Here is a 57671-nt window from a genome sequence, read left to right on the forward strand (position 1 = left end):
AGTAATGGTTTCAAACTGATATTGATGGGGGGAAGGTTCTCTAAGCATGGCAGTCAGTCCATTTTTTGCACTGACCTTATTAGATCAAAGTCCTGGCCTCACGGCCAGGACTTTGTCATCAATCTGAGGCGCCTGCTGGCGCCTTTTCACGTTTATTGAACGGTGGTTCCGGGCACCAGAATTTCGGTGGCGATAATCACCACCAGCAGGCCGACAAGAACCGGTACCGAGGTCCGCTTCACCACCTCAAACGGCGAGATTTTTGCCATCCCGGCCACGGCAACCACCACGCCCGATACCGGGGAAATGGTCCGGCCAAGGTTGGATGCCTGCAGCATCGGGATCGACAGATAGGCCGGGTTAATACCCGACGAGTGCGCCAGCTTGGGGATCATCTCAACGAAGGCGTAAAACGGGGCGTTACCTGAACCGGTCGTCATGGCTGCCAGCATCGTCAGCACGACCAGCACCAGCATCAGAATGATACTGGCGGAGCCAAACGAGGTCGCAATCGAAATCAGGCTATTGATAAAGCCGATGGTGCTCAGGCCCTGGGCAAACACGCCGGCGGCGACCAGCAGCATGACCACGCCGGCAAAGGCGTCGGCCATCCCGCGATAGGCGGCTTCCAGCCCGCTGAAGACGTTTTTGGTGTTAAAGCCGCGGCAGAATTCCAGCACCGCCGCCAGCAGCATGCACATCACCAGGATGGCAATAATATGCAGCTCCGGGCCCCATTTCCCGTCGAAGATAAGCACGCCGATAATGGGTGTGAAGGGCAGAATGGCGTAGAAGGAGGGGGCGGTGGTGGTTATCTCGTTGACGTCGAGCATTTCGTGGGCGACGTTCTCTTTCTTATCCAGGTAGCGTTGCCAGAAAAAGTGGGCAATCGCCATGCCGACAATCGCCGCGATGGAGATCGGCAGCGTGGTCTTAAAGGCAAAATCGATGAGCGGCATTTCGGCGGCCTTCGCCGCGAGGACGACATCGCCGGAGGTTGGGGAGAGGATAATGGCCGCCGGGGAGGCGCAAATAGCCGCCGCCGCGCCGCGGCTGATCCCGACGTTGACCATCACCGGGAACAGCGTTGCCATCAGCAGGACACCGAGGCCGGTCGCCGAAGAGACGGCCAGCGACATCAGGCAGGCGACAAAATAGGCGGCGATCATCAGCAGGTAGGGGGAGTTAATGTAGCGCAGGGGCTTCGAGGCCAGTTTGACCACCATATCGTTGGCGCCGATATGCGTCATGTAGGTGGCAAATCCGCAGAGCATCATAATCATCATGCCGAGGTCGCCGCCGCGGCTCATCAGCAGAATTTTGATGTATTCGATGATGTCGGTCGCGGAGTAGCCCGTGCTTTTCGCCTCGCCGGGTAAAATTTTATGTCCCATCAGCGCGCTGACGATAAGCAGCGTCAGACCGCCAACAAAGAGCACGCCGGTGGCGGAATACCCTTTGATGATATAGCGGGCGACGCCCACAATGACCACGATCCCAATAAGGATCTCAACTAGCGTAAGCATTATTTTACCCCTGAACCATTAACCCAAAGAATGTGCTGATAAATAAGGTTGTGCAAAAATTAAGGGAAGGAATGTGCCGAATAAATCGACGAAACATGCTGATGCAAATCAATAAACCGATGAGAATTGCCTAATCAGCGGTCGGCGCGCGGGCGCTATCACAAAGTCGACAGGCTGGGTTGTTGCGATTTCGTGGGCGGTAAATCAAGACTTTGCCGTATTTCGTTAAGGTTATATTAAGATTATATTTGCTACTTTATTCCGCTTTAAAATCGATATTGGTAATTGAGAAGTGTTAAGACTACGTTATGTTGTACTGTTTTTGCTCAGTTTTTCCGGGCTGCTGCTCTCCAGTGGGATAGCAAATGCGTCATTTAGCTCGACGATTCGCGATGGCTATAACACCTTAAGCGATAACGTTGCTGAGACCTGGAAGGAGCCAGAACACTACGACCTGTATGTTCCCTCGATCACCTGGCACGCCCGATTTGCCTATGACAAAGAAAAAACCGATGAGTATAACGAGCGTCCCTGGGGGGCCGGTTTCGGCGTGTCGCGCTGGGATGATAAAGGTAACTGGCATGGCCTGTACGCGATGGCATTTAAGGACTCGTATAACAAATGGGAACCTATCGCCGGCTACGGCTGGGAGAAAACCTGGCGTCCGCTCGCCGACGATAACTTCCACCTTGGCCTCGGCTATACGCTCGGCGTAACCGCGCGCGATAACTGGCACTATATTCCGCTGCCGGTGGTACTGCCGATGGCGTCTATCGGCTACGGCCCGGCGACGTTCCAGATGACCTACATCCCCGGTACCTATAACAACGGTAACGTTTACTTTGCCTGGGCCCGCTTTCAGTTTTAATCCGCACTCGCTTAGTGATAAAAGAGCTGAGCATTATGTTATGTGGAAAAACAATAACTAAAGCGCAACCACTAAAAAAGATAGCGACTTTTGTCACTTTTTAGCAAAGTTCGACTGGACAAAAGGCACCACAATTGATGTACTGGATCGCGACACAGTATCAGTGTCTTTTTTTCATATAAAGGTAATTTTGATGTCTAAGATTAAAGGTAACGTTAAGTGGTTTAATGAGTCCAAAGGATTCGGTTTCATTACTCCGGAAGATGGCAGCAAAGATGTATTCGTACATTTCTCTGCAATCCAGTCCAACGGTTTCAAAACTCTGGCTGAAGGTCAGCGTGTAGAGTTCGAAATCACTAACGGTGCCAAAGGCCCTTCTGCTGCAAACGTAAACGCTATCTAAGCAACGCGTCAGTAGAATATAAAAACCCGCGCTTAGCGGGTTTTTTTTTGCCTGTTTTTAACGGCTGGCGGCATGAGAAAAGAGCCAGAACGCTGCCGCCGTCATGGCGAATGAGCCCAGCAGGTTGACCAGAAGATTGAGCAGGGCCCAGCTGAAGCGCCCCTGCTGCAGCAGAAACACCACTTCCGCTGAGAAGGTGGAGAAGGTCGTCAATCCGCCGCAAAAGCCGGTAGTGATGAGCAGCTTCCACATCGGGTCGATATCGGTCAGCCGGTTAAACCAGGCCAGGCCGGCGCCAATGATAAATGCGCCCAGCAGGTTGGCCGTTAGCGTGCCAATGGGAATGGCATGGTGCAGGGGGTTAAACTTCATTCCCAGCCACCAGCGCAATACGCTGCCGGTACCGCCGCCAAGAAAAACGGCTAAAAGTAGTTGTGACACTCTCATTCCCTGCTATTTGGTTAATACTGGGGAATGAGTGTAGCGCGCAAAATGCGTCGCTGGCTATGAATTCGCGAACGGGAGATTAAGATGCTGGTTGCTGCTGGACAATTTGCCGTCACCCCTGACTGGCGGGCGAATGCGCAGACCTGCGTAGCGCTGATGGCCCAGGCCGCTGAGCAGGGCGCGTCGCTGCTGGTGCTGCCCGAGGCGCTGCTGGCACGCGACGATAGCGACCCGGATCTCTCGGTTAAATCGGCGCAGGAGATAGACGGCGGCTTCCTGTGCCTGCTGCGCGAGGAGAGCCGTAGCAACGGCTTAACCACCGTGCTGACGATTCACGTGCCTTCCGGCGAGGGACGCGCGGCTAATACGCTGGTGGCGATACGCCGCGGCGAGGTTATCGCACAATACCAGAAGCTACACTTATACGATGCGTTTAATATACAGGAGTCGCGGCGCGTTGATGCCGGCCTGCAGATCCCGGCGCTGATTGACGTCGACGGGGTTCGGGTTGGCCTGATGACCTGCTATGATTTGCGCTTCCCGGAGCTGGCGTTAAGCCTCGCACTGAGCGGCGCCGAGATCCTCGTTCTCCCGACCGCGTGGGTGAGAGGGCCGATGAAGGAGCATCACTGGGCGACGCTGTTGGCCGCCCGCGCGCTGGACACGACCTGCTATATCGTGGCGGCAGGAGAGTGCGGGAACCGTAATATCGGCCAGAGCCGAATTATCGATCCCCTCGGCACGACGCTGGCCGGCGCGGCGGATCGGCCGCAGATGATTTTTGCCGACGTTTCCATGGATTATCTACGCCAGGTGCGCGAGCGCTTGCCGGTGCTGCAGAACCGCCGCTTTGCGCCACCGCAATTATTGTGACGTTTTTTTAAACAGAGCTTGATTCACCTTGTTACAGATTGCTATTGTGTCCGCGCGTCAAATAGCCGTTAATTGTTCGCGTGTATGATGGCGTATTCGCAGATTGTTTTAGAGAAGAAGGTTAGCTATGGGTGAGATTAGTATTACCAAACTGCTGGTTGTCGCAGCACTGATTATTTTAGTGTTTGGTACCAAAAAACTACGTACGCTGGGTGGAGACCTGGGTTCGGCTATCAAAGGCTTTAAGAAGGCCATGAACGACGACGATAGCGCGAAGAAAACCAGTGCGGAAGAAGAAACTCCGGCACAGAAGCTCTCTCATAAAGAGTAATTAAATGTCTGCTCCCCGACAGCGGGAGCAGGTTGCCGGCAGGGCTATCAGCCTGCACGGATAAGAGGCTGCAGCGATTATCGTTGCGGCCTCTTTTTGTATCCTGCAAGGTCATTGGCTGAAAAATGCAACCGACTGTAACCGCGCCGGCGGATTTATTGCGGGGAAAGGACGAGGTAGCGCAAGGAGAGCTGACCGCTGCACGCGGGAAGCGCGCAGCGGTCGAGGACGGCGTGAACTACTTCACTTCCATCCCTTTGGCCTGCAGGTCGGCATGATAGGACGAGCGGACGAACGGGCCGCAGGCGGCATGGGTGAAGCCCATGGCCATCGCTTCGGCTTTCATCTCTTCGAACTCATCCGGGCTAACGTAGCGCTGTACCGGCAGGTGGTGACGGCTCGGCTGCAGGTACTGACCAAGGGTCAGCATCGTCACGCCGTGGCGACGCAGGTCGCGCATAACTTCAACGATTTCAGCGTTGGTTTCACCGAGGCCGACCATCAGACCCGACTTGGTTGGGATCTCCGGATGCGCTTCTTTGAAGCTTTCCAGCAGCTTTAACGACCAGTTATAATCGGCGCCTGGGCGTACCTGGCGATAGAGACGCGGCACGTTTTCCAGGTTGTGGTTAAAGACGTCCGGCGGCGTAACCTTGAGGATATCCAGGGCGCGATCCATACGGCCGCGGAAGTCCGGAACCAGGGTTTCAATCTTAATCGACGGGCTTTTCTCACGGATGGCGCTGATGCAGTCGGCGAAATGCTGAGCACCACCGTCGCGAAGGTCATCGCGGTCGACGGAGGTGACAACGACGTACTTCAGGCCCATGTCGGCGATGGTTTGCGCGAGCTTCTGCGGTTCATTAGCATCCGGGGTCACCGGACGACCGTGGGCGACGTCGCAGAACGGGCAGCGGCGGGTGCAGATAGCACCGAGGATCATAAAGGTTGCCGTTCCGTGGTTGAAGCATTCCGCAAGATTCGGGCAAGAAGCTTCTTCGCACACGGAGTGCAAACCGTTCTTACGCATCGCTGCTTTGATACCCTGGATACGGGACGAGTCAGCCGGAAGTTTGATTTTCATCCATTCCGGTTTTCTGAGCAGAGCTTCACGCTCAGTTGCCACGTTTTTCACCGGGATAAGGGCCATTTTATCGGCGTCGCGGTATTTAACACCGCGTTCCATCACAATGGGTTTACTCATAGCGTGCGTGTTCCAGTTGCGAGTACGAAGGAAAACGAATTAATTCAAGTAAATGTTGTATTTATCAACTATTTTTGAATCAAGGATAGGCAGTATACCATTGATACGGGCCAGAAAGCAGCCTGCCTGTTCGGCAAATTGTAAAATAGTTGTTGTTTTATGCTTTCCCTCACGTGCGGTATGGCTTAAAAAGCCTGACGAACCGCCTCAATCACCTCATTGAGCAGGGGTTCCTGGGCGCTGAGCTTGTTGTAATGCAGCGAAATGTCGATGGTTTCATCGGCGAGAGGCGGGTAGTCCAGCGCCGCCAGTGGCCAGGTTTTGGCCAACAGCGAAAACATCCGGTTCGGCATCAGCCCAAGCATATCGCTGGCGCTCACCAGCGCGGCCTGAGTTAACAGATTGTAGCTGCTAAAGCCGCAGCGCCGCGCCCCTGGCTGCTCCTGCAGCCGGCGGTGCAGCGCCGGATAGCGCTGGCCCTCGGGCAGCAGCAGGGCAAACTCGTACTGACGAAGATGCTCTTCGCTGTGCGGCATAGCCAGCGCCGGATGCGCCTCACGGCAGTACATCATCACCCGATCCTGGAACAGAACGTGGTGCACGATCGACTGGCCGCTGTGCGCGTAGCTGTCGATCAGCAGATCCACCTGGCGCTGGTTAAGCTGGCTGGGGGCATCGGTAATGGCGATATTGTGCAGCAGCACCTGCGGGAAGCGAGGTTTCAGCGCCTGCGCAATTGTCGGCATGACCAGCGCGCCGACGGTGGGTGAGGTGGCGATGGTGATGACCCGCTGCTGATGCGGGCTGCCGGTTAAATCCAGCGCGCTGAGGAAGGCTTCCATTCCCTGGCTGATGTACTGATGGAGGTGCGTCGCGTAGGCGGTCGGCGTCACGCCCTGGCCCTTGCGAATAAACAGCGGATCGGGAAAAAGCGCGCGGAGTTTGTTGATCGACTGGCTAATGGCCGAGGGGGTGATATTCAGCACCTTAGCCGCATTCACGATGCCCTTGTGTACGTATACGGCTTCGAAAATCGTCAGTAAGTTGAGGTCAATATTGCGCAGAATGCGGAATACCTGGCGATCGTCGAGCTGTTCGGTGGGCTCCGGTTGCGGATGATTTTTTTCCACTCTGCGCCTCCTGTCATAGCGAATAGCGCAAGTATAGCGGTCAGTGACGCCGCCGTTTGTGGCAATTAATTGCAAATAGAATGGCTTAACGAAAGTGAGGCGCAAAAACGGCGCCCCGGGAAGCCGGGACGCCCGGATTTACTCTGCGGAAATGAACTCGTGCGGCGGGTTGTCGAGCAGCGCCAGCAGGTTGGCAACCAGTCGTGGTGCGACGATGTGCGGCGCCGCTTCGGGCTGCCACTGGCGCATTTGCGCCATCTCCATTCCGGCGTAGCCGCAGGGATTAATCCGCAGGAACGGCGAAAGGTCCATTGCGATATTGAGCGCCAGGCCATGGAACGAGCACCCTTTGCGAATGCGCAGGCCAAGCGAGCAGATCTTTTGCTCACCGACGTAAACGCCGGGCGCATCGGCGCGCGGGTGCGACTCAATAGCGTACTCCGCCAGGGTATTGACCACGGTCTGCTCCAGCAGCGTCACCAGTTCGCGTACGCCCAGCTTGCGGCGTTTGAGATTGAGCAGGACGTACATCACCTGCTGCCCCGGCCCGTGGTAGGTTACCTGGCCGCCGCGATCGCTTTGAATGACCGGAATATCGCCCGCTACCAGAACGTGCTCCGCTTTTCCCGCCTGGCCCTGGGTAAAGACCGGATGATGTTCAACCAGCCAGATTTCATCGAGGGTTGTTTCATCGCGCGAGTCGGTAAAGTCGTGCATTGCCTGCGAGACAGGGGCGTAAGGCTGCAGGCCGAGTTGACGAATGAGGATTTTATTGTGCTGCAAAACAACGTCTCCGCACAGAGAAGTGATTTAAGGCAGCGAGTATATCACAGCGGGGAAGGGGATGACCCGGCGCGAGGCCGGGTAGCGGAATGGGTTACAGCACCATCCGGACGATCTCAATATTACCCAGCTCTTCGTACAGGGTTTCGACCTGCTCGATATGGGTGGCGTTGATGGTGATAGAAACCGAGTGGTAGTTACCTTTGCTGCTCGGCTTTACCTGCGGAGAGTAATCACCAGGCGCATGGCGCTGTACCACTTCCACCACCTGATCAACCAGCTCAGGCAACGCCTGCCCCATTACTTTGTAAGTAAATGGAGTAGGGAATTCAAGCAGTTCGTTAAGTTTGGTTTTCATGTCAGCTCCGGTGTTACGACAAAAAATAATAACTCCCACAAGGTGTGGGAGTTATCAGGTTACTTTGATAGTTAGTATATGGGGATGTAAATCACACTTTCAAGCGTTCGATTTTTAACCAAACCAGTGGTGGAACATTAACTTAATGTAATCAATCATTTTGCCGAAGAAATTACCTTCCGGGATTTCCTGCAGCACCACCAGCGGGCGCTGATCGATAGTTTTGCCGTCCAGCTGGAAGTTAATGGTGCCGACAACCTGGTTTTTCTGCAGCGGTGCGTGCAGTTCAGTATTGTTCAGTACGTAGCTGGCCTTCAGATCTTTCATGCGGCCGCGCGGAATGGTCAGATACACGTCTTTATCGACGCCCAGCGATGCGCGATCGCTATCGCCAAACCAGGCCGGCTCGGAGGAGAACTCTTTGCCCGCTTTCAGCGGATTGACGGTTTCAAAGAAGCGGAAGCCCCAGGTCAGCAGCTTTTTGCTTTCGGATTCACGACCTTTATAGGTGCGGCCCCCCATCACGGCGGAGATCAGGCGCATCTGGCCTTCTGTTGCCGAGGCGACGAGGTTATAGCCCGCTTTATCCGTGTGGCCGGTTTTGATGCCGTCGACGTTGAGGCTGTTATCCCACAGCAGCCCGTTACGGTTGAGCTGGCGGATGCCGTTAAAGGTGAACTCTTTTTCTTTGTAGATGGTGTATTCGTTCGGCACGTCGCGGATCAGCGCCTGGCCAATCAGCGCCATATCGCGCGCGGAGCTGTACTGACCTTCAGCATCCAGGCCATGAACGGTCTGGAAGTGGCTGTTTTTCAGGCCGAGGGCGTTGACGTAGCTGTTCATCAGGCTGACGAAAGCGTCCTGGCTACCGGCAACGAAGTCCGCCATCGCCACGCAGGCGTCGTTGCCTGACTGCAGGTTGATACCGCGGATCAGCTGCGAAACCGGCACCTGCATGCCTGGCTTGAGGAACATCAGGGAGGAGCCTTTAAATACCGGGTTACCGGTTGCCCACGCGTCGTTGCCCACGGTGACCAGATCGGACTCTTTGAATTTACCCGCTTTCATGGCCTGACCAATGACGTAGCTGGTCATCATTTTGGTCAGACTCGCCGGGTCGCGGCGGGAATCGGCGTTATTTTCCGCCAGCACTTTGCCTGAATTGTAATCGATAAGTACCCAGGATTCGGCATCAATCTGCGGCGCGCCTGGGATCATGGTTTTAAGATTCAGGTCATCGGCGTGGGCTGCGGAGGAGAACGCGGCAACGGAGAGGGCCGTAACGAGTAAACGTGCGGTGAAAGAGATCTTCATGGTCTGAACAACGGCATCCGTGATGGAGTTAAAAAAGTGCCTTACTATAACAAATGCTCTGCGGACCGGCATCCGACATTGCGCATGACTTTGTTAACGATTTTGTCATGCCCAATGCGATACGGACGGCGGTCCGACGCGTTTAGTTGGCGTGAGTAATAAATGACTGCAGCTGAGCTTCGCTCTGCAGGCGCTGCTGAACGGTGCTGGCTTGTGACTTGCTGGCGAACGGGCCCAGCTGAATACGCCACACCGCGCCGTTTTGCACCACGCGGCCGGGAACGGAGAACTGCTGGCTCAGGCGCTGCTGGTACTGCTGAGCGCGGGCCTGGTCGCTAACGGCGCCAACCTGTACCACATAGTCGCCGCTGGCAGCAGCGCTGGTTGAGGTAGAGGCGGCGGCAACCGCAGTCGCCGTCGTCGCAGCGGCGGCTGGCGCAACGCTGCCCTGGATGGATCCCGGCGCGGTGACCGGCGCGGTTGATGCGGCGGCCTGAGCGACGGGTTCGCTGCCCTCCAGCACGCCGTTATTCAACGGCGTCGGGGCGCCGAGGAAGCCGCTGCTGTTGACCGGCGCGCCGACGCTATCGTCGGATTTCAGCGTTGAGTTACTGATGGCGCGCACGTCGGTTTGCGCCGGCTGATCGGTTGACACGCCGCTGCCGCCGTCCAGATCCGGACGCGCCGGCAAGGCATAGGTTTGTTTCGCCACGGTGGTACAGGCCATTCCCGGACCCGAGAGCGAGCCGTCCTGCGCGACGATAATAGGATCGATGCGCACCTTGGTATTATTCGAGGTGTTCAGCCGGTCGGCGGAGGCGCGCGAAAGCGATATCACGCGATCGTTGCCGTACGGGCCGCGATCGTTGATACGCACCACGATCATGCGGCCGTTTGCGACGTTGGTAATACGCGCGTAGCTGGGGATCGGCAGCGTAGGGTGCGCGGCGGTGAGCTGGGTAGGATCGAAGGCCTCACCGGATGCGGTCAGGTTGCTGTTGGGCTCAGCATCATAAATCGCCGCCAGGCCAGTCTGGGTAAAATTAGACGGGTCCTGCACGATTTTATAGCTTTTACCGTCGCGTTCGTAATCCTGATTTGCCGTCGGATTCGGCGCTTCATAGTGCGGATCGGCGCCGCTGATTTCTACGCTTGGGCCATTACAAACCGCCGGCTGCGGTGTGCTGACGGTTTTTTGTTGAACGTCTTCACCCGAACATGCCGCCAGCAGCCCTGCTGCTATGCAGATCCCCAGCCATTGCTTACGCATTGCGAACCCCTTAAACGCTTTTCGACAACATTTTTCTGTGGGTGTGGATCGACATTACGATACCAAACCCGGCCATCAATACGATCAGGGCTGAGCCCCCGTAGCTCACCAGCGGCAACGGTACCCCCACCACTGGCAAAATACCACTCACCATACCAATATTTACGAAGACATAAACGAATAAAATCAACATTAAACCACCGGCCATGACCCGGCCAAAAGTGGTTTGTGCCTGGGCGGCGATCCACAGCCCGCGCATTATGAGCAGGATATAGAGCGCCAGCAGAACCAGCACGCCAATCAGCCCAAGCTCTTCGGCCAGGACCGCGAAGATAAAGTCGGTGTGGCGTTCCGGCAGAAATTCCAGCTGCGACTGGGTGCCGTGTAGCCAGCCTTTCCCGCGCAGTCCGCCGGAGCCAATAGCAATTTTAGACTGGATAATGTGATAGCCGGCGCCCAGCGGGTCAGTTTCCGGATCGAGCAGCATCATAACGCGCTGACGCTGGTAGTCGTGCATCAGGAAGAACCACAGAATCGGGATAAACGCGGCGACCAGCACCACCGCAACGCCGATCAGGCGCCAGCTCAGCCCGGAAAGGAACAGCACAAACAGGCCGGACAGGGCGATAAGGATTGAGGTCCCAAGGTCAGGCTGCGCCGCAACCAGCAGGGTCGGCAGGAAAATCAGCACCAGCGCAATGGCGGTATTTTTCAGCGAGGGCGGGCAGACGTCGCGGTTAATAAAGCGTGCCACCATCAGCGGAACGGCGATTTTAGCAATTTCCGAGGGCTGGAAACGGACGATGCCGAGATCCAGCCAGCGCTGGGCGCCTTTCGAGATAGCGCCGAAGGCATCCACCGCCACCAGTAAAATAATACAGAATATATAGAGATAGGGCGCCCAGCCTTCATACACGCGCGGCGGGATTTGCGCCATGACGATCATAATCACGATACCCATCGCGATCTGGCCAATTTTACGTTCCATCATCCCGATATCCTGGCCGCTTGCGCTCCAGATAACCAGCGCGCTATAGGTCAGCAGCGCCAGCAGTATCAGCACCATGGTGGGATCGAGATGGATTTTATCCCACAGCGATTTTTTGTTTGGATTATCGGTCATTATTGATCCTCCCCCGCCGTCACCGCCGGATTTTCACTCGGCAGATTGGTATTGTTATCACCCAGCATTATGTGATCGAGAATCTGGCGCATAATCGTCCCGACCGCCGGGCCTGCGCCGCCGTTCTCGAGAATGATCGCCACGGCAACCTGGGGGTTGTTGTAAGGAGCAAACGCCGTCATGAGTTTGTGGTCACGCAGGCGCTCAGCGATTCTGTGCGCGTTATAGGTTTCATTGGCCTTCAGGCCGAATACCTGTGCCGTACCGGATTTCGCCGCGATTTTGTAAGGTGCGCTGGCGAAGTACTTATGCGCGGTACCGTTGCCGCGGTTGGCCACGCCGAACATTCCGTCTTTGGCAATCTCCCAGAAGCCGGAGTGAATATCGCCCACCGGCGGTTCGTGCGGCTGAACCCAGGGTACCTGCTTGCCGTCTTCGACGGTGCTTTGCAGCAGATGCGGCACTTTTACCACGCCGTCATTAATCAGGATCATCAGCGCCTTGTTCATCTGAATCGGCGTTGCGGTCCAGTAGCCCTGGCCGATACCGACCGGAATGGTGTCCCCCTGATACCAGGGCTTTTTAAAGCGCTTCAGCTTCCATTCACGGGTGGGCATATTCCCGGAGCGCTCTTCTGACAGATCGATGCCGGTATAGTGGCCGTAGCCGAATTTATTCATCCATTCCGACAGGCGGTCGATGCCCATATCATAGGCAACCTGATAGAAATAGGTATCCGCAGACTCTTCCAGCGCTTTGGTCACGTTCAGGTGCCCGTGGCCCCATTTTTTCCAGTCGCGATAGCGTTTATCTGAACCGGGCAGCTGCCACCAGCCGGGATCGAACAGGCTGGTATTGCGGGTGATGACGTTGGCGCTCAGCGCCGAGACGGCAACGTAAGGTTTCACCGTCGAGGCCGGCGGATAGACCCCCTGCGTGGCGCGGTTGATCAGCGGCGTATTCGGATCGTTGAGCAGCCCGGAGTAGTCCTTGCTGGAGATCCCGTCCACGAACAGGTTCGGATCGTAGCTCGGGGTGGAAACCAGCGCCAGAACGCTGCCGGTGCGCGGGTCGGTGACCACCACAGCGGCGCGGCTGCCGGCCAGCAGCGTTTCAATATACTGCTGCAGCTTGAGATCGAGAGTTAAATAGATATCGCGCCCGGCCTGCGGCGGCACCTCTTTGAGCTGACGAATGACGCGGCCGCGGTTGTTGACCTCGACCTCTTCGTAGCCGGTCTGCCCGTGCAGAATGTCTTCATAGTAGCGTTCGATACCCAGCTTACCGATATCGTGGGTTGAAGCGTAGTTCGCCAGCTTGCCCTCTTTATCCAGACGATCGACGTCTTTATCGTTAATTTTTGAGACATAGCCGATAACGTGGGTGAGGGCGGAGTTGTAGGGATAATAGCGGCGCTTATAGCCTCTTACTTCGACGCCGGGAAAGCGGTACTGATTGACCGCGAAGCGGGCAACCTGCACTTCGGTCAGGTTAACCTTGACCGGAATGGAGGTGAAGCGGTGGGAACGCGAGCGCTCCTTTTTAAAACCGGCAATATCATCATCCGTGAGGTCAATGACGTCACGCAGCGCGTCCAGCGTCTGCTGCACGTTATCGACCTTCTCCGGCATCATTTCCAGCTGATAGATGGTGCGGTTCAGCGCCAGCGGCGTGCCGTTACGGTCATAGATAATACCGCGACTTGGCGGGATGGGAACCAGCTTGATGCGGTTTTCGTTCGAGCGCGTCTGATAGTCCGTGTAACGGACTATCTGCACGTTATAAAGATTGGCAACCAGTATGCCGGTAAGCAGCAAAATCCCCAAAAAAGCGACCAGCGCCCGGCGCACAAACAGCGAGGATTCAGCCGTATAGTCGCGGAAAGAATTCTGTAATTTCATTCGCTGCTTAGTCTACCCTGGTCATCATCATTCACGGTGGTAAGGGTGGTTGGTTGTAATGCTCCACGCCCGATACAGACTCTCCGCAACCAGTACGCGTACCAGCGGGTGAGGCAAGGTCAGGGTGGAGAGCGACCAGCTCTGTTCCGCCGCGGCTTTACACGCCGGAGAAAGCCCCTCGGGGCCGCCGATCAGCAGGCTGACGTCGCGGCCATCTTGCTTCCAGCGCTCCAGCTCACGCGCCACCTGCGGCGTATCCCAGGGTTTCCCCGGAATATCCAGGGTCACGATGCGGTTTTTACCCGCGGCTGCCAGCATCATCTCCCCTTCTTTTTCGAGGATACGCTTGATATCGGCATTTTTACCGCGCTTACCGGCGGGGATTTCCAACAGCTCGAACGGCATATCTTTTGGAAAACGACGCAGATATTCACTAAAGCCGGTCTGAACCCAGTCCGGCATTTTGGTGCCAACGGCCACCAGCTGCAGCTTCACGCATTAACTCCAGAGTTTTTCCAGCTCGTAAAGACGACGGCTCTCTTCCTGCATGACGTGAACCATGACGTCGCCAAGATCGACAACAATCCAGTCGGCGGCGCTTTCACCCTCTACGCCCAGCGGCAGCATGCCGGCGGCGCGAGACTCTTGTACCACGTGGTCGGCGATGGACATTACGTGGCGCGTAGACGTGCCGGTGCAAATAATCATGCAATCTGTAATGCTGGATTTGCCATGAACGTCAATGGCTACGATGTCCTGACCTTTCAGGTCATCAATTTTGTCGATAACAAAATCCTGGAGTGCTTTACCCTGCAAGAGTTCCCCCTGGGTGAGTGAAGAGTGAAAATAATAAACAGCCTGGCAGTATACCTGAACTCATAAGGAAGTCGGGATAAATGTCTGCCAACCGGCGTTGGAGGCGGCTATCATCCCATCCATCGCCGTTGATTGCATCGCCATTTTTGTAAAACATCTGTATGGCGGATACCTTCAGGCTGCGGAGAATAGCAGCCTGCTCCGACCTGTCAATGGTCTGGACTGAATTCTTCTTCCGCCCGCCAGACGGCCCGGCTATTGAGTACCCGCAGCGTGGCGAAATCTGCGCGCAGATCGAGCATGCTCCACGCGCCGTGTTCGATGGGGAAACGCCACATCGCCGCCGCCGGCATCTCCAGCAGAAGGGCGGTTAACAGGCTAAGCGCTCCCTGATGGCCGACGATGAGCAGATGGTCAAGATGCTGATACTGCGCCAGCGCCTCGCTAAATGCCGCTACTCGTCGGGCAAAATTCTGAAAACTTTCGCCGTTGGTGGGCGACGCGTGCTGCCAGTCCGCGCACCAGGCGGCATAGTTTTCCGCATCTTCATGCTGCAAATCCTGATGGTGGCGCATTTCCCAGTCGCCAAAGAACATCTCATTGAGGTCGGGAATAATTTCGCGGGGGATCGCCCGGTCGCCCAGCAGCAGGTCAGCGGTACGCTGGGTGCGCTCAAGCTCGCTGCAAAGAACGCGGTCAAACGCCACCGCCTGCAGTTGCTGACCAAGCCGGAGGGCCTGGGCCTCGCCGCGTTCGGTGAGGGGAGTGGGCGCGCGTCCGCTGTACAGACCGGCTGCGTTAGCCTGGGTTTCGCCATGACGAACTAACCATAATTTCATGATTATCCTCACTGAGTCGAAAGGGGAGGCGCTAAATTACCCGGCGGCGCCGGGGGTTAGCAATAAAGCTTTTGCTGATGAATGTAGTCCAGGACGGCCGCCGGCAGCATATCGGCACAGGATTCGCCGCTTTCAAGACGCTGGCGAATGAGGGTGGCCGAAATATCAAACCACGGCGTTTCCGCCAGATAGATAGCCCCGGCGGGGCGGCGGTGGAGCTGCTCGATATCGTGGGTTAAATGCTTATCGAGCCACTGCTGGTCCTCCGGGCGCTGCATCACCAGCGGATAGCCCGGACGCCGGCAGACGATCAGATGCACGTTATCCAGAATGCTGGCGTAGTTGTGCCAGGTGGGGAAGGTGAGCAAAGAGTCCTGGCCGATGATAAATGCCAGCGACGGCTTTGGCCCTTGCTCCTGGCGCCACTCCTGCAGCGTTTGCGCCGACCAGGACGGCGTCTGGCGCTGCAGCTCGCGATCGTCGAGCACGAACAACGGCTTATCAGCAATAGCCAGTTCGAGCATATGCCAGCGCTGGGCGCTGGTTGCCTCCGGCTGGGGACGATGCGGCGGCACGTTGTTAGGAACGATAATCACTTTTCCCAGGCCTATCTGATTCGCCAGAATTTCGACCGGTTTGAGGTGACCGTAATGCACCGGATCGAAGGTGCCTCCGTACATTGCCTGCAGCTGAGTCATATCAACCATCGATAAACACGTCCGCCAGCGCTTTGTGGCAGAGCAGTAAAGAAAGGCTCTCTAATTCGGGCCAGATGCTGGTTCCGTAATCCTGCTTGAAGGTGAGCTCCGCTCGGGTAAGCAGGGTAACGGCCTGGCGCAGCTGATCGCTGCCGAGGCGGGTGAGCGCGTCGGTTAACAGCGGCCGGCGGTTTTGCCACACGCGATGCTTATCGAACAGCGAGCGCAGCGGCGTATGGGCCGACTGGCGCTTCAGGTTCACCAGCAGCAGCAGCTCTCGCTGCAGCGTGCGCAGGAGGATTGCGGGTTCGCTCCCCTCCAGTCGCAGCTGCTGCAGAATATGCAGCACGCGCTTGCTTTTGCCCGCCAGCAGCGCATCGACCCAGTGATACGGCGTAAAGTGGGCGGCATCGTTAACCGCCTGCTCTACGCGCGGCAGCGTGAGCTTGCCGTCCGGCCACAGCAGGGACAAACGCTCCAGCGCCTGCGACAGCGCCAGCAGGTTGCCTTCGTAGCAGTAGCACAGCAGCTGGCTGGCCGCGTCGTCAAGCTGCAGGCTGTTGTGCTTAGCGCGCGCGGCGAGCCAGCGCGGCAGCTGGGCATATTCCGGCGTCTGGCAGCTTACCTGCACCGCGCGGCTGGCGAGGGCAGTGACCCACGCGGCGTTCTCCTGCGCTTTGGTCAACTTATTGCCGCGCACAATCAGCAGCAAATCGTCATGCAGCATGCCGATAAGGGTTGCCAGCTGTTCGTTAATGGCCGCATTGGGGCCATTTTCAGGCAGGATCAGGAGCAGGGTTTGGCGGCTGGAGAACAGGCTCATTGCCTGACTCAGCGAGAAGAGAGCGTGCCAGTCGGTACTGGCATCAATCGTCGCGGTATGGTGTTCGATAAAGCCCTGAACGGCAGCGGCTTCGCGAATCGCATCCTGACTCTCCTGTAGCAGCAGAGGATCGCTACCCAGCAGTAAATAGGCCGCGCGCAGCCCTTCATTGAGCTGCGCGCGGAGCTGTTCCGGGTACAACCGAATCATCAGTTACCCAGCGTGGTGGAGACGCGACCACCGGAGGTGGAGGAGGCGGGGGTCGTGGTGACCGGCTGCTCCTCGCTTTTGGTGGCTTCGACATCCGCAACGTGAACGCTTGGCAGCTTACGAATCAGCTGCTCTGCTGCTTTGTCGTACATCTCCTGGATAATAATATCCTGCTCGGCATCTTTCGCTAACGCCGCCTGCGGGTTATCGAAGAACGAGCGGTAGACTTTCGTCGTGATCGGATAGATATCATGACCCGGGATTAGCACGCTGGCGTGTACCGTCATCACCATCTGGTACTCAGCGGTACGTCCGTCCTGGAAAATGGAGGCCGTATCTTTCTGAATAGACGATGATTCCAGACGCAGAGAAGGAACATCCTTACGCAGCGTGCTGCCATCGATCAGTTCAACCCCGTTCAGGCGCAGCTGGTTACGCACCGAACGGCTCAGCGGCCCGTTCGGATCGCCCGACTGGAAGATCATGGTTTTCATTGCGGTTGGGACCTGGGTAGTACTGCGCAGGTGCCAGCCGCATCCGGCGGTGATTAACACCGCCAGAGATAACAACAATGTTGCCAGATATCGCACGCTTCCTCCTGCGCTTAGCCAACGACCAGATTGAGCAGTTTGCCCGGAACGTAGATCACTTTACGTACGGTGACGCCGTCGAGATACTTCGCGACCAGATGTTCCTGACCAGCGCGGGCGCGGACCTGATCTTCGGTGGCATCGACCGGTACGGTAATTTTACCACGAACCTTACCATTAACCTGGACGACGACCAGGGTAGTATTTTCAACCATGGCGCTCTCGTCGGCGACCGGCCACGGTGCGCTGTCGATATCGCCTTCGCCGCCCAGCGCCTGCCATAAGGTGAAGCTCGCGTGCGGGGTGAACGGGTTGAGCATACGCACGACCGCCAGCAGCGCTTCACGCATCAGCGCGCGATCCTGCTCGCCTTCCTGCGGAGCTTTCGCCAGCTTGTTCATCAGCTCCATGATCGCCGCGATCGCGGTGTTGAAGGTCTGACGACGGCCGATATCATCGGTCACTTTCGCGATGGTTTTGTGCACGTCACGGCGCAGCGCCTGCTGATCTTCGCTCAGGCTGGCAGCGTCGAGGGGAATGGCCGGGCCCTGAGTCGTGTGCTCGTAGACCAGCTTCCAGACGCGCTTGAGGAAGCGGTTTGCCCCTTCAACGCCGGACTCCTGCCATTCGAGAGTCATATCTGCCGGAGAGGCGAACATCATGAACAGACGCACGGTGTCCGCGCCGTAGCGCTCAACCATCACCTGCGGGTCGATGCCGTTGTTCTTCGACTTGGACATTTTGCTCATGCCGGTATACACCAGCTCGCGGCCCTGCGGATCGAAGGCCTTAACGATACGGCCTTTCTCGTCGCGCTCGACGGTGGCATCAACCGGGGAGACCCAGTTACGCTCGCCGTTTTCGCCGACGTAGTAGAACGCGTCCGCCAGAACCATCCCCTGACACAGCAGCTGCTTAGCCGGCTCGTCAGAGTTAACCATGCCCGCGTCGCGCATCAGCTTGTGGAAGAAGCGGAAGTACAGCAAGTGCATGATCGCGTGTTCGATGCCGCCGATATAGATATCAACCGGCAGCCAGTAGTTCGCCGCTTCCGGATCCAGCATGCCCTGGTCGTACTGCGGGCAGGTGTAGCGCGCGTAGTACCACGAGGATTCCATAAAGGTATCAAAGGTATCGGTTTCACGCAGTGCAGGCTGGCCGTTGACGGTGGTTTTAGCCCACTCAGGGTCGGCTTTAATCGGGCTGGTGATGCCGTCCATGACCACGTCTTCAGGCAGGATAACCGGCAGCTGATCTTCCGGGGTCGGCATGACCGTGCCGTCTTCCAGGGTGACCATCGGGATCGGTGCGCCCCAGTAGCGCTGACGGGATACGCCCCAGTCGCGCAGACGGTAGTTTACCTTACGCTCGCCGACGCCCATCGCCGCCAGCTTGTCGGCGATGGCGTTGAAGCCCGCTTCAAAGCTCAGCCCGCTGAATTCGCCGGAGTTGAACAGCACACCTTTTTCCGTCAGCGCCTGCTCGGAGATATCTGGCTCAGAGCCGTCTGCCGCGAGGATAACCGGCTTGATGTTGAGGCCATATTTTTTGGCAAACTCATAGTCGCGCTGGTCGTGGCCCGGAACCGCCATCACCGCGCCGGTACCGTACTCCATCAGCACGAAGTTGGCCGCCCATACCGGAATAGCTTCGCCGGTCAGCGGATGGATGGCTTTAAAGCCGGTGTCGACGCCTTTTTTCTCCATCGTCGCCATTTCAGCTTCTGCGACTTTGGTGTTGCGGCATTCGTCGATAAATGCAGCCAGCGCCGGGTTATTGGCCGCCGCCTGCTGCGCCAGAGGGTGGCCCGCGGCTACGGCCAGGTAGGAGCAGCCCATAAAGGTATCAGGACGCGTGGTGTAGACGGTCAGCTTATCGGCGTAATCGTTGACGTTGAAGGAGATTTCTACCCCTTCAGAACGGCCGATCCAGTTGCGCTGCATGGTCTTGACGGTATCCGGCCAGTGATCCAGATTATCCAGATCTCTCAGCAGTTCGTCGGCGTAGGCGGTAATTTTGATAAACCACTGCGGGATCTCTTTACGCTCAACTTTGGTATCGCAGCGCCAGCAGCAGCCGTCGATAACCTGTTCGTTGGCGAGCACGGTCTGGTCGTTAGGGCACCAGTTCACCGCGGAGGTTTTCTTGTATACCAGGCCTTTTTTATACAGTTCGGTGAAGAACTTCTGCTCCCAGCGGTAGTATTCCGGGGTGCAGGTTGCCACTTCACGGCTCCAGTCGTAGCCGAAGCCCAGCTTTTTCAGCTGGTTTTTCATGTAGGCGATGTTGTCATAGGTCCACGGCGCTGGCGCCGTATTGTTTTTCACCGCTGCGCCTTCTGCAGGCAGGCCGAACGCATCCCAGCCGATGGGCTGCAGGACGTTTTTACCGAGCATACGCTGGTAGCGGGCAATCACATCGCCGATGGTGTAGTTACGCACGTGGCCCATGTGTAGTCGGCCAGAAGGATAAGGTAGCATCGACAGGCAGTAGTACTTCTCTTTGCTCTCGTCTTCAGTGACTTCAAATGTACGATTATCGTCCCAGTGAAGCTGGACTTTCGATTCTATCTCTTCCGGGCGGTATTGCTCTTGCATGGCAGCCAGTGGTCCTGTTTTCAATACAGCTACAAATGTAGCCAATGGATGTGTTATCTCAGATCGGCATAGCATAGCCCAAACGCCCACGTCAAAACAGCCTTTCGCACATTAACATCGGCAAAAGCGGCGCAGAATATTTAGCTACTCTGTGGCCTGAATGGCAAAGCAACCGGCAGATAACGTCTATTATTAGAATAAGTTAACCACACAGGAGGCGAAATGATGAACAAGGTTGCTCAATTCTACCGCGAGCTGGTGTCAACGCTCAGCGAACGGTTACGCAGTGGAGAGCGTGATATAGACGCGCTGGTGGAGCAGGCGCGGGTGAAAATCAGCCAGTCCGGTGAGTTAACGCATCGCGAAGTTGAGACGCTGACTAAGGCGGTAAGGCGCGATCTGGAAGAGTTCGCCCGCAGCTATGAAGAGAGTCATGATGAGCTAACGGACAGCGTATTTATGCGGGTTATAAAGGAGAGCCTGTGGCAGGAGCTGGCCGATATTACCGATAAAACCCAGCTGGAGTGGCGAGAGGTATTTCAGGACCTGAATCACCACGGCGTGTACCAGAGTGGCGAGGTCGTCGGGCTGGGCAATCTGGTGTGCGAGAAGTGCCACCACCATCTGGCGGTTTACACCCCGGACGTGCTGCCGCGCTGCCCGAAGTGCGGCCACGATCAGTTCCAGCGCCGGCCGTTTGAACCTTGATATTGCGTTGAGAATTGCCGTGAACAGCGCGCACGCACCCGTGCGCGCCTGACCGTTAGTGGAGGATTTTGGCGAGGAAGTCTTTGGCGCGCTCGGACTGCGGATTGGCGAAAAATGCTTCCTTGTCAGCATCTTCGACGATCTTCCCTTCATCCATAAAGATCACCCGGTTGGCCACCTTGCGTGCGAAGCCCATTTCGTGGGTTACGACCATCATGGTCATGCCTTCGTTTGCCAGTTCGACCATGACGTCGAGCACTTCGTTGATCATCTCCGGATCCAGCGCCGACGTCGGTTCATCAAACAGCATGGCAATCGGGTCCATGCACAGCGCGCGGGCGATGGCGACGCGCTGCTGCTGGCCGCCTGAAAGCTGCGCCGGATATTTTTCCGCATGGGCGGAAAGCCCCACGCGTTCCAGCAGCTTCAGGCCTTTGGCGCGGGAAGTGGCTTTATTGCGGTTGAGCACTTTTACCTGCGCCAGCGTCAGGTTGTCGATAATCGACAGATGCGGAAACAGCTCAAAGTGCTGGAATACCATCCCGACGCGGGAGCGCAGCTTTGCGAGGTTGGTCTTTTTATCGTTCACCCTGGTGCCGTCCACGGTTATCTCGCCCTGTTGTATCGGCTCGAGGCCGTTAACGGTTTTGATCAGCGTTGATTTTCCCGAGCCTGACGGCCCGCAAACCACCACCACTTCGCCTTTTTTCACTTCCGTAGAGCAGTCGGTCAGCACCTGAAAGTGACCATACCATTTTGAAACGTTTTTCAGGGTAATCATTACACAGTCCTTTTCTTCAACCAGCTGACCAACAGCGATGCGCTGAGACTAATTGCAAAATAAACGGCACCTGCGAACAGGATCATTTCGACCTGGGTTCCGTCACGCTCGCCGATAGTGGACGCGGTGCGGAAGAAATCTGCCAGGCTCAGAACGTAGACCAGCGAGGTATCCTGGAACAGGACGATCCCCTGGGTTAACAGCAGCGGCACCATCGCGCGAAAGGCCTGCGGCAGGATAATCAGCTTCATCGACTGCCAGTGGGTCATCCCCAGCGCCAGCGCGGCGCTGGACTGGCCGCGGGAGATACTCTGGATGCCGGCACGGATAATTTCCGAATAGTACGCTGCTTCAAACATGGAGAACGCAATCATGGCCGAGATAAGCCGGATATCGGTCTTCGGCGACAGGCCAAGCACGTTCTGTAAAAAGCCCGGCACAATCAGATAAAACCACAGCAGCACCATCACCAGCGGGATGGAGCGGAACACGTTGACGTAGGTTTTGGCAAACCACGCCAGCGGTAAAAAGCTCGACAGACGCATGACCGCCAGCAGAGTGCCCCAGACGATACCGATAACGATGGCGATAACGGTGATTTTCAGGGTGATAACCAGTCCCGCCAGCAGATACGGCATGGATGGAACGATAGAACTCCAGTCAAAATCATACATAGTTATTTGCCCCCCAAATTGCCCGGCAGGCGAACTTTGCGCTCAACCACATACATAATCAGCATAATCACCGCGTTAATGAACACATAGGCGAGGGTAATGGCGGTAAACGACTCCCAGGCGTGGGCGGAGTAGTCCAGCAGCTTGCCCGCCTGCGCCGCCATGTCCGCCAGCCCGATGGTGGAGGCGATGGCCGAGTTTTTTACCAGGTTCATCATTTCCGACGTCATCGGCGGGACGATAACCCGATAGGCGTTGGGCAGCAGAACGTAGCGGTAGGTTTGCGGCAGGGTGAGACCCATTGCCAGCCCGGCGTTTTTCTGCCCGCGCGGCAGCGACTGGATCGCCGCACGCACCTGCTCACACACGCGTGCGGCGGTAAACAGCCCGAGGCAGAGCATGGAGGAGATAAAGAACTGAATATTGGGATCCAGCTCGGATTTAAACCACATGCCGATATTTTCTGGCAGCAGCTCCGGCACCACCAGGTACCAGGTAAAGAACTGCACGATCAGCGGAACGTTACGGAACAGTTCGACGTAGCAGGTGCCGATACCGGAGAGCAGCCGATTCGGAGCGGTACGTAAAATACCGAATAGCGAGCCGACGAGAAAAGCGATGATCCAGGCGGTAACCGACAGAGCGACGGTGACCTGAAAGCCGCTCCATAGCCAGCCCAGATAGGTGGTATTGCCGAACGGGGCCTGTTGCAGGAATATCCCCCAGTTCCAGTCTATTGACATAAATGACTCCTGGAAAAAAAAGGGTAGCAGCGCTACCCTTGAAGATCCTTGCCCAGCGTACTTCGGTGTTCGCGGCGGCTGGGGAACGACCAGCCACCGTATAGTCTGTCCGTGCTGTGACAACAATCGGGAGGGCAGGATTTCCCGCCCCTTGTTGTTTTAATTAGTTAAGAGCCTTGTCATTTGGTGATTTGAACAGCACCTTCATATCTTCAGAGAGTTCGAAGTTCATATTCAGGTTCTTCGGCGGGATTGGGTTTTTGAACCACTTGTCGAACCATTTTGCCGCTTCGCCAGAGGTCTGCGCCTTGGCAACGGTGTCGTCTACCAGGGTTTTGAACTGCGGGTCATCTTTACGCAGCATACAGCCGTAAGCTTCTTTGGACTGCGGCGTGCCGATGATTTCCCAGTTGTCCGGCTTCTTGGCCTTGGCACGTTCGCCGGCCAGCAGCGCGTCATCCATCATAAAGGCCACCGCGCGGCCGCTTTCCAGAGTACGGAAGGAGTCGCCGTGATCTTTAGCGCTGATGATGCGCATATTCATTTTTTTCTCGTCGTTCAGCTTGTGCAGCAGAATTTCTGAGGTGGTCCCGGACGTCACCACGACGGCTTTATCTTTCAGGTCAGCAAAGTCTTTGATCGCGCCGCCTTTTTTTGCCAGCAGACGGGTGCCGACGACAAAAATGGTGTCAGAGAAAGCCGCCTGTTTCTGCCGCTCCAGGTTGTTGGTGGTGGAGCCGCATTCGAAATCGTAGGTGCCGTTTTGCAGCAGCGGAATACGGTTCTGCGAGGTGACCGGAATCAGTTTTACCTGCAGGTCAGGTTTGTTCAGCTTCTTCTTGATAGCATCGACGATGGCGTTGGAGTAATCCTGCGAGTAGCCGACGACCTGCTGCTGGTTATCGTAGTAGGAGAACGGTACGGATGATTCACGATGGCCAACCACGATCACGCCGTTTTTGGCAATTTTATCCAGAGTGCTCTGGCCTGTAGCCGGTGCGGCATCTTCCGCGTGCGCCAGGCCGGCGGTCATACCCATGACCAGCATTGCTGTGGCCAGTTTACGTAATTGCATATCCAACTCCTTATCCGCAGCGCCAGGGACGCCATTGATGCCCATTGTGATTGTGTGTGAGCTTTATTATCGCTGCAGCCTTTAAGTGCAGCGTTTGTATGTGTTTGTTAGCATTTAGTTTGGCTTAATGTAAAGATTTTGCTGTGGTATTGTTTATTTTTGCGAAGCGCTCCGCACCATTTAAAGGCAAAAATCGCTCATTGCACCAAAATAGCGCGCAGCAGGTCTGCCTGTGGTGCAACCCGGTTGTACCAGCAGCCATAGCGGCGCGACGTAAGTATATTAAGCAATGGGCGTGCCAGATTGGGCGGGAAGGGAGAATTCCCCGGTGACGGGCATCACCGGGGCAGGCGGAGAGTATCCGCTAAGCAGGGATTAGCGGCGGTGCTGACGCAGGCTCATCAGCAGGGCGCCAAAGCCAAACAGCGCGGTCAGCGCCCACAGCGGCCAGTTGCCGGTGCGGGCGTACGGCGTCAGGCCCGTCGTCGGAGTGACCTTAGTGGTGAGCACGGCGCGGGTGAACTGCGGGATCATGTCCTGAATTTCACCCCGCGGACCAATGACGGCGGTAATGCCGTTATTGGTGCTGCGCAGCAGCGGACGCGCCAGCTCCAGCGCGCGCATGCGCGCCATCTGGAAGTGTTGCCACGGGCCTATCGACTTGCCAAACCAGGCGTCGTTGGAGATGGTCAGCAGGAAGTCGGTATCCGGGCGGAAATTATCGCGCACCTGCTCGCCGAGGATTATTTCGTAGCAGATAGCGGCCGTTAGCTTAAGGTTATGCGCCACCAGCTGCGGCTGAACGTACGGGCCGCGGCTGAAGGAGGACATCGGCAGATCGAAGAACGGTGCCAGCGGGCGCAGAATCGATTCCAGCGGCACAAACTCGCCAAACGGAACCAGATGGTTCTTGTTATAGCGATCCGTGGAGTCGTAGCTGTAAGGGTTATCCTTGCCCAGCGTAATGATGGTGTTGTAGGTGTCGTAGCGGTTCTGCTTGTTCAGTCGGGCATCGACGATGCCGGTGACCAGCGAACTGTTTTTCGACCGCAGCAGGTTATCCATCATGGTGAGGAAATTCTGCTGATTGATCTCCAGATCCGGAATGGCGGATTCGGGCCAGATAATCAGCTGGGATGAGCCCATATGCGGCTGGGTCAGATCCATATAGGTCTTCAGCGTGTTGAACAGCTGCTTTTCATCCCACTTAAGGGCCTGCGGAATATCCCCCTGCACCAGCGACACTTCGGTCGCGCGCTCGGGCAGCAGCTGATACCACTGAATGTAGCGCAGCGGGAAGGGCAGGGCGAAGAGCACCGCGGCGATAATCAGCGGTTTCCAGCGACGCTCGACGGCGGCCAGCACCAGCAGACCGCTGACGACCATCAGCAGGAAGTTAATCGCCTCGACGCCAACGATCGGGGCTAAGCCCTTCAGCGGGCCGTCAATCTGGCTGTAGCCGAACTGCAGCCACGGGAAGCCGGTCAGCACCCAGCCGCGCAGAAACTCGGTGATTTGCCAGACCACGGGCGCGGCGATGGCGACGCGCAGCCAGCTGGTTTTGGGCCACAGGCGGGAGAGCAGTCCGGCGAACAGCCCGGTGTACAGCGACATATAGGCTGCCAGCAGCACCACGAGGAACACGTTGACCGGGCCTGGCATGCCGCCAAACTGCGCGATGCTGACGTAAACCCAGTTGATCCCCGAGCCGAACAGCCCCATGCCCCAGAAGAAACCAATCCAGGCGCTCTGCAAAGGACGACGGTTAAGGGTTAAGCCCTGCAGGCCGATGAGCGAAATAATCGCCGCGGGCCAGATGTCATAAGGAGAAAAAGCCAGCGTTCCGCTGGCTCCGAATAATAGCGCCAGCAGCAGACGTACGCGCTGGCGTTCAAGAAGAGAGGCAAATACCATTTAGGTTAATCGTCCCGTGTGATTAGTCTTCCAGCTTCGGCTGCGGCGCGTCTTCAGGAAGTTTGACATGTACCTGGATAATACGTCGGCTATCAGCCATTGCGACCTTGAATTGGTAACCATCAATGTCGATAGACTCGCCGCGAGCCGGCAGATGGCCAAAGGCCTGCATCACCAGTCCGCCAATGGTATCAACTTCTTCATCGCTGAAGTGGGTGCCGTAGGCTTCGTTGAAGTCTTCAATCGAGGCCAGCGCGCGGACCGTCCAGGTGTGTCGGCTCAGCTGACGAAAATCGATATCTTCTTCTTCATCGTATTCGTCTTCGATTTCACCGACGATAAGCTCAAGGATGTCTTCAATGGTCACCAGACCGGAGACGCCGCCAAACTCATCGATAACGATAGCCATATGATAACGCTGGGAGCGGAACTCTTTCAGCATGCGGTCAACCCGCTTGCTTTCAGGCACGACAACCGCCGGGCGTAACACTTGTTCCATGCTGAAAGCTTCGGAATTGCTGCGCATAAACGGCAGCAGATCTTTGGCCATCAGAATCCCTTCGATGTGATCTTTGTCTTCGCTGATCACCGGGAAACGCGAGTGGGCGGATTCGATGATGACATCGAGGCACTCGTCCAGGGTCTGGTTGCGTTTCAGGGTAATCATCTGCGAGCGGGGGATCATAATATCGCGGACGCGCTGGTCGGCGATATCCATTACCCCTTCGAGCATATCGCGCGTATCTTCGTCGATAAGGTCGTTTTGCCCGGAATCACGGATCAGCGCCAGCAGTTCATCACGGTTTTTGGGTTCTCCGTGAAAGAGCTGGCTGAGTAACAGGGAGAAGAATCCCTTTTTGCTGTTTACTGTGTCACTACTGTGTGAGTTGTCGTCGCTCATGGCGTCGTGTGGGTTCTCATGTTAGTTAAATCGTCGCCCGTCGCGCGTGTACTCAGCGCCCGGCATAGCGGCCAGTCGCCGGCAAAGCCGGCGGCAGGTTATTCCTTCTCGGCAATGTACGGATCCTCATAGCCCAGAGCAAGCATTATCTCTGTTTCGAGGCTTTCCATCTCTTCCGCTTCTTCATCAACGATGTGGTCATAGCCCAGCAGGTGCAGGCTGCCGTGTATAACCATATGCGCCCAGTGCGCTTCCAGCAGTTTTTCCTGCTCTTTCGCTTCCTGCTCAACCACCTGGCGGCAGATGATCAAATCACCGAGCAGCGGCAGCTCGATGCCCGGTGGCGCTTCGAAGGGGAATGACAGCACGTTAGTCGGCTTATCCTTGCCGCGATAGGTCAGATTTAGCTCGTGGCTCTCGGCTTCGTCTACCAGGCGAACGGTCACTTCCGACTCTTCCTGGAACTGAGGGATCACGGCATCCAGCCAGCGCTGAAACTGCGCTTCATCCGGCAGTCCGCCGTTCTCTTCGCAAGCCAGCTGTAAATCGAGAATAACCTGACTCATTTTTGCTCCTGTTCCTGGGCTTCACGTTTGCGCTCGGCGGCCAGTTCTGCTTTACGTTTTTGATCCGCCTCTTCCCACGCCTCATAGGCGTTGACGATGCGGGCCACCACCGGGTGGCGCACGACGTCTTCGCTATTGAAGAAGTTGAAGCTGATTTCATCGACTTCCGCCAGCACTTCGATAGCGTGACGCAGGCCGGATTTGGTGCTGCGCGGCAGGTCAATCTGGGTGACGTCGCCGGTGATCACCGCTTTAGAGTTAAAACCAATACGGGTCAGGAACATCTTCATCTGCTCGATGGTGGTGTTCTGGCTCTCATCGAGAATGATAAAGGCGTCGTTCAGCGTACGGCCGCGCATATAGGCCAGCGGCGCGACTTCAATCACGTTGCGCTCGATCAGCTTCTCAACTTTCTCAAAGCCCATCATTTCGAACAGCGCGTCGTACAGCGGGCGCAGGTAGGGATCGACCTTCTGGCTGAGATCCCCAGGCAGGAAGCCCAGCTTCTCACCGGCCTCAACGGCGGGGCGGGTCAGCAGAATACGGCGCACGTCCTGACGCTCCAGGGCATCGACCGCGGCGGCAACCGCCAGATAGGTTTTCCCGGTGCCGGCAGGGCCGACCCCGAAGGTGATATCGTGGTCGAGGATGTTGGCGACGTACTGCGCCTGGTTTGGCGTGCGGGGCTTAATCACGCCGCGCTTGGTCTTGATATTAATGGCTTTGCCGTACTCCGGGACGCTCTCGGCGCTCTGCTCGAGCACGCGGGCCTCTTTGATGGCAAGGTGAATCTGCTCCGGCTCGATATCGTTAATCTGCCCGCGCATGGGGGCGGTATCGACGTACAGGCTGCGCAGAATATCCGCCGCCGCGTTGACGCATATTGGGCGTCCGGTCAGCTTAAAGTGATTGTCACGGCGGTTGATTTCGATGCCCAACCGGCGCTCAAGCTGTTTGATGTTGTCGTCAAACGGGCCGCACAGCCCAAGCAGGCGTGCGTTGTCCGCTGGTTCCAGGGTGATTTCGCGAGTTTCTGTGTTCAAGCTGTTCCTCTTATCTGCGTTTTGCCGGGCGATAAACGGGTATAGCCGCCATCTTGCAGGCGATACCCCGGCGGGTAAGGAAATTATTCACGTCACGGGAATATGGCGCAAGCATTGCTATGAATATTGGGTCCGGGAGAGGAAATACAAGGCCTGCCGGAGCCGGCAGGCCTGAACGGATTAAGGCTGATAAAGCGTGGCGCCCGAATCGTTTTCTTTGCGGGTCCGCGCGATGACGGATTGCGGTGATTCCACAATGCGTAAGCCCATCTCCTCTTCGGTACGCACGATTTTTCCGCGCAGCGAGTTGGTATAGACGTCGACGATCTCGACGTCGACAAACTTGCCGATCATATCCGGCGTCCCTTCGAAGTTGACGACCCGGTTATTTTCGGTACGCCCGGTGAGCTCCATAATGCTCTTGCGGGAGGTGCCTTCGACCAGAATACGCTGGGTGGTGCCGAGCATCCGGCGGCTCCAGGCCATCGCCTGCTGGTTGATGCGCTCCTGCAGAATATAGAGGCGCTGTTTCTTATCTTTTTCCGGGACGTCGTCGACCATATCCGCCGCCGGCGTGCCCGGGCGCGCGGAGAAGACAAAGCTGTAGCTGACGTCGAGATTCACATCGGCAATCAGCTTCATGGTCTTCTCGAAATCGTCGTTGGTTTCACCGGGGAAGCCGACGATAAAGTCGGAGCTTATCTGGATATTTGGCCGCGCTTCGTACAGCTTGCGCACGATGCCTTTATATTCCAGCGCCGTGTGGGTGCGCCCCATCAGGTTCAGCACGCGGTCAGAGCCGCTCTGTACCGGCAGATGCAGGAAGCTTACCAGCTCCGGGGTGTCGCGATAGACGTCAATAATGTCATCGGTAAATTCGATCGGGTGGCTGGTGGTGAAGCGAATGCGATCGATCCCGTCGATCGCAGCGACCAGACGCAGCAGATCGGCAAAGCTGCCGGTGGTGCCGTCGTAGTTTTCGCCGCGCCAGGCGTTAACGTTCTGTCCGAGCAGGTTGACCTCGCGGACACCTTGAGCCGCCAGCTGGGCAATCTCGAACAGGATATCGTCAGAAGGACGGCTGACCTCTTCACCGCGGGTATAGGGCACCACGCAGTAGGTACAATATTTGTTGCAGCCTTCCATAATCGAGACGAACGCGGTAGGCCCGTCGGCGCGGGGTTCCGGCAGGCGGTCAAACTTTTCGATCTCCGGGAAGCTGACGTCGACCACCGGCCGGCGGTTGCCGCGCACCGAGTTAATCATTTCCGGCAGGCGATGGAGCGTCTGCGGGCCAAAAATAATATCGACATAGTGGGCGCGCTGACGGATCAGCTTGCCCTCCTGCGAGGCGACGCAGCCGCCGACGCCGATAATCAGGTTGGGATTTTTTTCTTTCAGTAATTTCCAGCGGCCCAGCTGGTGGAAGACTTTTTCCTGGGCCTTCTCGCGAATTGAGCAGGTATTGAGCAGCAGGACGTCCGCTTCTTCCGCGATTTCAGTGAGCTGATACCCGTGCGTGGCATCCAGCAGATCGGCCATCTTTGATGAATCGTATTCGTTCATCTGACAGCCCCAGGTTTTAATATGGAGTTTTTTTGTCATCGACATGCTCATGCTCAATTATAGATATCCAAAATGACGGGTACAGACGCTCTATGAATTTCGAATTGCAGGCGGCAGGCCCGGGAGATCCCAGCATCATAGGTCGCTATGAGACTGGGGCGAGCGGGTGCAGCCAGGGCACCTGCAATTTGAAAAACGACGAGTATAGCCAGGATTGCAGGGGGCACATTGTAATGCTTTGGGGGGGCCCTGACCAGCGCGAGCGTAATCACCACAGGGCGCCTGAAAATCCGGTAAACTGAATGGATTGAGGTTTTAAGGATAATTGCCATGACAATTCACGCAACGGATGTCGCCATTATTGGCGGTGGAATGGTTGGCGGCGCCCTGGCGCTAGGGCTGGCACAGCACGGTTTTACGGTGACGGTCATCGAGAAGGCCGCGCCGGCGGCTTTTGACCCGACACAGCCGCCGGACGTGCGCATTTCGGCGATCGGCTCTTCTTCCGTCGGGCTGTTAAAAAGCCTTGGCGTCTGGGAGAAGATACGCGCGATGCGCGTGCATCCCTATCGTCGGCTGGAGACCTGGGAGTGGGAAGCGGCTCACGTCTCCTTCGACGCCGCGGAGCTGGCGCTCTCTGAGCTGGGCTATATGGTGGAGAATAACGTGCTGCAGCTGGCTCTGTGGCAGGCGCTGGAGGCGCATGAGCAGGTTACGCTGCGGGTTGGCGTTTCGCTGCAGGCGCTGCAGCGCGAATCTGCGCATACGCTATTGCGCCTGAGCGACGGCAGCGAGTGCGCGGCCCGGCTGGTTATTGGCGCCGACGGCGCAAACTCCGAGGTGCGTCGGCTGGCCGGGATTGGCGTACAGGCGTGGCAGTACCAGCAATCCTGCATGTTGATTAGCGTCCAGTGCGCCGACGATCCCGGCGACAGCACCTGGCAGCAGTTTACGCCCTCCGGGCCGCGCGCGTTTCTGCCGCTGTTCGATCGCTGGGCCTCGCTGGTCTGGTACGACACCCCCGCGCGAATTCGTCAGCTGCAGGGGATGAGCATGGCGCAGCTCCAGCAGGAGATTGGGCGCCATTTCCCGTCGCGCTGCGGTGAGGTCACGCCGCTAAGCGCCGGCGCGTTTCCGCTGACCCGCCGCCACGCGCTGCAGTATGTGCAGCCGGGGCTGGCGCTGGTGGGTGACGCCGCGCACACCATTCATCCGCTGGCGGGGCAGGGAGTTAATCTCGGCTATCGCGACGTCGATGCGATGCTGGATGTCTTAACGCGCGCGCGGGATCGCGGTGAGGAGTGGGACAGCCTGCCGGTGCTCAAACGCTATCAGACGCGGCGCAGAACCGATAATTTCATTATGCAGTCGGGGATGGATCTGTTTTACGTTGGCTTCAGCAACGATCTGGCGCCGGTGCGCGCGCTGCGCAATATCGGCCTGATGGCGGCGGCGCGGGCGGGTATTTTAAAGCGTCAGGCGCTGAAGTACGCGCTGGGGCTGTAGCTAAGAGGTTCCCCGGCCCGCGCCAGGCTTAGCCGGGGAGCCGCGTTGATATTACCGTGCGCTGAAAGTGGCGGACGACAAAAACAAAAAAGCTCGCCGAAGCGAGCTTTTTTGTTACTAAGTGGCTGGGGTACGAGGATTCGAACCTCGGAATGCTGGTATCAGAAACCAGAGCCTTACCGCTTGGCGATACCCCAACGGGTGCGCTCACAAGTGAACGACTTTTTTAAATTGGCTGGGGTACGAGGATTCGAACCTCGGAATGCTGGTATCAGAAACCAGAGCCTTACCGCTTGGCGATACCCCAACAATTTTTTTTGGATTTATCGAACTGAATCAATAATTCCTTTATATGGTGGCTACGACGGGATTCGAACCTGTGACCCCATCATTATGAGTGATGTGCTCTAACCAGCTGAGCTACGTAGCCAAATCTTATCACATTCTTCGATGGCTGGGGTACCTGGATTCGAACCAGGGAATGCCGGTATCAAAAACCGGTGCCTTACCGCTTGGCGATACCCCAATAACCGTCGCGGTGAACCGCTAACCTCGAAGAAATATGGCTGGGGTACCTGGATTCGAACCAGGGAATGCCGGTATCAAAAACCGGTGCCTTACCGCTTGGCGATACCCCATCCGTGCAACGCGTTCGGTGAATGGTGCGGGAGGCGAGACTTGAACTCGCACACCTTGCGGCGCCAGAACCTAAATCTGGTGCGTCTACCAATTTCGCCACTCCCGCAAAAAAAAGATGGTGGCTACGACGGGATTCGAACCTGTGACCCCATCATTATGAGTGATGTGCTCTAACCAGCTGAGCTACGTAGCCATCTTTTTTTTCGCGTTACCTTATCGGCGTTGCGGGGCGCATTATGCGTATTGGGCCTGCGAGCGTCAACCTCTTTTTCAAGGAAAATCGCTGGAATGTGACTGTTTGGTTAGGTTGCGAGCAGCGTGGTGTAATAATCGGCAATTATTGGTTATTTATCGCTTTTAACCCGTAAATAAAGGCATAAAAAAACGGACCCCGCGGGGTCCGTTTGTCGTCTGACTCGATTATTTATAGGCCGACTGGTGCACGCCTACCGCGCGTCCTGACGGATCGTTCATGGTTTTGAACGTTTCATCCCATTCGATGGCTTTAGCCGAAGAGCAGGCGACTGACGGGCCACCGGGGACACACTCCGCGGCGCTCGGCAGCGGGAACAGCTCTTCGAAGATTTCACGGTACAGATACGCCTCTTTCGACGACGGCGTGTTGTACGGGAAGCGGAAGGCGGCGGTTTCCAGCTGCTGGTCGGAAATCTGCCCGGCCGCCACTTCTTTCAGCGTATCGATCCAGCTGTAGCCGACGCCGTCTGAGAACTGCTCCTTCTGGCGCCACGCCACGCTTGCCGGCAGGTAGGATTCAAAGCATTCGCGCAGGATATGCTTTTCCATTTTGCCGTTGCCGCACATCTTATCCTGCGGGTTGATGCGCATCGCGACGTCGAGGAACTGCTTGTCGAGGAACGGCACGCGGGCTTCCACGCCCCACGCGGACATCGCTTTGTTCGCACGGGCGCAGTCAAACATATGCAGCGCCTGCAGCTTGCGCACGGTTTCTTCATGCAACTCTTTGGCGTTTGGCGCTTTGTGGAAATAGAGATAGCCGCCAAACACCTCATCAGAACCTTCGCCTGACAGCACCATTTTGATGCCCATCGCTTTGATTTTACGCGACATCAGGTACATCGGCGTCGACGCGCGGATGGTGGTCACGTCGTAAGTTTCGATGTGATAAATCACGTCGCGAATGGCGTCGAGGCCTTCCTGCACGGTGAAGTGGATCTCGTGGTGCACGGTGCCCAGATGGTTTGCCACTTCCTGCGCAGCTTTCAGATCCGGCGATCCGACCAGGCCGACGGCAAAGGAGTGCAGCTGCGGCCACCAGGCTTCGCTACGCTCCTGATCTTCAACGCGACGGGCGGCAAACTTTTTGGTGATTGCGGAGATGACCGAAGAGTCCAGGCCGCCTGAAAGCAGCACGCCGTAAGGAACGTCGGACATCAGGTGGCTTTTCACCGACTCTTCCAGCGCCTGACGCAGCTCGTTTTTGTCGGTCACGTTATCTTTTACCGCGTCGTAATCAAACCAGTCGCGCTGGTAATACTCGCGGATTTCGCCATCTTTGCTCCACAGGTAGCTGCCGGCCGGGAACTCTTTAATGGTGCGGCACACAGGAACCAGCGCCTTCATTTCTGATGCGACGTAGAAGTTACCGTGTTCGTCGTGACCCATATACAGCGGAATGATGCCGATATGGTCTCGGCCGATCAGGTAAGCATCCTGCTCGCTGTCGTACAGCGCGAAGGCAAACATGCCCTGCAGATCGTCAAGGAAGGCCGGGCCTTTTTCCTGATACAGCGCGAGGATGACTTCGCAGTCTGAACCGGTCTGGAAGGCATAGCGGTCGCCGTATTCTGCGCGCAGCGCCTGGTGGTTATAAATTTCGCCGTTCACCGCCAGGGCGTGGGTTTTTTGTTGGTTATACAGCGGCTGAGCGCCGGCGTTAACGTCAACGATAGAGAGACGTTCATGGACCAGAATGGCTTTATCGCTGGCGTAGACGCCGGACCAGTCCGGCCCGCGGTGGCGCATCAGGCGGGAAAGCTCCAGTGCCTTTTTACGCAGTTCTACCGCGTCAGTTTTAATATCCAGTACGCCGAAAATTGAACACATAGCCTTCTCCGTTACCCTGTCGTATTTGATGTTGTGCAGACGTCGTCTTGTTGCGAGATCTTAGTGCGTGTTTAAGAAAATGCCGCAAAGGAGAGGGCGGTGCAAGGGATTTACGGGGGCAACAGGAAAAAACGCAATTGTGATTGTTGAATATTAAAAAAAGAACATGTTTTGAGCGACTTTATTGAAGAATATTCAAAAATAAGCCGTTTTCATTAGATGAGGTTTTTTTATTGTGCGTGAAAAATGAAAAACCACGTCCTGGGACGTGGTTTGGCTTAGAAAATATCGATTTCGGCCACCGACGGATAGATCCACGACGGTCGGAACGGCAGGCTGTCGATGTCGTCGAGCGTCGAGACGCCGGACAGCACGAGGATCGTTTCCAGGCCGGCCTGGAAGCCCGCCAGAATATCGGTACGCAGGTTATCGCCGACGATGACGGTTTGCTCGGAGTGGGCCTGCATCTTGTTCAGCGCGGAGCGGATAATCCACGGGCTCGGCTTGCCGACGTAAAACGGCTTGCGGCCGGAGATCTTCTCAATCCCCGCGCACAGCGCGCCGCAGGCCGGGTAGAAGCCGCGGCCGTGGGTGTCCGGATTGGTGGCAATAAAGCGCGCGCCGTTTGCTACAAAGAAGGCCGCCTTGTGCATCATCTCCCAGTTAAAGGAGCGGGTCTCGCCGACGATGACAAAATCCGGGTTGACGTCGGTGATGGTGAAGCCCGCCTTATAAAGCTCGTGGATCAGCGCGCCTTCGCCCACCACGTAGGCTTTTTTCCCCTCCTGACGGCGCAGAAAGTCGGCGGTGGCCATGGCGGAGGTGTAAAAGGCGCTATCCGGGACGTCAATGCCCGCCGTGGCGAAGCGGTTGGCCAGGTCCTGGCCGGTCTGAGACGGATAGTTGGTCAACATCACCAGCGGCATCTCTTTTTCGAGAATGCGTTTGATAAATTCAGCAGCGCCCGGCACGGCCACATTGTCGTGCATCAGCACGCCGTCGATATCACAAATTACGTTTTGAATGGTCATGTACAGTCCGACATCGTTGAAGAAAGGCACAAATGGGTGAACAAAAAACAGGCTAATTTTCCAGCAGGCGCTGGAGCAGGATCCCGTTGAGCATAGCGCGCTTCACCAGCGCAAAGGCGCCGATCGCCGAACGGTGATCGAGCGTGGATCGCACCACCGGCAGATTTTTGCGAAACGCTTTTAGCGCCTGGGCGTTAATGCAGCCTTCGATGGCCGGGAGCAAAACTTTTTCTGCTTCGATGATTTCGCCGGCTATCACCACCTTCTGCGGATTGAACAGGTTAATGGCGATGGCAATGGTTTTTCCCAGATGGCGGCCGACGTGTTCGATAACCTCGCAGGCCAGGGTATCGCCCTTATTGGCGGCTTTGCAGATGGCTTTAATATTGCACTCGTCCACGCTAAGGCGACTCTGATAGCCCTGTTCCAGCAGATGGCGCACCCGCTGTTCGATGGCCGCATTGGCGGCGACGGTCTCCAGACAGCCGAAGTTGCCGCAGTGGCAGCGCTCGCCGAGCGGGTCGACCTGGATGTGGCCTATCTCACCCACGTTACCGTTGCGGCCGATAAAAATGCGGCCGTTGGAGATAATTCCCGCCCCTGTGCCGCGGTGGACGCGCACCAGAATAGAGTCTTCGCAGTCCTGACTTGCGCCAAAGTAGTGCTCCGCCAGCGCCAGGCTGCGGATATCATGGCCGACAAAACAGGTCACTTTAAAGCGTTTTTCCAGCGCCTCTACCAGACCCCAGTTCTCAACCTGAATATGCGGCATGTAACGAATGACGCCGCTTTCCGGATCGACAAGACCGGGTAAAATGACTGAGATAGCGATGAGCTCACGGATCTTGCGCTGGCAGCGTTCGCTAAAGGCGGCGATGATGTTCAGCAGCGCGTGCTCGAGGGTTTCCTGCGTGCGCTCCGGCAGCGGGAAGTGCTCCTCTTCCAGCGTCTTGCTGCTTAAATCGTACAGGGTCAGGGTGGCATCGTGGCGGCCGAGGCGTATGCCAATGGCCTGGAAGCTGCGGGTCTCGGCAATAATGGAGATAGCGCGGCGGCCTCCGGTGGAGGCCTGCTGATCGACTTCTTTGATCAGCCCGCGTTCAATTAGTTGACGCGTGATTTTAGTCACGCTGGCAGGGGCAAGCTGGCTTTGTTCCGCGATCTGAATGCGCGAGATGGGGCCATGCTGGTCAATCAGGCGGTATACGGCCGCGCTGTTCAGCTGTTTTACGAGATCAACGTTACCAATTTGAGCATGTCCGCCTGCTGTCATACTTTTACTTACTCAGTGACGACCTCGTTACCATTAACGATGGTCTTGATGATTTTATAGTCGCGGGTAAAGGCGGTCAGGTTAGCGACCATTCCCGGCGCAATGCTGCCGAGCTGCTTTTCCACGCCAATGGCACGCGCAGGGTAGAGGGTTGCCATCCGCAACACTTCTTCCAGCGCGATACCGCAATGTTCGACGAGATTACGCACGCCTTCAATCATGGTCAGCGAAGAACCACTGAGGGTACCGTTTTCATCTACGCACAGTCCGTTACGGTAGTATATTGTTTTACCAGCAAAAATGAACTGCTCAATATTGGCACCCGCCGGCGCAGTGGCATCGGTCACGAGGCACAGCTTGTCGCCCTTCAGGCGCTTCGCATTGCGTACGTTAGCATAATCAACGTGCATACCGTCGACGATAATACCGCAGTAAACGTCCGGCTCGTCAAAAATAGCGCCCGCCAGGCCCGGCTCGCGTCCGGTAATATACGGCATGGCGTTATAAAGATGGGTTGCGAAAGTGATGCCCGCGCGGAAACCGATTTTGGCTTCCTTGAGGGTGGCGTTGGAGTGCCCTGCGGAGACGACAATCCCGGCGTTGACCAACTGGCGAATCACTTCTGGCCCGACGCGCTCCGGCGCAAGGGTCACCTTGGTGATGACATCGGCATTTTCGCACAGGAACTCCACCAGCGCGGCGTCCGGTTTACGCACGTAGTCCGGGTTGTGGGTCCCTTTTTTGACGATGTTCAGCCACGGGCCTTCAAGATGCAGGCCCAGCGCCTGGTTAGGATACTTTTGCAGGTACTCGCGCATGACGCGCACGCCCTGTTTCATCAGATCGTCGCTGGAGGTGATAAGCGTTGGCAGATAGCTGGTGCAGCCGGAGCGTTCGTTGGCTTTCTGCATGATTTCCAGCGTTTCGACGGTCACCGCATCCGGGCTGTCGTTAAACTGCACGCCGCCGCAGCCGTTCAGCTGGACGTCGATAAAACCGGGGGCGAGAACGGCGCCGTTGACCGAGCGCTGCTCAATCTCGGACGGTAAATCAGCCAGTGAACAGATCCGTTCGATAAGGCCATCAGCGATAACTATCGCATGGTCATCCAGAATTTCATGACCGGTATAGATCCGGCCTTGGGTTAATGCATACATACGACCCCCGGTTTACGCACGCTTTCCTTCAGGCCGGCCTGATGAGCAGACCGTTAACTGACCGTTTTGCTGCCGGCTGAATGATGGCGTGCATCAAAAAAAAAGAAATGTCCCGCGGGGGTAGCCGCAGGACGGGACCAGATTACAGCCCTTTGACGTTTTCGGCTTCTAATTCGTTGAAGTATTTCAGCGTCTTCACTTTCAGTTCCATGGTGGACGGCTCGTCGCAAACCACCACGGCTTTCGGGTGCAGCTGCAGACAGGTAATGGTCCACATGTGGTTGACGTTGCCTTCTACCGCCGCCTGCAGCGCCAGCGCTTTCTGATGGCCCAGCACCAGAATCATCACTTCTTCGGCATCCAGCAGAGTACCCACGCCAACGGTCAGGGCGTATTTTGGTACCAGATCAACGTCGCCGTCGAAGAAGCGGGAGTTTGCCACGCGGGTGTCATGGGTCAGGGTTTTAATACGGGTACGGGAAGCCAGAGAAGAAGCCGGTTCGTTGAACGCGATGTGTCCGTCGTTGCCTACGCCGCCCATAAACAGGTTAATTTTGCCGTAAGAGCGGATTTTTTCTTCATAACGACGGCATTCTGCATCGATATCTGGCGCGTTACCATTCAGAAGGTTAATGTTTTCCGCCGGAATATCAACGTGATCAAAGAAGTTGCGATGCATGAAGCTATGATAGCTTTCCGGATGCTCTTTCGGCAGACCAACGTATTCGTCCATGTTGAAGGTGACAACATGTTTGAAGCTGACCTGGCCTGATTTGTGCATCTCAACCAGCGCTTTGTAAGCGGTCAGAGGGGTGCCACCGGTAGGCAGACCAAGGACAAACGGACGGTCTGCTGTCGGTTTGAACGCATTGATGCGATTAACGATATGGCGAGCGGCCCATTTGCCGACTTGTTCAGCGGTTACCAGGGGGATCAGTCTCATTCTTCACCTCTATAGTTAAATTAGAACCTGGCGGATTGGCGCCAGCATACTATTAAGAGTATTGCAGTCTCTACGCCGACCGGGGTCAATCCGTGTTGATTTTTTGAATGATAAAATAAGTTTTCGAAGTTAGCCAGTCATCGGGAGGGGTTAATACGATATTTGGTGATTATAGTCACAAAAAATACGTAATTAATTTGCGATACGAATTAATTTTCAACACACTTTACCAGTAAGTTAAAAATCTGACCTGGTTACACAATAAAAAAATGGCTTTACACGAGCCTTACGGGGTCTAATAGGGGGAATAAAGTGAGCATTCTAGGCTATTTACAAAAGGTTGGTCGCGCACTGATGGTGCCGGTCGCCACGCTGCCAGCGGCAGCGATCTTAATGGGTGTCGGTTACTGGATTGACCCGGTTAGCTGGGGTGGCGACAACGCTCTTGCGGCGCTGTTCATCAAGTCCGGTTCTGCCATCATCGACAACATGTCTGTACTGTTCGCCATTGGTGTGGCTTACGGTATGTCCAAAGATAAAGATGGTGCTGCGGCACTGACCGGTTTTGTGGGCTTCCTCGTGTTGACCACGCTTTGTTCTCCTGCTGCGGTCGCGATGATCCAGAAGATCCCTGCGGACCAGGTTCCTGCTGCTTTCGGTAAAATCAGCAACCAGTTCGTCGGTATCCTTGTCGGTATTATCTCCGCCGAACTGTACAACCGCTTCAGCGGCGTTGAACTGCCGAAAGCGCTGTCGTTCTTCAGCGGCCGTCGTCTGGTGCCAATCCTCACCTCGTTTGTGATGATTGTCGTCGCGTTCATCCTGATGTATGTCTGGCCGGTCATTTTTGATGGTCTGGTAAACTTCGGTGAGCACATCCAGAAACTCGGTTCTGCGGGCGCAGGTATCTATGCGTTCTTCAACCGTCTGCTGATCCCGGTTGGTCTGCACCACGCGCTGAACTCCGTATTCTGGTTTGACGTTGCCGGTATCAACGATATTCCTAACTTCCTCGGTGGCGCACAGTCTATCGCGGCGGGTAAAGCGGAAATCGGTATCACCGGTCGTTATCAGGCGGGCTTCTTCCCGATCATGATGTTCGGTCTGCCGGGTGCGGCGCTGGCTATCTATCACTGCGCGCGTCCTGAGAATAAAGCGAAAGTGCTGGGTATTATGATGGCGGGTGCATTTGCTGCCTTCTTTACCGGTATCACCGAACCGCTGGAATTCTCCTTCATGTTCGTGGCGCCGGTGCTGTATTTCATCCACGCCGTACTGACGGGGATCTCCGTATTTATCGCGGCGAGCATGCACTGGATTGCCGGTTTCGGCTTCAGCGCCGGTCTGGTGGATATGTTCCTGTCCACCCGTAACCCGCTGGCAACTCACTGGTACATGTTGATCCCGCAGGGTCTGGTGTTCTTCGTGATTTACTACGTGGTGTTCCGCTTCACCATCACTAAATTCAACCTGATGACCCCGGGTCGTGAACTGGCGGTTTCCGGCAGCGAAGCGGATGGTCAGGATGTGAATGTGAGCGGTGATAAAGAGCAGGATGCTGCAGGTCTGGCGCGTCAGTACATTGCCGCCGTCGGCGGTTCTGACAACCTGACCGGTATCGACGCCTGTATCACTCGTCTGCGTCTGAACGTCAAAGACTCCGCATTAGTGAATGAAGCTCTGGCGAAAAAACTGGGGGCTTCTGGCGTGATTCGCCTGAACAAAACCAGCGTCCAGATCATCGTTGGCTTCGTCGCCGAAAAAATTGCTAACGCCATGAAGACCACCGGTCCGGTTGCCGCAGCAGCGGCCACGGCAAGCGCACCCGCAGCGACGGCTGCCGCAAAACCGCAGGCCGTGGCTAACGCGAAAACCATCGCCGCGCTGGTTTCGCCGATTACCGGTGATATCGTGGCGCTGGAGCAGGTCCCGGACGAGGCGTTCGCCAGCAAAGCCGTCGGTGACGGCGTGGCGGTGAAACCGAGCGATAAGATTGTGGTCTCCCCGGCTGCGGGTACCGTCGTTAAGATCTTCAATACCAACCACGCGTTCTGTCTGGAAACGGAAAACGGCGCGGAAATCGTTGTCCATATGGGCATTGATACCGTCGCGCTGAACGGCCAGGGCTTCAAGCGCCTGGTCGAAGAGGGCGCGGAAGTGAAGGCAGGCCAGCCGATTCTGGAAATGGATCTGGACTTCCTCAACGCGAACGCCCGCTCAATGATTAGCCCGGTAGTCTGCAGCAACAGCGACGATTACAGCGCGCTGGTGATTCAGGCGAGCGGTAAAGTTGTCGCCGGCCAGACGCCGCTGTATGAGATTAAAGGCAAGTAGGGCTCCTGAGTAGAGTTTATGCCTGTGCGGCGGGGGGAAACCTCCGCCGCTTTTTTTTGCAGCAAATGACCCCATAATCTCCTTCAGATACGTATTTTCAGTAACTAATAGTTGTCTCCACGTCCTGCTTGTAAGATCATGTCCCGTTATACGTTGTTTACGCTTTGAGGAACCCACGATGAGTGAGGCAGAAGCCCGCCCAACTAACTTTATTCGTCAGATCATCGATGAAGATCTGGCTACTGGTAAGCACACCACCGTTCATACGCGCTTCCCGCCGGAGCCGAACGGTTATCTGCACATTGGCCACGCGAAATCAATTTGCCTGAACTTCGGCATTGCTCAGGATTATCAAGGCCAATGCAACCTGCGCTTCGATGACACCAACCCGGTGAAAGAAGATATCGAATACGTTGAGTCGATTAAAAACGACGTGCAGTGGTTAGGTTTCCACTGGTCCGGGAAAGTTTGCTACTCGTCTGATTATTTCGATCAGCTGCACAGCTACGCCGTTGAGCTGATCAATAAAGGTCTGGCCTACGTTGACGAGCTGTCGGCGGAAGAGATCCGCGAATACCGCGGCTCGCTGAAAGCGCCGGGCAAAAACAGCCCGTACCGCGATCGCAGCGTAGAAGAGAACCTGGCGCTGTTTGAAAAAATGCGCGCCGGTGGTTTTGCCGAAGGTAAAGCCTGCCTGCGTGCGAAAATCGATATGGCCTCGCCGTTTATCGTCATGCGCGATCCGGTGCTGTACCGCATTAAGTTCGCCGATCACCATCAGACCGGCAGCAAGTGGTGCATCTACCCGATGTATGACTTTACCCACTGCATCAGCGATGCGCTGGAAGGTATTACGCACTCTCTGTGTACCCTGGAGTTCCAGGACAACCGTCGCCTGTACGATTGGGTGCTGGATAACATCAGCATCCCGGTTCACCCGCGCCAGTACGAATTCTCGCGCCTGAATCTCGAATATACCGTGATGTCCAAGCGCAAGCTGAACCAGCTGGTCACCGAGAAGCACGTTGAGGGCTGGGACGATCCGCGTATGCCGACGATTTCCGGCCTGCGTCGCCGCGGCTATACCGCCGAATCGATTCGCGAGTTCTGTAAGCGCATCGGCGTGACCAAACAGGACAACACCATTGAAATGGCGTCGCTGGAATCCTGCATTCGTGAAGATCTGAACGAAAACGCCCCGCGCGCCATGGCCGTTATCGATCCGGTAAAACTGGTTATCGAAAACTATCCGCAGGGCGGCAGTGAAAATGTGACCATGCCGAACCATCCGAGCAAGCCGGAAATGGGCAGCCGCGACGTGCCGTTCAGCGGTGAAATCTGGATCGATCGCGCGGACTTCCGTGAGGAAGCCAACAAGCAGTACAAGCGTCTGGTGCTGGGCAAAGAGGTTCGCCTGCGCAATGCCTACGTGATCAAAGCCGAGCGCGTAGAGAAGGATGCAGAGGGCAATATCACCACCATCTTCTGTACCTATGATGCCGATACGCTGAGCAAAGATCCTGCTGACGGCCGCAAGGTCAAGGGCGTTATCCACTGGGTGAGCGTGGCGCACGCGCTGCCGGTAGAAATTCGCCTGTACGACCGTCTGTTCAGCGTGCCGAATCCGGGCGCCGAAGAGGACTTCCTTGCCGTGATGAACCCTGAATCGCTGGTTATCAAGCACGGCTTTGCCGAGCCGAGCCTGGCGCAGGCGCAGGCCGGTAAGGCGCTGCAGTTCGAGCGTGAAGGCTACTTCTGCCTCGACAGCCGCTATGCTACCGCTGACCGTCTGGTGTTCAACCGCACCGTTGGCCTGCGCGATACCTGGGCGAAGATCGGCGCATAAACCCGCGTCCTCGCCTCGTCAGCAAAAACGCCGCCTCCCGCGTAATGCCGATCAGTTAAGGATCGGTTGACCGATCCAGTGGCTGTGTAAGAATCCGTAATCTCTCCAGGGATTACGGATTTTTTTATGTTACTCAGCCAGGCTTTAGACACCGTCCATAAATTCTCCCCGCAGGAGTTTGCTGCTCTTGCAGACCTGCTTTCTCCCGAACTGATTGATGAGTGTCTGGCTGATACCGGTATCGTAACCCTGCGTAAGCGCCGCCTCTCTATGGAGATGATGGTCTGGGCAGGCTCTGTTTCGCTCTCATTCCATGAGCCAGCTGGTCTCTCATATGGACATTCTCCTGCCCGGTAACCGGCCCTTCGTTGCACCCAGCGCCGTTGTTCAGGCCCGACAACGGCTCGGGAAGGATGTTATCCGGCTGATGTTCGAAAAAACACGGCAACTCTGGTTTGAAAAAATACCCCAGTCTTACTGGAACGGCCTGACGCTGATGGCCGTGGACGGTACGTTATGGCGGACACCTGATACTCCTGAAAACGATGCCGCCTTCGGCCGCACGGCCAATGTCAATAAGCAGTCCGAATGGCCACAGCTTCGCATGGTCTGCCAGATGGAAGTGACAGGCCACCTGCTGTCCGCAGTTGCCTTCGACAGTGTCTCTGAGTGCGGTGAGGCTGAGCTTGCCGCACAGATTATCGACCGGACGCCTGACCACTCGCTGACCCTCATGGATAAAGGCTTCTATGCGCCGGGCCTGCTGCATCGCTGGCAGAGATACTGAGCATGGCGTCAAGCTTCGTACTGCCGGGGCGAAGAGCGCGGCATTACCCGAGAGCCGTAAAAAAGAGGCCACAACGTTATCCGTTGCGGCCTCCTTCAAAAGCTTAACTGACAAGCATTACGCCGCAGCGAGGTTTTTTATTTCCGTCTTTCGCGGCCGAATCTGGTTATTTTTGCGATGCGAATTAATCTTGTTTACAACCTGTAATATATCCCGCCGGGCCCGTCGCCGATTATCGCGTAAAAAAACGCTGTAAGCGTTTCTATTTCCCGTTTTATCCTGATTTTGTAAATACTTCCGTACTAAATCTACAAAATTTAAGGCTGTAACAAAAAGACATAGAATATGTGCGCTTTGTCATAATCTTAAGATTTGATCGTCGAAAGAGATTGATAATTCGCGTCACGAAAAATAGTCTATCCCTAGTGGATTTGCGGACTTTTTCCGCACCGCTTTTTAGCAGTCTTATTTATTTTTCGCGGCTTGCCTTTGGCTCCGCGTTTTAAAACGTCAAAGAGGATATGCACATGCGTACGTTTAGTGGCAAACGTAGTACGCTGGCGCTGGCTATTGCCGCCGTCACCGCGATGTCGAGCTGGATCGTTGTTCCGCAGGCCAGCGCAGCAGGTTTTATTGATGATTCCACATTAACCGGCGGTGTCTATTACTGGCAGCGTGAGCGCGACCGTAAAGACGTCACCGACGGCGATAAGTACAAAACCAACCTTTCGCATTCAACCTGGAACGCCAACCTGGACTTCCAGTCCGGCTATGCCGCCGATATGTTTGGTATCGACGTGGCGGCCTTTACCGCCATTGAAATGGCGGAAAGCAGCGAAAGCGGCCACCCGAACGAAATTGCCTTCTCCTCAAGAAATAAAGCCTACGACGAAGATTACTCCGGCGATAAGAGCGGGATCAGCCTCTATAAAGCGGCGGCAAAATTTAAGTATGGCCCGACGTGGGCGCGCGCTGGCTACATTCAGCCAACCGGGCAAACGCTGCTGGCTCCGCACTGGAGTTTTATGCCTGGCACTTATCAAGGTGCTGAAGCCGGAGCCAACTTTGATTACGGTGATTCCGGCGCGCTGAGTTTCTCCTACATGTGGACGAACGAATACAAAGCGCCGTGGCACATTGAGATGGATGATTTCTACCAGAACGATAAGAAGACAAAAGTCGATTATCTGCACTCTCTGGGCGCCAAATATGATTTTAAAAATGACCTCGTGCTGGAGGCCGCGTTTGGCCAGGCTCAGGGTTATATCGACCAGTATTTTGCCAAGGCCAGCTATAAATTTGACGTTGCCGGTACCCCGTTAAACACCAGCTATCAGTTCTACGGCACCCGCGATAAGGTCAGCAACGGCGGCGCCAACGATATTTACGACGGCACCGCCTGGCTGCAGGCGCTGACCTTTGGCTACAAGGTTGCCGATGTGCTGGATCTGCGTCTGGAAGGTACCTGGGTTAAGGCCGAGGGCCAGCAGGGCTACTTTCTGCAGCGCATGACCCCAACCTACGCATCCTCTAACGGTCGCCTGGACGTGTGGTGGGATAACCGCTCCGACTTTAACGCCAACGGTGAAAAGGCCGTGTTCTTCGGCGCGATGTACGACATGAAAAACTGGAATATGCCGGGCTGGGCGTTTGGTGCGTCCTACGTTTACGCATGGGATGCGAAACCGGGCAAAATGGCGACGCCTGACGCCTACTACAACGCGGACAAACGTCTGGAAGAGTCGGCCTACAGCCTCGACGCCATGTATACCGTACAGGACGGCCGGGCAAAAGGAACGCTGTTCAAACTCCACTTCACTCAGTACGACAACCACTCCGATATTCCAAGCTGGAGCGGCGGTTACGGCAACATCTTCCAGGATGAGCGTGACGTGAAGTTTATGGTTATTGCCCCGTTCACTATTTTCTGATGCCGCAGCGGCGGGCGTAAGCCTGCCGCCAGCCTGTGAGGTTGATTATGAAAAAGCTATTGCTCATCGCCATCATGGCATCGGGTCTGGTAGCCTGTGCGCAGTCACCGGCGCCAAAAGAAGACACTAAGTTGAAGGATGCCTACAGCGCCTGCATCAATACGGCAGAAGGGAATCCGGATAAAGTTCAGGCCTGCCAGAGTGTGCTGAACGTTCTTAAAGAGGATAAGCAGCACCAGCAGTTCGCCACCCAGGAAAGCGTACGGGTGCTGGATTATCAGCAGTGTATCCTGGCGACCCGTACCGGGAACGATCAGGCGGTCAAAGCCCGCTGCGACCAGATCTGGCAAGAGATTCGCAGCAACAATACCCAGCCCTGATCCTCCGCGTACTGCCTTATTACGGGCATAAAAAAAAGCCAACCTTCAGGTTGGCTTTTTGCTGCTTATGCTGTGGGAAACTACTTTTCCACAGCGTCGTGCGCGTGTTCATTTTCGCGGCAGTCGCCTTCAGCACAGTGACCGTACAGGTACAGGCTGTGGTTGGTCAGGCGGATACCGTGACGGTGGGCAATTTCACGCTGACGCGCTTCGATGGAGTCATCGCTGAATTCGATCACTTTGCCACAATCGAGGCAAATCAGGTGATCGTGATGATGCTGCTGCGTCAGTTCGAAAACGGATTTACCGCCTTCAAAATTATGGCGGGTAACAATGCCGGCATCATCAAACTGGTTCAGTACGCGATAAACGGTAGCCAGACCGATCTCTTCCCCCATGTCGATCAGGCGTTTGTATAAATCTTCCGCGCTGACGTGATGGTTATCCGGCCCCTGCAGCACTTCCAGAATTTTTAATCGTGGAAGTGTGACTTTCAGGCCAGCCTTCTTCAATGCGGTATTGTTGTCAGTCATGCGGAATCTGTCCTGTTGCTAAACGATCTACTTCCATTAGCGGAAGTAATACAGAGAATCACCCGATGTAACGCGTCTCATTATAGAACTGCCATGATGAAATGAAAACCGCAAGCATCGAGCCTTGTATGCTGTCAAAAACGAGGCACGGGCTACAAACTGTGTCACGTCTCCTCGTTAAATCAGAGGACATTGTACAGATATGTGATTAAAAGTTAAAAACTTGTAGCTATTAGTTTTATTGCTTTTACCTATTAATACGGCGATACCCGAAGATAGCGCCGTTTAATCATCAGGCGTTTTTGATTTCTTCGAGATGCAGTTCTTCAGAAATCTGCTTAACCCATTTCTCAACGCGCTCGTTGGTCAGCTCAGGCTGACGGTCTTCATCGATAGCGAGACCGACGAAATGGTCGTCATCGGCGAGACCTTTAGAGGCTTCGAAATGGTAGCCCGCAGTTGGCCAGTGGCCGACGATGGTTGCACCGCGCGGTTCGATGATGTCGCGAATGGTCCCCAGCGCATCACAGAAATATTCAGCGTAGTCTTCCTGGTCGCCGCAGCCAAACAGGGCGACCAGCTTACCGTTGAAGTCGACTTCTTCCAGCGTCGGGAAGAAATCATCCCAGTCACACTGCGCTTCACCGTAGTACCAGGTTGGGATGCCCAGCAGCAGAATGTCATGACCCTGCAGGTCTTCTTTGCTGCTTTTGGCAATGTCGTGAACATCAGCAACGTCTTTACCGAGCTGCTTTTGGATCATTTTTGCAATATTTTCGGTGTTGCCGGTGTCGCTGCCAAAAAAGATGCCGATGATTGCCATGAGTAAAATAACCTCTTGAAACTTAATGATGTGGTAGTGGCGTAATGCCCGCAGATAACGGCAATCATAGCAGAACAGGGAAGGGCGCGGAAACAGCAATCACACCCGACTGCACACTCTGCTACATGAAAGTGCTGTTTTTGAGGTTTCTCAGACTTTACCCTGGCTATGCAGGGCTGCCAGCTGGTTCATCAACATCTCTTCAATCAGATCGCTACGGTTCATATTGCGGGCATCAGCTAGCTCATTGAGCGCATCAACCGCTTCAGCGTTGAGCTTGAGCTCCACGCGCTTCAAGCCGCGAACTTTGTCGCGTTTAAGCTGGTTGCGTTTATTGATGCGCAGCTGCTCGTCGCGCGAAAGCGGATTGGTCTTTGGTCTACCCGGGCGACGCTCGGTTGCGAACAAATCTAATGTCGTACGGTCCGTTTGTTCTTTTGCCATGATTCAGAGTGACTTCGGGGAAACGAGTTGTCGGGCCATTGCCGACACAGATAGCGCGCCATAATACATCAGGCGAACCTCTGCGCCAACGACCGCGGGCATTCTGCGGCGCGGTCGGGCAGTTTTTAGCCAGTTATGCCGCTAAAGAGGAGAGATATCGGCGAATTGCGCGCAGTACCGCCTCCGGTTTCTCCGCATGGACCCAATGGCCCGCGCCGGCAATCACGTGCGCGCGGGCCTGCGGGAACTGCGCCAGCAGCGCGTCACGATACTCATCGGTCACGTAGGGAGAGTTGCCGCCTGGGATAAACAGGGCCGGATGCGACCACGCGGGAACCGGCTGCCAGCCAACGATATGGCTATATTGATCCCACAGGACCGGCACGTTAAACCGCCACTGGCCGTCAACGAATGACTTCAGCAGAAACTGAATCACGCCCTCTTCCTGCAGGTGCTCGCGCATGAGCGCCGCCGCCTGCTGGCGGGTGGCGGCACCGGTGGTGGTTACGGCGTTGATGGCGGCAAAGATTTCGTCATGGCGGCGGACGTGATAATCCACCGGCGCGATATCGATAGCCACCAGGCCGTCTATGCGTTCCGGCGCGAGGGCGCTAAGCGCCATCACCGCTTTACCGCCCATTGAGTGGCCGATAAAGGTCGCTTTTTCCAGCTGCAGATCGTCAAGGGTGTCGAGCAGATCCTGAGCCATCGCGGCGTAGGTCATCTGCGGATCGCGCGGGGAAAGACCGTGATTGCGCATATCGACCTGCAGGATATCGTAGTCGGCGACCAGGTCGCGTGCGAGGATACCCAGGTTATCAAGGCTGCCAAACAGGCCGTGAACCAGGACAACAGGGGAATTATTGTGCGGATTTTGTGCAGATTGCGCGCGGCTATTTAATTTCATGGCAAAGTTCTTTTTTTCGCTCCGTCGGGTTAGGGTATTATGTTGGACATTCTGCCATCCGGCTGCAAGACCCAGAGCTATCTGAGTTTTACCGCCATCCTGGTTTGACGCTATCCGCGGTTAGGATTTGTCCTTATAATCCTGACAACTTGTATTCAGAATAAGATATCGCACTGGATTAAGATGAAAACAATTGAAGTTGATGATGATCTCTATCGCTATATTGCCAGCCACACCCAGCATATTGGTGAGAGTGCATCCGACATTTTACGGCGCATGCTGAAATTTTCCGCCGCTTCCCAGACTGCCACTTCCGTCGCGAAAGCCGCGCCGGCGCCGGCTCCGACCGCCGTTGTTGAGGTCAAGCCCGTTAACCCGGTAAAGGATAAAGTTCGCGCCGTGCGCGAACTGCTGTTATCTGATGAATACGCCGAGCAAAAGCGCGCGGTAAACCGTTTTATGCTGGTGCTGACGACGCTGTACTCGCTGGACAGCAAAGCGTTTGCTGCGGCCACCGAGTCTCTGCACGGGCGTACGCGAACCTATTTCGCTGAAGATGCCCGCATCCTGCTGAAAAGCGGCAATCAGACCAAGCCTAAGCAGGTCCCCGGCACGCCGTGGTGGGTGATCACCAATACCAATACTGGCCGCAAATGCAGCATGATTGAACATATCATGCAGTCAATGCAATTCCCTGCGGAGTTGATTGAGAAGGTTTGCGGCACGATCTAGCTTTATTCACCTTTGCATCAGAAGGATCAGGCAATGGCAATCGATAAGCGTGCGGGGCAGCCTGCACAACAGAGTGATTTGATTAACGTCGCCCAGCTGACTGCCCAGTACTATGTACTGAAGCCGGAAGCAGGCAACGCGGAGCATGCGGTGAAGTTCGGGACCTCTGGCCATCGCGGCAGCGCAGGTCGCCATAACTTCAACGAGCAGCATATTCTGGCGATTGCCCAGGCGATTGCGGAAGATCGCGCGAAGAACGGGATTACCGGTCCATGCTACGTCGGTAAGGATACCCACGCGCTCTCCGAGCCAGCCTTTATTTCCGTACTGGAAGTACTGGCGGCTAACGGTGTTGATGTGATCGTGCAGGAAAACAACGGCTTCACCCCGACGCCGGCGATTTCCAACGCCATTCTGGTGCACAACAAAAAGGGTGGCCCGCTGGCGGATGGTATCGTCATTACGCCGTCGCATAACCCGCCGGAAGATGGCGGTATCAAGTACAACCCGCCGAACGGCGGTCCGGCTGATACCAACGTCACCAAGGTGGTGGAAAACCGGGCTAACGAACTGCTGGCTTCCGGCCTGCAGGGCGTGAAGCGCATCTCCCTCGATACCGCTCTGGCCTCCGGCCACGTGAAAGAGCAGGATCTGGTTCAGCCGTTTATTGAAGGTCTGGCGGATATCGTCGATATGGCGGCGATTCAAAAAGCGGGCCTTAAGCTTGGCGTCGATCCGCTGGGCGGCTCCGGGATTGAATACTGGAAGCGCATCGCCGAGTACTACAAGCTGGATCTGACCATCGTTAACGATCATGTCGATCAAACCTTCCGCTTTATGCACCTGGATAAAGACGGCGCCATCCGCATGGACTGCTCGTCCGAGTGCGCGATGGCCGGCCTGCTGGCGCTGCGCGACAAGTTCGATCTGGCCTTCGCCAACGACCCGGATTACGACCGTCACGGCATCGTAACCCCGGCCGGGCTGATGAACCCGAACCACTATCTGGCGGTGGCGATCAACTATCTGTTCCAGCACCGTCCGCAGTGGGGCAAAGAGGTTGCCGTTGGCAAAACGCTGGTCTCTTCGGCGATGATCGACCGCGTGGTCGGTGACCTTGGCCGTAAGCTGGTGGAAGTGCCGGTAGGCTTTAAATGGTTCGTTGACGGCCTGTTTGACGGCAGCTTTGGCTTCGGCGGTGAAGAGAGCGCGGGCGCTTCGTTCCTGCGTTTTGACGGCACGCCGTGGTCTACCGACAAAGACGGTATCATCATGTGCCTGCTGGCCGCGGAAATCACCGCCGTCACCGGTAAAAACCCGCAGCAGCACTATGATGAGCTGGCCGCACGCTTCGGCGCGCCGAGCTATAACCGCCTGCAGGCATCGGCAACCTCCGCGCAAAAAGCGGCGCTGTCGAAGCTGTCGCCGGAGATGGTCAGCGCAAATACGCTGGCGGGCGATCCGATCACCGCTCGCCTGACCGCCGCGCCGGGCAACGGTGCGTCGATCGGCGGTCTGAAAGTGATGACCGACAACGGCTGGTTTGCCGCTCGTCCGTCAGGCACGGAAGACGCCTACAAGATCTACTGCGAAAGCTTCCTCGGCGAAGAGCATCGCAAGCAGATTGAGAAAGAAGCGGTAGAAATTGTCAGCGAAGTGCTGAAAAACGCCTGATAGCCTGGTGAACCCTCTCCCGATGGCGCAACGCTCGCCGGGAAGAGGGACGCTCCTGCTCGGGCCCGGCGCTTTCGCCGCGGCCCGACGCTCTTTCGAACCTAAGGCATAAACCGGTAGCCAATGCCGGTCTCGGTCAGCAGATGCTGCGGCCGCGCGGGATCAACCTCCAGCTTTTGCCGCAGATGCCCCATATAAATTCGCAGATAGTGGCTGTGCTCCACCGCATTCGGCCCCCAGACGTGATTCAGCAGATGGCGCTGGGTCAGCACCTTACCGGGATTATTCAACAGCACCGCCAGCAGGCGAAACTCAATTGGCGTCAGATGGATCTCTTCGTCGCCACGTACGATGCGGCGGGCGGGAATATCAACTTCAATATTGGCAAAGCGCACCAGCGGCTCGTCGGCCTGAGCGCCAGCGTGACGGCGCAGCGCGACCCGCAGCCGCGCCTGCAGCTCGCCAATGCCAAACGGCTTACTCAGATAGTCATCGGCGCCGGCATCCAGCGCGGCAATCTTATCCTGTTCTTCCGTACGCGCCGACAGCACGATAATCGGCATCTGGCTCCACTGGCGCACTTCGCGAATAAAATCGCTACCGTCGCCATCGGGGAGGCCAAGGTCAAGGATCGTCAGATCAGGCTTGCGGGTTGCGGCTTCGAGAAGACCGCGCTGCAGCGTTTCGGCTTCAAATACGCGCATGCCGTCGGCTTCCAGCGCGGTGCGCAGAAAGCGACGAATAGCATGTTCATCTTCAATAATAAGAACGTTGATCACGGTTCCTCGGCTAGTGCTTTCAGTCAGTTCGCGCGTCGCCGCACCACTCATCCAGCTCCGGCGGCGCCTCTCGCGGCAGTGTAACACGGAAGCAGGCGCCGCCCTCAGGGCGCGTTTGCGCGCCGATGGTGCCGCCGTGGACCTCGACGATCGCCTGGCAGATCGCCAGCCCCAGCCCTACGCCTGGGATGGCGGACTCTTTATGACCGCGGGCGAACTTATCAAAGATAGCTTGTTCCTGGCCCTGGGGGATCCCCGGACCGTTATCCCACACGTCGAGCTGCAGTTGGCGATCGTCGGCCTGCGCCGTAATGCCTATTTGCGCCCGCGGTCCGGCGTACTTCAGCGCATTCTCCAGCAAATTGATCAGCACCCGCTCAAAAAGCGGCCCGTCTACGTGAACCAGCAGCAGCGGGTCGGGTAGCGCCAGCTGAATATGCTGGCCGCCGAGGCCTGGCTCCAGCATCCGCAGCGCGCTGCCAACCACCTCTTCGAGAGTGAGCCACTCTTTGTGCAAATTAAAACCGCCGGACTGGATCCGCGCCATATCCAGCAGATTATTCACCAGTCGGGTGGTGTTGAGCACGTGCTGGCGAATTTCGTTGGCCTGCGGCGCGTGTTTAGATCCTTCGCTCGCCAGGTCGAGGGTCAGAATTTCCGCCTGACCGAAGAGGATCGTCAGCGGGGTGCGTAAATCATGCGACAGCGCCGCCAGCAGGGAGTTACGCAAGCGCTCGCGCTCGCTGTTGAGCCGCGCCTGCTCTTCGCTGGCGGTGAGCGTCAGCCGCTCGAGGGCGCTGGCGACCAGCAGGGTAAAGGTCTCCAGCAGCCGCTGCTGCTCGGGGATCATCAGCTGGCGCAGGTTATCCGGCTCAACCACCAGCAGCCCCCAGCTGCGGGCGGCGCTTTTCAGCGGCAGGATCTGGTAGGGAACGCCGGGCAGCGTATCGGTGCCCGCGCCGGCGGGCTGGCCTTTATCGAAGCTCCAGCGCGCAATCGCATCATCCCACGAAGTGAGCCCCGCCTGCTGGGTCAGCGGCCGCAGAGCTCCGCTCTCGTCGGGTAGCAGGAGCTGGCCCCGGGCCTGGAAAGTCGAGGCGATAAAGCGTTCGCTGGTCAGCGCGATATCTTCCCGGCTGCGCACGACCGCCAGCGCTTTTGACATCTCATACAGATGACGGGTGCGCTGCTCGCGGTAGCGGGCGACGCGGGCCTGGTAGCGCACGCCGGCGGTGAGGTTACCGATCACCAGGCCTACGGTGAGCATGACCCCGAAGGTCAGGAGATACTGGACGTCGGAAACCGCCAGCGTGCCGCGCGGGGCGATAAAGAACAGATCGAAGCTGACGACGTTGATAACCGTCGCCAGCACCGACGGCCAGCGGCCGTACAGCAGGGCGATAACTACCACACCGAGCAGGTAGATCATCACCAGGTTAGCGGCCTCAAAGGCCACCAGCCACTGCATGGCGAAGAGCGTAATCACCGCGCAGATGGCCACCGCAACGCAGCAGCCCTGCAGCTGTAGCCGCCACTTATCCATCGTGGTGCGGCTATCGCCGGCGCGGGCGGGCAGGGGGGCGCTCTTTTCATCAAGGGCAATCACAACCAGGTCGAGGTCCGGCGCGTGGCGGGCCAGACGGTCGGCAAAGCCCTGCCGATCCCACCAGCGGCGTTGCCGCTGACGGCCAATCACGATCTTTCCGAGGTTATGCTCCCGGGCGTAGTGCAAAACCGCCTTCTCTTCCGAAGGATCGGACAAGGTGGCGGTCTCCGCGCCCAGCTCCTGGGCGAGCCTGAGCGCCGCGAGGATCGCCCGCCGTTTGCCTTCCGGCAGGCGATGCAGAGACGGAGTTTCAACGTAGACCGCGTGCCAGATGCTGCCGAGCCTGGCGGCGAGGCGGGCGGCGGCGCGTACCAGCTTCTCGCTGCCGGTATTGTGGCCGATGCACAGCAGGATAGCGTCGCGGGTATGCCAGACTTTCTCCTGGCCCTGACGGTCGCGCCAGGCGCGCATCTGCTCATCGACCCGGTCGGCGGTGCGGCGCAGCGCCAGCTCGCGCAGGGCAATCAGATTACCTTTGCGAAAGAAGTTCTCGATGGCACGTTCGGCCTGGCCGCCGATATATACCTTCCCTTCATTAAGGCGCTGGCGAAGATCGTCGGGGGGAAGATCGACCAGCACCACTTCATCGGCGGCATCAAAGAACGGGTCGGGGACGGTTTCGCGGACTTGCACGCCGGTGATGCCGCTGACCACGTCGTTCAGGCTTTCCAGATGCTGGACGTTAACGGTGGTAAAGACGTCGATGCCGGCTTCAAGCAGCTCTTCAACGTCCTGCCAGCGCTTAGGGTGGCGTGAGCCGGGAGCGTTGCTGTGCGCCAGTTCATCGACCAGAATCAGCGCCGGGCGGCGGGCCAGGGCGGCATCGAGATCGAATTCGTGAACGTAGCGCCCGCGGTGGGAGAAACGGCGTGGGGGGAGGGTGCTTAGCCCCTCCAGCATCGCCGCCGTCTCTTTGCGCCCGTGGGTTTCCGCCACGCCAATCAGAATATCGAGCCCCTGGGCGCGAAGCCGCTGCGCCTCCGCCAGCATCGCCCAGGTTTTACCGACGCCCGCGCAGGCGCCAAAGAATACCTTTAGCTTGCCGCGATGCGGCTCGGCGGCGTGTTGCAGCAGACGGTCAGGGTCCGGGCGCAGCGGCTCGTCACTCATTTTTAGTTATCCTTCAAGGCATTCAGCGCCATATTCAGCTGCAGTATATTTACCACAGGTTGGCCGAGAAAACTGGCCAGCGGTTTTTGCGTCGCCTCATTCACCAGCCCGGTGACCAGCTCGGCGCTCAGCCGGCGGGCTTTGGCGATGCGCGGAACCTGCCACAGCGCGGCCGCCGGCGTCAGGCCATTATCCAGCCCGCTCGCCGAGGCGGTGACCAGCTCCACCGGCACCCGCGGGCTGGCGTCGGGGTTGGCGCGGCGCAGCGCCTCTACCCGTTCACCAATGACTTTATCCAGCGCCGGGTTGCTGGCGGCGAGGTTGCTCCCGCCGGACGCCAGCGGGCTATCTGCCGTTTGGGCGATGGCCGAAGGCCGCCCCTGGAAATAGCCTGCGGCGGTAAAGTTTTGCCCAATCAGGCTGGAGCCGCGCACCTCGCCATCAATGCGAATCAGCGAACCGTTCGCCTGCTGGGGGAACCACCACTGCCCCAGAGCGGTAGTCAGCAGCGGATAGAGCCCGCCGGTGAGCAGCGTTAACAGAATAAATAGCACAACGGCCGGACGAATGAATGACATGGTATGTTCCTCACACCAACCCGGTCAGGGTCAGCAGCAGATCGATGATTTTGATGCCGACAAACGGTACCAGCAGCCCGCCAAGACCGTAGACCCACAGGTTACGGCGCAGCATGGCCGATGCCGACAGCGGGCGATAGCTCACGCCCTTCAGCGCCAGCGGGATCAGGAAAACGATAATCAGCGCGTTAAAGATAACCGCGCTGAGGATCGCCGATGACGGCGAGTGCAGGCGCATCACGTTAAGCATGGCGAGCTGCGGGTAAACGGCGGCAAAGGCGGCCGGAATAATGGCAAAGTATTTCGCCACGTCGTTGGCGATACTGAAGGTGGTTAACGAACCCCGGGTCATCAGCATCTGTTTACCGATATGCACCACCTCAATTAATTTGGTCGGGTTGGAGTCGAGGTCGACCATATTTCCGGCCTCTTTTGCCGCCTGGGTACCGGAGTTCATCGCCACCGCGACGTCGGCCTGGGCCAGCGCCGGGGCATCGTTGGTGCCGTCGCCGGTCATCGCTACCAGCCGACCTTCTGACTGGTACTGGCGAATCAGCGCCAGCTTGGCTTCCGGCGTCGCTTCGGCGAGAAAATCATCGACGCCCGCTTCGGCGGCAATCGCCGCCGCGGTCAGGCGGTTATCGCCGGTGATCATCACCGTTTTGATGCCCATCTTGCGCAGCTGGGCAAAGCGCTCCTTGATCCCGCCCTTGACGATATCTTTCAATGAGATAACCCCCAGTACGCGCTCGCCTTCGGCCACCACCAGCGGCGTGGCGCCCAGGCGGGCAACCTCTTCCACCTGTTTATCGACGTCCGTCGGGAAGTGGCCGCCGTTGGCCTCGACGTGGCGACGAATGGCATCGACCGAACCTTTGCGGATCATGCGCTGGTCGATGTTGATGCCGCTCATCCGCGTTTGGGCGGTGAACGGCACGAAGGTCGCCTGCAGCGACTGCAGGTCGCGCTCGCGGAGGTTAAAGCGCTGTTTAGCCAGCACGACGATGCTGCGGCCTTCAGGCGTCTCATCGGCCAGGGAGGAGAGCTGCGCCGCGTCGGCGAGGGTTCGCTCCTCTACGCCGCGGGCCGGCAGGAAGGCCGAAGCCTGACGGTTGCCGAGGGTGATGGTGCCGGTTTTATCCAGCAGCAGGACGTCAACGTCGCCGGCGGCTTCAACCGCGCGCCCGCTGGTGGCGATGACGTTCGCGCCCAGCATGCGGCTCATCCCGGCGACGCCGATGGCCGACAGCAGGCCGCCGATGGTGGTGGGGATCAGGCATACCAGCAGCGCCACCAGTACCGTTACGCTGACCGCGCTGCCGCTCCACGCGGAGAAGGGCCAGATAGTGGCGGTGGCCAGCAGGAACACTAGCGTCAGGGCGATGAGCAGGATCGTCAGCGCGATCTCGTTCGGCGTTTTGCGCCGCTGGGCGCCTTCCACCATCGCGATCATCCGGTCAAGGAAGGTTTCGCCGGGGTTAACGCTGCAGCGGATCACCAGCCAGTCGGAGAGAATGCGCGTCCCGCCGGTGACCGACGCGAAGTCGCCGCCGGATTCGCGGATCACCGGTGCCGATTCCCCGGTGATGGCGCTCTCATCCACCGAAGCGCCGCCTTCAATCACTTCGCCATCGCAGGGAATGATATCCCCGGCTTCCACCAGCACCACGTCGCCTTTGCGCAGGTCCTCGGCCGGAATATGGTCGATCTGGGCATCGTGCTGCGGGGCGCGAAGCTTGCGGGCGAATGAGGTCTTTTTCACGCCTTTCAGGCTGTTGGCCTGGGCCTTACTGCGCCCCTCCGCCATCGCTTCGGCAAAGTTGGCGAACAGCACGGTAAACCACAGCCAGATGCTCACGGCGGCGGTAAAACCGGCGCTGCCGGCGATATGCCCGCTGGTCATGCCGACGGCGAGCAGGGTGGTGACCAGGCTGCCGATCCAGACAATGAACATCACCGGGTTACGCCACTGCACCGCAGGGTTGAGCTTTTTCACCGCGTCCAGCAGCGCCTGGCGCACCAGCGTCGGCTCCAGCAGGGCTAATTGTTTGCGACTCATAACAGGTTGCTCCGCATCGCTTAAAGTAAGGAGAAGTGTTCCGCCAGCGGGCCGAGTGCCAGCGCGGGGATAAAGGTCAGGGCGCCAACCAGCAGCACGGTACCGATCAGCAGGCCGATAAACAGCACGTCATGGGTGGCGAGCGTGCCGGTGCTGGCGGGCTGAATTTTCTTGCCGACCAGCGAGCCGGCAATCGCCATCACCGGAATGATGACCGCGAAACGACCGGCCAGCATGCAGAACGCCAGCAGCAGGTTCCAAAACGGGGTGGCCGCGCTCAGGCCGGCGAAGGCGCTGCCGTTGTTATTGGCCGCCGAGGTGACGGCGTACAGCACCTCGCTAAAGCCGTGCGGGCCGGGGTTAAACATCGCCGCCCGTCCGGCATCGGTCATCATCGCCAGCGCGGTGCCGAGCAGAACCAGAGTCGGGGCGACGAGGA

At 56.9% G+C, this 57671-nt stretch carries 52 protein-coding genes, 7 tRNA genes and 1 pseudogene (1 of these 60 running past the window's edge); 13 read left to right on the forward strand and 47 right to left on the reverse strand.

Features of this window, described 5'->3' with window-relative positions; translation table 11 throughout:
- Nucleotides 1–152: 152 nt before the first annotated feature.
- A complete protein-coding gene (gene dcuC, locus GVK32_RS19385; RefSeq protein ID WP_159871902.1) occupies nt 153–1526 on the reverse strand; it encodes an anaerobic C4-dicarboxylate transporter DcuC in 1374 nt (457 codons plus the stop codon).
- A gap of 292 nt (nt 1527–1818) precedes the next feature.
- On the opposite strand from dcuC, the gene pagP reads away from it, so the two are divergent.
- Together pagP and cspE are read left to right on the forward strand one after the other, a co-directional pair.
- Nucleotides 1819–2394: a lipid IV(A) palmitoyltransferase PagP gene (gene pagP / locus GVK32_RS19390; RefSeq protein WP_159871905.1), complete on the forward strand. Its 576-nt coding sequence runs from the start codon at nt 1819–1821 to the stop codon at nt 2392–2394.
- A 193-nt stretch (nt 2395–2587) separates the two neighbouring features.
- Nucleotides 2588–2797 (forward strand): transcription antiterminator/RNA stability regulator CspE, encoded by a 210-nt coding sequence (cspE, locus tag GVK32_RS19395; RefSeq protein ID WP_004859511.1) that lies wholly within the window; start codon nt 2588–2590, stop codon nt 2795–2797.
- A 57-nt stretch (nt 2798–2854) separates the two neighbouring features.
- Here the strand turns inward: cspE and crcB are convergent, their stop codons facing one another.
- Complete coding sequence (gene crcB / locus GVK32_RS19400) at nt 2855–3238, reverse strand: fluoride efflux transporter CrcB (RefSeq protein ID WP_159871908.1); 384 nt, start codon at nt 3236–3238, stop codon at nt 2855–2857.
- Nucleotides 3239–3328: 90 nt separating this feature from the next.
- Between crcB and GVK32_RS19405 the strand changes: the two genes are divergently transcribed.
- Together GVK32_RS19405 and tatE are read left to right on the forward strand one after the other, a co-directional pair.
- The gene (locus GVK32_RS19405) at nt 3329–4117 is read left to right on the forward strand and encodes a deaminated glutathione amidase (RefSeq protein ID WP_159871911.1); all 789 of its coding nucleotides are present in this window, start codon (nt 3329–3331) and stop codon (nt 4115–4117) included.
- Between the two features lie 127 nt (nt 4118–4244).
- Nucleotides 4245–4448 (forward strand): twin-arginine translocase subunit TatE, encoded by a 204-nt coding sequence (gene tatE, locus GVK32_RS19410; protein ID WP_076944924.1) that lies wholly within the window; start codon nt 4245–4247, stop codon nt 4446–4448.
- 238 nt (nt 4449–4686) lie between these two features.
- Here tatE and lipA read toward each other — a convergent pair whose 3' ends face one another.
- From lipA to leuS, 15 genes are all read right to left on the reverse strand, one after another.
- Complete coding sequence (gene lipA / locus GVK32_RS19415; protein WP_041144573.1) at nt 4687–5652, reverse strand: lipoyl synthase; 966 nt, start codon at nt 5650–5652, stop codon at nt 4687–4689.
- A 185-nt stretch (nt 5653–5837) separates the two neighbouring features.
- Nucleotides 5838–6782: a YbeF family transcriptional regulator gene (locus tag GVK32_RS19420; protein WP_159871914.1), complete on the reverse strand. Its 945-nt coding sequence runs from the start codon at nt 6780–6782 to the stop codon at nt 5838–5840.
- Between the two features lie 138 nt (nt 6783–6920).
- Nucleotides 6921–7565, reverse strand: a complete 645-nt coding sequence (lipB, locus tag GVK32_RS19425) for a lipoyl(octanoyl) transferase LipB (RefSeq protein ID WP_159871917.1) — start codon at nt 7563–7565, stop codon at nt 6921–6923.
- Between the two features lie 94 nt (nt 7566–7659).
- The gene (ybeD, locus tag GVK32_RS19430) at nt 7660–7923 is read right to left on the reverse strand and encodes a DUF493 family protein YbeD (protein WP_041144576.1); all 264 of its coding nucleotides are present in this window, start codon (nt 7921–7923) and stop codon (nt 7660–7662) included.
- Between the two features lie 114 nt (nt 7924–8037).
- On the reverse strand, nt 8038–9237 hold the full coding sequence (dacA, locus tag GVK32_RS19435; RefSeq protein ID WP_159871920.1) for a D-alanyl-D-alanine carboxypeptidase DacA: 1200 nt from the start codon (nt 9235–9237) through the stop codon (nt 8038–8040).
- Nucleotides 9238–9379: 142 nt separating this feature from the next.
- Nucleotides 9380–10507 (reverse strand): endolytic peptidoglycan transglycosylase RlpA, encoded by a 1128-nt coding sequence (rlpA, locus tag GVK32_RS19440; protein ID WP_123707001.1) that lies wholly within the window; start codon nt 10505–10507, stop codon nt 9380–9382.
- Between the two features lie 10 nt (nt 10508–10517).
- Nucleotides 10518–11630, reverse strand: a complete 1113-nt coding sequence (gene mrdB, locus GVK32_RS19445; protein ID WP_041144579.1) for a peptidoglycan glycosyltransferase MrdB — start codon at nt 11628–11630, stop codon at nt 10518–10520.
- Nucleotides 11630–13531 carry a peptidoglycan DD-transpeptidase MrdA gene (gene mrdA, locus GVK32_RS19450; protein ID WP_159871923.1) on the reverse strand — a complete coding sequence of 634 codons (1902 nt, stop codon included), beginning with the start codon at nt 13529–13531 and terminating at the stop codon, nt 11630–11632. The genes mrdB and mrdA overlap by 1 nt, the downstream gene beginning before the upstream one ends.
- 27 nt (nt 13532–13558) lie before the next feature.
- Nucleotides 13559–14026 carry a 23S rRNA (pseudouridine(1915)-N(3))-methyltransferase RlmH gene (gene rlmH / locus GVK32_RS19455; RefSeq protein WP_041144581.1) on the reverse strand — a complete coding sequence of 156 codons (468 nt, stop codon included), beginning with the start codon at nt 14024–14026 and terminating at the stop codon, nt 13559–13561.
- A gap of 3 nt (nt 14027–14029) precedes the next feature.
- Nucleotides 14030–14347, reverse strand: coding sequence for a ribosome silencing factor (gene rsfS / locus GVK32_RS19460; protein WP_004859547.1), 318 nt, complete (start codon nt 14345–14347; stop codon nt 14030–14032).
- Between the two features lie 209 nt (nt 14348–14556).
- Nucleotides 14557–15186, reverse strand: a complete 630-nt coding sequence (locus GVK32_RS19465; RefSeq protein WP_159871926.1) for an adenosylcobalamin/alpha-ribazole phosphatase — start codon at nt 15184–15186, stop codon at nt 14557–14559.
- 56 nt (nt 15187–15242) lie between these two features.
- Nucleotides 15243–15893 (reverse strand): nicotinate-nucleotide adenylyltransferase, encoded by a 651-nt coding sequence (nadD, locus tag GVK32_RS19470; protein ID WP_200842911.1) that lies wholly within the window; start codon nt 15891–15893, stop codon nt 15243–15245.
- Nucleotides 15886–16917, reverse strand: a complete 1032-nt coding sequence (gene holA / locus GVK32_RS19475) for a DNA polymerase III subunit delta (protein ID WP_133596812.1) — start codon at nt 16915–16917, stop codon at nt 15886–15888. The genes nadD and holA overlap by 8 nt, the downstream gene beginning before the upstream one ends.
- A complete protein-coding gene (lptE, locus tag GVK32_RS19480) occupies nt 16917–17507 on the reverse strand; it encodes an LPS assembly lipoprotein LptE (protein WP_159871929.1) in 591 nt (196 codons plus the stop codon). The genes holA and lptE overlap by 1 nt, the downstream gene beginning before the upstream one ends.
- Nucleotides 17508–17521: 14 nt before the next feature.
- Nucleotides 17522–20104, reverse strand: a complete 2583-nt coding sequence (gene leuS, locus GVK32_RS19485; protein ID WP_159871932.1) for a leucine--tRNA ligase — start codon at nt 20102–20104, stop codon at nt 17522–17524.
- Between the two features lie 222 nt (nt 20105–20326).
- On the opposite strand from leuS, the gene GVK32_RS19490 reads away from it, so the two are divergent.
- A complete protein-coding gene (locus GVK32_RS19490) occupies nt 20327–20812 on the forward strand; it encodes a zinc ribbon-containing protein (protein ID WP_185022474.1) in 486 nt (161 codons plus the stop codon).
- 55 nt (nt 20813–20867) lie between these two features.
- On the opposite strand, the gene GVK32_RS19495 is transcribed toward GVK32_RS19490, so the two are convergent.
- From GVK32_RS19495 to miaB, 9 genes are all read right to left on the reverse strand, one after another.
- Nucleotides 20868–21593 carry an amino acid ABC transporter ATP-binding protein gene (locus tag GVK32_RS19495; protein ID WP_159871935.1) on the reverse strand — a complete coding sequence of 242 codons (726 nt, stop codon included), beginning with the start codon at nt 21591–21593 and terminating at the stop codon, nt 20868–20870.
- Nucleotides 21593–22267, reverse strand: coding sequence for a glutamate/aspartate ABC transporter permease GltK (gene gltK / locus GVK32_RS19500; protein WP_041144588.1), 675 nt, complete (start codon nt 22265–22267; stop codon nt 21593–21595). Before gltK ends, GVK32_RS19495 begins: the two co-directional genes overlap by 1 nt.
- Before the next feature lie 2 nt (nt 22268–22269).
- A complete protein-coding gene (locus GVK32_RS19505) occupies nt 22270–23010 on the reverse strand; it encodes an amino acid ABC transporter permease (protein WP_123707007.1) in 741 nt (246 codons plus the stop codon).
- Between the two features lie 163 nt (nt 23011–23173).
- Nucleotides 23174–24085 (reverse strand): amino acid ABC transporter substrate-binding protein, encoded by a 912-nt coding sequence (locus GVK32_RS19510; protein ID WP_159871938.1) that lies wholly within the window; start codon nt 24083–24085, stop codon nt 23174–23176.
- A gap of 375 nt (nt 24086–24460) precedes the next feature.
- Nucleotides 24461–25999 (reverse strand): apolipoprotein N-acyltransferase, encoded by a 1539-nt coding sequence (lnt, locus tag GVK32_RS19515; RefSeq protein ID WP_159871941.1) that lies wholly within the window; start codon nt 25997–25999, stop codon nt 24461–24463.
- Nucleotides 26000–26021: 22 nt separating this feature from the next.
- Entirely contained in the window at nt 26022–26900 is an 879-nt protein-coding gene (gene corC / locus GVK32_RS19520) for a CNNM family magnesium/cobalt transport protein CorC (protein WP_123707010.1), read from the reverse strand.
- A 98-nt stretch (nt 26901–26998) separates the two neighbouring features.
- On the reverse strand, nt 26999–27466 hold the full coding sequence (gene ybeY, locus GVK32_RS19525) for an rRNA maturation RNase YbeY (protein ID WP_159871944.1): 468 nt from the start codon (nt 27464–27466) through the stop codon (nt 26999–27001).
- The gene (locus tag GVK32_RS19530) at nt 27463–28509 is read right to left on the reverse strand and encodes a PhoH family protein (RefSeq protein WP_041144594.1); all 1047 of its coding nucleotides are present in this window, start codon (nt 28507–28509) and stop codon (nt 27463–27465) included. The genes ybeY and GVK32_RS19530 overlap by 4 nt, the downstream gene beginning before the upstream one ends.
- Nucleotides 28510–28689: 180 nt before the next feature.
- Nucleotides 28690–30114 carry a tRNA (N6-isopentenyl adenosine(37)-C2)-methylthiotransferase MiaB gene (gene miaB, locus GVK32_RS19535; RefSeq protein WP_159871947.1) on the reverse strand — a complete coding sequence of 475 codons (1425 nt, stop codon included), beginning with the start codon at nt 30112–30114 and terminating at the stop codon, nt 28690–28692.
- A 291-nt stretch (nt 30115–30405) separates the two neighbouring features.
- Here miaB and ubiF point away from each other — a divergent pair, with 291 nt between their 5' ends.
- Nucleotides 30406–31581, forward strand: coding sequence for a 3-demethoxyubiquinol 3-hydroxylase (ubiF, locus tag GVK32_RS19540; RefSeq protein WP_159871949.1), 1176 nt, complete (start codon nt 30406–30408; stop codon nt 31579–31581).
- 122 nt (nt 31582–31703) lie between these two features.
- Here the strand turns inward: ubiF and GVK32_RS19545 are convergent.
- The 12 genes from GVK32_RS19545 to nagB form a co-directional block, all read right to left on the reverse strand.
- Nucleotides 31704–31778 (reverse strand) — tRNA-Gln (locus GVK32_RS19545).
- 35 nt (nt 31779–31813) lie between these two features.
- Nucleotides 31814–31888 (reverse strand) — tRNA-Gln (locus GVK32_RS19550).
- 46 nt (nt 31889–31934) lie between these two features.
- Nucleotides 31935–32011, reverse strand: a tRNA-Met gene (locus GVK32_RS19555).
- 21 nt (nt 32012–32032) lie between these two features.
- Nucleotides 32033–32107 (reverse strand) — tRNA-Gln (locus GVK32_RS19560).
- A gap of 37 nt (nt 32108–32144) precedes the next feature.
- Nucleotides 32145–32219, reverse strand: a tRNA-Gln gene (locus tag GVK32_RS19565).
- A 22-nt stretch (nt 32220–32241) separates the two neighbouring features.
- Nucleotides 32242–32326 (reverse strand) — tRNA-Leu (locus GVK32_RS19570).
- Between the two features lie 10 nt (nt 32327–32336).
- Nucleotides 32337–32413, reverse strand: a tRNA-Met gene (locus GVK32_RS19575).
- Nucleotides 32414–32640: 227 nt separating this feature from the next.
- Nucleotides 32641–34305, reverse strand: coding sequence for an asparagine synthase B (asnB, locus tag GVK32_RS19580; RefSeq protein ID WP_041144597.1), 1665 nt, complete (start codon nt 34303–34305; stop codon nt 32641–32643).
- A 278-nt stretch (nt 34306–34583) separates the two neighbouring features.
- Nucleotides 34584–35336, reverse strand: coding sequence for an HAD-IIA family hydrolase (locus GVK32_RS19585; protein ID WP_041147548.1), 753 nt, complete (start codon nt 35334–35336; stop codon nt 34584–34586).
- A 52-nt stretch (nt 35337–35388) separates the two neighbouring features.
- Nucleotides 35389–36609 (reverse strand): N-acetylglucosamine repressor, encoded by a 1221-nt coding sequence (locus GVK32_RS19590; RefSeq protein ID WP_159871951.1) that lies wholly within the window; start codon nt 36607–36609, stop codon nt 35389–35391.
- A gap of 8 nt (nt 36610–36617) precedes the next feature.
- Nucleotides 36618–37766, reverse strand: coding sequence for an N-acetylglucosamine-6-phosphate deacetylase (nagA, locus tag GVK32_RS19595; protein ID WP_159871953.1), 1149 nt, complete (start codon nt 37764–37766; stop codon nt 36618–36620).
- A gap of 142 nt (nt 37767–37908) precedes the next feature.
- The gene (gene nagB / locus GVK32_RS19600; RefSeq protein ID WP_123755961.1) at nt 37909–38709 is read right to left on the reverse strand and encodes a glucosamine-6-phosphate deaminase; all 801 of its coding nucleotides are present in this window, start codon (nt 38707–38709) and stop codon (nt 37909–37911) included.
- A gap of 312 nt (nt 38710–39021) precedes the next feature.
- On the opposite strand from nagB, the gene nagE reads away from it, so the two are divergent.
- From nagE to chiQ, 5 genes and pseudogenes are all read left to right on the forward strand, one after another.
- Nucleotides 39022–41043: an N-acetylglucosamine-specific PTS transporter subunit IIBC gene (gene nagE / locus GVK32_RS19605; RefSeq protein ID WP_159871955.1), complete on the forward strand. Its 2022-nt coding sequence runs from the start codon at nt 39022–39024 to the stop codon at nt 41041–41043.
- A 178-nt stretch (nt 41044–41221) separates the two neighbouring features.
- A complete protein-coding gene (gene glnS / locus GVK32_RS19610; RefSeq protein WP_159871957.1) occupies nt 41222–42889 on the forward strand; it encodes a glutamine--tRNA ligase in 1668 nt (555 codons plus the stop codon).
- 126 nt (nt 42890–43015) lie between these two features.
- A pseudogene (locus GVK32_RS19615) lies at nt 43016–43670 on the forward strand (IS4 family transposase); the annotation flags it as partial.
- A gap of 533 nt (nt 43671–44203) precedes the next feature.
- Nucleotides 44204–45607, forward strand: coding sequence for a chitoporin (gene chiP / locus GVK32_RS19620; protein ID WP_159871959.1), 1404 nt, complete (start codon nt 44204–44206; stop codon nt 45605–45607).
- 47 nt (nt 45608–45654) lie between these two features.
- Nucleotides 45655–45987, forward strand: coding sequence for a ChiQ/YbfN family lipoprotein (gene chiQ / locus GVK32_RS19625; RefSeq protein ID WP_159871961.1), 333 nt, complete (start codon nt 45655–45657; stop codon nt 45985–45987).
- Between the two features lie 80 nt (nt 45988–46067).
- Here the strand turns inward: chiQ and fur are convergent, their stop codons facing one another.
- The 4 genes from fur to ybfF form a co-directional block, all read right to left on the reverse strand.
- Complete coding sequence (gene fur, locus GVK32_RS19630; RefSeq protein WP_045854481.1) at nt 46068–46520, reverse strand: ferric iron uptake transcriptional regulator; 453 nt, start codon at nt 46518–46520, stop codon at nt 46068–46070.
- Between the two features lie 292 nt (nt 46521–46812).
- Nucleotides 46813–47343 (reverse strand): flavodoxin FldA, encoded by a 531-nt coding sequence (fldA, locus tag GVK32_RS19635; RefSeq protein ID WP_148250773.1) that lies wholly within the window; start codon nt 47341–47343, stop codon nt 46813–46815.
- Nucleotides 47344–47493: 150 nt separating this feature from the next.
- A complete protein-coding gene (ybfE, locus tag GVK32_RS19640) occupies nt 47494–47787 on the reverse strand; it encodes a LexA regulated protein (RefSeq protein WP_041144611.1) in 294 nt (97 codons plus the stop codon).
- A 133-nt stretch (nt 47788–47920) separates the two neighbouring features.
- Complete coding sequence (gene ybfF, locus GVK32_RS19645) at nt 47921–48694, reverse strand: esterase (protein WP_159871963.1); 774 nt, start codon at nt 48692–48694, stop codon at nt 47921–47923.
- Between the two features lie 183 nt (nt 48695–48877).
- Between ybfF and seqA the strand changes: the two genes are divergently transcribed.
- Nucleotides 48878–49426, forward strand: a complete 549-nt coding sequence (gene seqA / locus GVK32_RS19650; protein WP_159871965.1) for a replication initiation negative regulator SeqA — start codon at nt 48878–48880, stop codon at nt 49424–49426.
- Between the two features lie 33 nt (nt 49427–49459).
- Entirely contained in the window at nt 49460–51100 is a 1641-nt protein-coding gene (gene pgm / locus GVK32_RS19655) for a phosphoglucomutase (alpha-D-glucose-1,6-bisphosphate-dependent) (protein WP_159871967.1), read from the forward strand.
- Nucleotides 51101–51201: 101 nt separating this feature from the next.
- On the opposite strand, the gene kdpE is transcribed toward pgm, so the two are convergent.
- The 5 genes in view from kdpE to kdpA are tightly spaced (at most 20 nt apart) and all read right to left on the reverse strand, a layout consistent with a single transcriptional unit that may run on beyond the window.
- Entirely contained in the window at nt 51202–51879 is a 678-nt protein-coding gene (gene kdpE / locus GVK32_RS19660; protein ID WP_159871970.1) for a two-component system response regulator KdpE, read from the reverse strand.
- A gap of 19 nt (nt 51880–51898) precedes the next feature.
- Nucleotides 51899–54595, reverse strand: coding sequence for a two-component system sensor histidine kinase KdpD (gene kdpD, locus GVK32_RS19665; protein WP_159871973.1), 2697 nt, complete (start codon nt 54593–54595; stop codon nt 51899–51901).
- A gap of 2 nt (nt 54596–54597) precedes the next feature.
- Nucleotides 54598–55173, reverse strand: coding sequence for a potassium-transporting ATPase subunit KdpC (gene kdpC, locus GVK32_RS19670; RefSeq protein WP_159871976.1), 576 nt, complete (start codon nt 55171–55173; stop codon nt 54598–54600).
- 10 nt (nt 55174–55183) lie between these two features.
- Nucleotides 55184–57232, reverse strand: coding sequence for a potassium-transporting ATPase subunit KdpB (kdpB, locus tag GVK32_RS19675; protein ID WP_159871979.1), 2049 nt, complete (start codon nt 57230–57232; stop codon nt 55184–55186).
- Nucleotides 57233–57252: 20 nt separating this feature from the next.
- Nucleotides 57253–57671: the 3' end of a potassium-transporting ATPase subunit KdpA gene (gene kdpA, locus GVK32_RS19680; RefSeq protein ID WP_159871982.1), read on the reverse strand. 1261 nt of this gene lie beyond the right edge of the window; 419 of the gene's 1680 nt are visible here — the last part of the coding sequence; its start codon lies beyond the right edge, outside the window — the gene reads right to left on this strand; it ends in the stop codon at nt 57253–57255.

This window comes from Klebsiella sp. 18074 (genome assembly GCF_902705905.1).
GTDB classification, from domain to species: Bacteria; Pseudomonadota; Gammaproteobacteria; order Enterobacterales; family Enterobacteriaceae; genus Klebsiella; species Klebsiella terrigena.

What these genes read in the sequence shown, in the direction of transcription:
- ubiF (WP_159871949.1), top strand. Translation starts at nt 30,406, where the DNA reads ATGACAATTCACGCAACGGATGTCGCCATTATTGGCGGTGGAATGGTT.
- ybfE (WP_041144611.1), bottom strand. Translation starts at nt 47,787, where the DNA reads ATGGCAAAAGAACAAACGGACCGTACGACATTAGATTTGTTCGCAACC.
- gltK (WP_041144588.1), bottom strand. Translation starts at nt 22,267, where the DNA reads ATGTATGATTTTGACTGGAGTTCTATCGTTCCATCCATGCCGTATCTG.
- GVK32_RS19465 (WP_159871926.1), bottom strand. Translation starts at nt 15,186, where the DNA reads ATGAAATTATGGTTAGTTCGTCATGGCGAAACCCAGGCTAACGCAGCC.
- fur (WP_045854481.1), bottom strand. Translation starts at nt 46,520, where the DNA reads ATGACTGACAACAATACCGCATTGAAGAAGGCTGGCCTGAAAGTCACA.
- mrdA (WP_159871923.1), bottom strand. Translation starts at nt 13,531, where the DNA reads ATGAAATTACAGAATTCTTTCCGCGACTATACGGCTGAATCCTCGCTG.
- GVK32_RS19585 (WP_041147548.1), bottom strand. Translation starts at nt 35,336, where the DNA reads ATGACCATTCAAAACGTAATTTGTGATATCGACGGCGTGCTGATGCAC.
- dacA (WP_159871920.1), bottom strand. Translation starts at nt 9,237, where the DNA reads ATGAAGATCTCTTTCACCGCACGTTTACTCGTTACGGCCCTCTCCGTT.
- miaB (WP_159871947.1), bottom strand. Translation starts at nt 30,114, where the DNA reads ATGACAAAAAAACTCCATATTAAAACCTGGGGCTGTCAGATGAACGAA.
- asnB (WP_041144597.1), bottom strand. Translation starts at nt 34,305, where the DNA reads ATGTGTTCAATTTTCGGCGTACTGGATATTAAAACTGACGCGGTAGAA.
- chiP (WP_159871959.1), top strand. Translation starts at nt 44,204, where the DNA reads ATGCGTACGTTTAGTGGCAAACGTAGTACGCTGGCGCTGGCTATTGCC.
- kdpD (WP_159871973.1), bottom strand. Translation starts at nt 54,595, where the DNA reads ATGAGTGACGAGCCGCTGCGCCCGGACCCTGACCGTCTGCTGCAACAC.
- kdpB (WP_159871979.1), bottom strand. Translation starts at nt 57,232, where the DNA reads ATGAGTCGCAAACAATTAGCCCTGCTGGAGCCGACGCTGGTGCGCCAG.
- GVK32_RS19405 (WP_159871911.1), top strand. Translation starts at nt 3,329, where the DNA reads ATGCTGGTTGCTGCTGGACAATTTGCCGTCACCCCTGACTGGCGGGCG.
- cspE (WP_004859511.1), top strand. Translation starts at nt 2,588, where the DNA reads ATGTCTAAGATTAAAGGTAACGTTAAGTGGTTTAATGAGTCCAAAGGA.
- lnt (WP_159871941.1), bottom strand. Translation starts at nt 25,999, where the DNA reads ATGGTATTTGCCTCTCTTCTTGAACGCCAGCGCGTACGTCTGCTGCTG.
- leuS (WP_159871932.1), bottom strand. Translation starts at nt 20,104, where the DNA reads ATGCAAGAGCAATACCGCCCGGAAGAGATAGAATCGAAAGTCCAGCTT.
- ybeY (WP_159871944.1), bottom strand. Translation starts at nt 27,466, where the DNA reads ATGAGTCAGGTTATTCTCGATTTACAGCTGGCTTGCGAAGAGAACGGC.
- GVK32_RS19510 (WP_159871938.1), bottom strand. Translation starts at nt 24,085, where the DNA reads ATGCAATTACGTAAACTGGCCACAGCAATGCTGGTCATGGGTATGACC.
- pgm (WP_159871967.1), top strand. Translation starts at nt 49,460, where the DNA reads ATGGCAATCGATAAGCGTGCGGGGCAGCCTGCACAACAGAGTGATTTG.
- rlpA (WP_123707001.1), bottom strand. Translation starts at nt 10,507, where the DNA reads ATGCGTAAGCAATGGCTGGGGATCTGCATAGCAGCAGGGCTGCTGGCG.
- ybeD (WP_041144576.1), bottom strand. Translation starts at nt 7,923, where the DNA reads ATGAAAACCAAACTTAACGAACTGCTTGAATTCCCTACTCCATTTACT.
- tatE (WP_076944924.1), top strand. Translation starts at nt 4,245, where the DNA reads ATGGGTGAGATTAGTATTACCAAACTGCTGGTTGTCGCAGCACTGATT.
- nagB (WP_123755961.1), bottom strand. Translation starts at nt 38,709, where the DNA reads ATGAGACTGATCCCCCTGGTAACCGCTGAACAAGTCGGCAAATGGGCC.
- corC (WP_123707010.1), bottom strand. Translation starts at nt 26,900, where the DNA reads ATGAGCGACGACAACTCACACAGTAGTGACACAGTAAACAGCAAAAAG.
- holA (WP_133596812.1), bottom strand. Translation starts at nt 16,917, where the DNA reads ATGATTCGGTTGTACCCGGAACAGCTCCGCGCGCAGCTCAATGAAGGG.
- GVK32_RS19590 (WP_159871951.1), bottom strand. Translation starts at nt 36,609, where the DNA reads ATGACAGCAGGCGGACATGCTCAAATTGGTAACGTTGATCTCGTAAAA.
- GVK32_RS19495 (WP_159871935.1), bottom strand. Translation starts at nt 21,593, where the DNA reads ATGATTACCCTGAAAAACGTTTCAAAATGGTATGGTCACTTTCAGGTG.
- nadD (WP_200842911.1), bottom strand. Translation starts at nt 15,893, where the DNA reads ATGGTTGATATGACTCAGCTGCAGGCAATGTACGGAGGCACCTTCGAT.
- chiQ (WP_159871961.1), top strand. Translation starts at nt 45,655, where the DNA reads ATGAAAAAGCTATTGCTCATCGCCATCATGGCATCGGGTCTGGTAGCC.
- GVK32_RS19505 (WP_123707007.1), bottom strand. Translation starts at nt 23,010, where the DNA reads ATGTCAATAGACTGGAACTGGGGGATATTCCTGCAACAGGCCCCGTTC.
- kdpC (WP_159871976.1), bottom strand. Translation starts at nt 55,173, where the DNA reads ATGTCATTCATTCGTCCGGCCGTTGTGCTATTTATTCTGTTAACGCTG.
- lipA (WP_041144573.1), bottom strand. Translation starts at nt 5,652, where the DNA reads ATGAGTAAACCCATTGTGATGGAACGCGGTGTTAAATACCGCGACGCC.
- mrdB (WP_041144579.1), bottom strand. Translation starts at nt 11,630, where the DNA reads ATGACCGATAATCCAAACAAAAAATCGCTGTGGGATAAAATCCATCTC.
- fldA (WP_148250773.1), bottom strand. Translation starts at nt 47,343, where the DNA reads ATGGCAATCATCGGCATCTTTTTTGGCAGCGACACCGGCAACACCGAA.
- GVK32_RS19490 (WP_185022474.1), top strand. Translation starts at nt 20,327, where the DNA reads ATGATGAACAAGGTTGCTCAATTCTACCGCGAGCTGGTGTCAACGCTC.
- seqA (WP_159871965.1), top strand. Translation starts at nt 48,878, where the DNA reads ATGAAAACAATTGAAGTTGATGATGATCTCTATCGCTATATTGCCAGC.
- glnS (WP_159871957.1), top strand. Translation starts at nt 41,222, where the DNA reads ATGAGTGAGGCAGAAGCCCGCCCAACTAACTTTATTCGTCAGATCATC.
- ybfF (WP_159871963.1), bottom strand. Translation starts at nt 48,694, where the DNA reads ATGAAATTAAATAGCCGCGCGCAATCTGCACAAAATCCGCACAATAAT.
- dcuC (WP_159871902.1), bottom strand. Translation starts at nt 1,526, where the DNA reads ATGCTTACGCTAGTTGAGATCCTTATTGGGATCGTGGTCATTGTGGGC.
- nagA (WP_159871953.1), bottom strand. Translation starts at nt 37,766, where the DNA reads ATGTATGCATTAACCCAAGGCCGGATCTATACCGGTCATGAAATTCTG.